The 47,935-nt window shown below is 72.4% G+C and carries 48 protein-coding genes; 25 read left to right on the top strand and 23 right to left on the bottom strand.

Going from position 1 to position 47,935, the window contains the following annotated elements:
• Positions 1-289: 289 nt before the first annotated feature.
• The 3 genes from ACFRIC_RS40840 to ACFRIC_RS40830 all read left to right on the top strand — a co-directional run bounded on the left by ACFRIC_RS40840 (position 290) and on the right by ACFRIC_RS40830 (position 3,421).
• On the top strand, positions 290-1,870 hold the full coding sequence (locus ACFRIC_RS40840; RefSeq protein WP_382797008.1) for an ABC transporter substrate-binding protein: 1,581 nt from the start codon (positions 290-292) through the stop codon (positions 1,868-1,870).
• A gap of 168 nt (positions 1,871-2,038) precedes the next feature.
• Positions 2,039-2,722, top strand: a complete 684-nt coding sequence (gene ung / locus ACFRIC_RS40835) for a uracil-DNA glycosylase (RefSeq protein WP_382797006.1) — start codon at positions 2,039-2,041, stop codon at positions 2,720-2,722.
• Positions 2,723-2,863: 141 nt separating this feature from the next.
• On the top strand, positions 2,864-3,421 hold the full coding sequence (locus ACFRIC_RS40830) for a hypothetical protein (RefSeq protein ID WP_382797005.1): 558 nt from the start codon (positions 2,864-2,866) through the stop codon (positions 3,419-3,421).
• Positions 3,422-3,447: 26 nt separating this feature from the next.
• Here ACFRIC_RS40830 and ACFRIC_RS40825 read toward each other — a convergent pair whose 3' ends face one another.
• Positions 3,448-3,909, bottom strand: a complete 462-nt coding sequence (locus tag ACFRIC_RS40825; RefSeq protein ID WP_382797004.1) for a hypothetical protein — start codon at positions 3,907-3,909, stop codon at positions 3,448-3,450.
• 243 nt (positions 3,910-4,152) lie between these two features.
• Between ACFRIC_RS40825 and ACFRIC_RS40820 the strand changes: the two genes are divergently transcribed.
• Positions 4,153-5,064, top strand: a complete 912-nt coding sequence (locus ACFRIC_RS40820; RefSeq protein ID WP_382797003.1) for a Gfo/Idh/MocA family protein — start codon at positions 4,153-4,155, stop codon at positions 5,062-5,064.
• Here the strand turns inward: ACFRIC_RS40820 and lnt are convergent.
• Positions 4,982-6,568, bottom strand: a complete 1,587-nt coding sequence (lnt, locus tag ACFRIC_RS40815; protein WP_382797001.1) for an apolipoprotein N-acyltransferase — start codon at positions 6,566-6,568, stop codon at positions 4,982-4,984. The genes ACFRIC_RS40820 and lnt overlap by 83 nt on opposite strands.
• A gap of 501 nt (positions 6,569-7,069) precedes the next feature.
• The gene (locus tag ACFRIC_RS40810; RefSeq protein ID WP_382796999.1) at positions 7,070-7,555 is read right to left on the bottom strand and encodes a nuclear transport factor 2 family protein; all 486 of its coding nucleotides are present in this window, start codon (positions 7,553-7,555) and stop codon (positions 7,070-7,072) included.
• A 183-nt stretch (positions 7,556-7,738) separates the two neighbouring features.
• On the opposite strand from ACFRIC_RS40810, the gene ACFRIC_RS40805 reads away from it, so the two are divergent.
• Entirely contained in the window at positions 7,739-8,479 is a 741-nt protein-coding gene (locus ACFRIC_RS40805; RefSeq protein WP_382796998.1) for an SDR family NAD(P)-dependent oxidoreductase, read from the top strand.
• Positions 8,480-8,941: 462 nt separating this feature from the next.
• Here the strand turns inward: ACFRIC_RS40805 and ACFRIC_RS40800 are convergent, their stop codons facing one another.
• From ACFRIC_RS40800 to ACFRIC_RS40790, 3 genes are all read right to left on the bottom strand, one after another.
• A complete protein-coding gene (locus tag ACFRIC_RS40800; RefSeq protein WP_382796997.1) occupies positions 8,942-9,121 on the bottom strand; it encodes a hypothetical protein in 180 nt (59 codons plus the stop codon).
• 427 nt (positions 9,122-9,548) lie between these two features.
• Complete coding sequence (locus ACFRIC_RS40795; protein WP_382796995.1) at positions 9,549-10,424, bottom strand: undecaprenyl-diphosphate phosphatase; 876 nt, start codon at positions 10,422-10,424, stop codon at positions 9,549-9,551.
• Positions 10,425-10,695: 271 nt separating this feature from the next.
• Positions 10,696-11,157, bottom strand: coding sequence for a winged helix-turn-helix transcriptional regulator (locus tag ACFRIC_RS40790; RefSeq protein WP_382796993.1), 462 nt, complete (start codon positions 11,155-11,157; stop codon positions 10,696-10,698).
• Positions 11,158-11,316: 159 nt separating this feature from the next.
• Between ACFRIC_RS40790 and ACFRIC_RS40785 the strand changes: the two genes are divergently transcribed.
• A complete protein-coding gene (locus ACFRIC_RS40785; RefSeq protein WP_382796991.1) occupies positions 11,317-12,492 on the top strand; it encodes a thiolase family protein in 1,176 nt (391 codons plus the stop codon).
• 39 nt (positions 12,493-12,531) lie between these two features.
• On the opposite strand, the gene ACFRIC_RS40780 is transcribed toward ACFRIC_RS40785, so the two are convergent.
• The gene (locus ACFRIC_RS40780; protein ID WP_382796989.1) at positions 12,532-13,350 is read right to left on the bottom strand and encodes a TVP38/TMEM64 family protein; all 819 of its coding nucleotides are present in this window, start codon (positions 13,348-13,350) and stop codon (positions 12,532-12,534) included.
• Positions 13,351-13,400: 50 nt separating this feature from the next.
• Here ACFRIC_RS40780 and ACFRIC_RS40775 point away from each other — a divergent pair, with 50 nt between their 5' ends.
• The 3 genes from ACFRIC_RS40775 to ACFRIC_RS40765 all read left to right on the top strand — a co-directional run bounded on the left by ACFRIC_RS40775 (position 13,401) and on the right by ACFRIC_RS40765 (position 16,634).
• Entirely contained in the window at positions 13,401-14,135 is a 735-nt protein-coding gene (locus ACFRIC_RS40775) for a DNA alkylation repair protein (RefSeq protein WP_382796987.1), read from the top strand.
• A gap of 318 nt (positions 14,136-14,453) precedes the next feature.
• Positions 14,454-15,623, top strand: coding sequence for an elongation factor Tu (tuf, locus tag ACFRIC_RS40770; RefSeq protein ID WP_382796985.1), 1,170 nt, complete (start codon positions 14,454-14,456; stop codon positions 15,621-15,623).
• A gap of 165 nt (positions 15,624-15,788) precedes the next feature.
• Complete coding sequence (locus ACFRIC_RS40765; protein ID WP_382796983.1) at positions 15,789-16,634, top strand: spermidine synthase; 846 nt, start codon at positions 15,789-15,791, stop codon at positions 16,632-16,634.
• On the opposite strand, the gene ACFRIC_RS40760 is transcribed toward ACFRIC_RS40765, so the two are convergent.
• The 3 genes from ACFRIC_RS40760 to ACFRIC_RS40750 form a co-directional block, all read right to left on the bottom strand.
• Positions 16,596-17,960, bottom strand: a complete 1,365-nt coding sequence (locus ACFRIC_RS40760; RefSeq protein ID WP_382796982.1) for an MFS transporter — start codon at positions 17,958-17,960, stop codon at positions 16,596-16,598. The two genes, ACFRIC_RS40765 and ACFRIC_RS40760, sit on opposite strands and share 39 nt — an antisense overlap.
• A gap of 189 nt (positions 17,961-18,149) precedes the next feature.
• Entirely contained in the window at positions 18,150-19,184 is a 1,035-nt protein-coding gene (locus ACFRIC_RS40755) for a hypothetical protein (RefSeq protein ID WP_382796980.1), read from the bottom strand.
• 114 nt (positions 19,185-19,298) lie between these two features.
• Positions 19,299-20,450, bottom strand: a complete 1,152-nt coding sequence (locus ACFRIC_RS40750) for a hypothetical protein (protein ID WP_382796978.1) — start codon at positions 20,448-20,450, stop codon at positions 19,299-19,301.
• A gap of 170 nt (positions 20,451-20,620) precedes the next feature.
• Between ACFRIC_RS40750 and ACFRIC_RS40745 the strand changes: the two genes are divergently transcribed.
• A complete protein-coding gene (locus ACFRIC_RS40745; RefSeq protein WP_351866101.1) occupies positions 20,621-21,058 on the top strand; it encodes a DUF4442 domain-containing protein in 438 nt (145 codons plus the stop codon).
• A 108-nt stretch (positions 21,059-21,166) separates the two neighbouring features.
• Here the strand turns inward: ACFRIC_RS40745 and ACFRIC_RS40740 are convergent, their stop codons facing one another.
• Positions 21,167-21,571, bottom strand: coding sequence for a PaaI family thioesterase (locus ACFRIC_RS40740; protein ID WP_382796976.1), 405 nt, complete (start codon positions 21,569-21,571; stop codon positions 21,167-21,169).
• 247 nt (positions 21,572-21,818) lie between these two features.
• Here ACFRIC_RS40740 and ACFRIC_RS40735 point away from each other — a divergent pair, with 247 nt between their 5' ends.
• From ACFRIC_RS40735 to ACFRIC_RS40725, 3 genes are all read left to right on the top strand, one after another.
• Positions 21,819-23,681, top strand: coding sequence for a LamG-like jellyroll fold domain-containing protein (locus tag ACFRIC_RS40735; RefSeq protein WP_382796974.1), 1,863 nt, complete (start codon positions 21,819-21,821; stop codon positions 23,679-23,681).
• 138 nt (positions 23,682-23,819) lie between these two features.
• On the top strand, positions 23,820-24,872 hold the full coding sequence (locus ACFRIC_RS40730) for an NAD-dependent epimerase/dehydratase family protein (RefSeq protein ID WP_382796972.1): 1,053 nt from the start codon (positions 23,820-23,822) through the stop codon (positions 24,870-24,872).
• A 132-nt stretch (positions 24,873-25,004) separates the two neighbouring features.
• The gene (locus ACFRIC_RS40725; protein ID WP_382796970.1) at positions 25,005-25,655 is read left to right on the top strand and encodes a DedA family protein; all 651 of its coding nucleotides are present in this window, start codon (positions 25,005-25,007) and stop codon (positions 25,653-25,655) included.
• A gap of 58 nt (positions 25,656-25,713) precedes the next feature.
• On the opposite strand, the gene ACFRIC_RS40720 is transcribed toward ACFRIC_RS40725, so the two are convergent.
• Positions 25,714-26,244 (bottom strand): gamma carbonic anhydrase family protein, encoded by a 531-nt coding sequence (locus ACFRIC_RS40720; protein ID WP_382796968.1) that lies wholly within the window; start codon positions 26,242-26,244, stop codon positions 25,714-25,716.
• Positions 26,245-26,386: 142 nt separating this feature from the next.
• Between ACFRIC_RS40720 and ACFRIC_RS40715 the strand changes: the two genes are divergently transcribed.
• Positions 26,387-27,205 carry an acyltransferase gene (locus ACFRIC_RS40715; protein WP_382796966.1) on the top strand — a complete coding sequence of 273 codons (819 nt, stop codon included), beginning with the start codon at positions 26,387-26,389 and terminating at the stop codon, positions 27,203-27,205.
• 30 nt (positions 27,206-27,235) lie between these two features.
• Here ACFRIC_RS40715 and ACFRIC_RS40710 read toward each other — a convergent pair whose 3' ends face one another.
• On the bottom strand, positions 27,236-28,093 hold the full coding sequence (locus ACFRIC_RS40710; RefSeq protein ID WP_382796964.1) for an EamA family transporter: 858 nt from the start codon (positions 28,091-28,093) through the stop codon (positions 27,236-27,238).
• Positions 28,094-28,186: 93 nt separating this feature from the next.
• Here ACFRIC_RS40710 and ACFRIC_RS40705 point away from each other — a divergent pair, with 93 nt between their 5' ends.
• On the top strand, positions 28,187-28,759 hold the full coding sequence (locus ACFRIC_RS40705; protein ID WP_382796962.1) for a helix-turn-helix domain-containing protein: 573 nt from the start codon (positions 28,187-28,189) through the stop codon (positions 28,757-28,759).
• Between the two features lie 86 nt (positions 28,760-28,845).
• A complete protein-coding gene (locus ACFRIC_RS40700) occupies positions 28,846-29,406 on the top strand; it encodes a YbaK/EbsC family protein (protein WP_382796960.1) in 561 nt (186 codons plus the stop codon).
• A 175-nt stretch (positions 29,407-29,581) separates the two neighbouring features.
• Here the strand turns inward: ACFRIC_RS40700 and ACFRIC_RS40695 are convergent, their stop codons facing one another.
• Positions 29,582-30,634 (bottom strand): cation diffusion facilitator family transporter, encoded by a 1,053-nt coding sequence (locus ACFRIC_RS40695; RefSeq protein ID WP_382796958.1) that lies wholly within the window; start codon positions 30,632-30,634, stop codon positions 29,582-29,584.
• A gap of 61 nt (positions 30,635-30,695) precedes the next feature.
• Here ACFRIC_RS40695 and ACFRIC_RS40690 point away from each other — a divergent pair, with 61 nt between their 5' ends.
• Positions 30,696-31,055 carry an ArsR/SmtB family transcription factor gene (locus ACFRIC_RS40690; protein ID WP_382796956.1) on the top strand — a complete coding sequence of 120 codons (360 nt, stop codon included), beginning with the start codon at positions 30,696-30,698 and terminating at the stop codon, positions 31,053-31,055.
• A 21-nt stretch (positions 31,056-31,076) separates the two neighbouring features.
• Here ACFRIC_RS40690 and ppk2 read toward each other — a convergent pair whose 3' ends face one another.
• The 6 genes from ppk2 to ACFRIC_RS40660 all read right to left on the bottom strand — a co-directional run bounded on the left by ppk2 (position 31,077) and on the right by ACFRIC_RS40660 (position 35,526).
• Positions 31,077-32,003 carry a polyphosphate kinase 2 gene (ppk2, locus tag ACFRIC_RS40685; protein ID WP_382796954.1) on the bottom strand — a complete coding sequence of 309 codons (927 nt, stop codon included), beginning with the start codon at positions 32,001-32,003 and terminating at the stop codon, positions 31,077-31,079.
• 56 nt (positions 32,004-32,059) lie between these two features.
• Complete coding sequence (locus tag ACFRIC_RS40680; protein WP_382796953.1) at positions 32,060-32,293, bottom strand: hypothetical protein; 234 nt, start codon at positions 32,291-32,293, stop codon at positions 32,060-32,062.
• 18 nt (positions 32,294-32,311) lie between these two features.
• Positions 32,312-33,466, bottom strand: a complete 1,155-nt coding sequence (locus ACFRIC_RS40675; protein ID WP_382796951.1) for an anion permease — start codon at positions 33,464-33,466, stop codon at positions 32,312-32,314.
• A gap of 211 nt (positions 33,467-33,677) precedes the next feature.
• Positions 33,678-34,163 (bottom strand): GNAT family N-acetyltransferase, encoded by a 486-nt coding sequence (locus ACFRIC_RS40670; RefSeq protein ID WP_382796949.1) that lies wholly within the window; start codon positions 34,161-34,163, stop codon positions 33,678-33,680.
• A gap of 50 nt (positions 34,164-34,213) precedes the next feature.
• Positions 34,214-34,621 carry a CoA-binding protein gene (locus ACFRIC_RS40665; RefSeq protein ID WP_382796947.1) on the bottom strand — a complete coding sequence of 136 codons (408 nt, stop codon included), beginning with the start codon at positions 34,619-34,621 and terminating at the stop codon, positions 34,214-34,216.
• 23 nt (positions 34,622-34,644) lie between these two features.
• Entirely contained in the window at positions 34,645-35,526 is an 882-nt protein-coding gene (locus ACFRIC_RS40660) for an alpha/beta fold hydrolase (RefSeq protein ID WP_382796945.1), read from the bottom strand.
• A 271-nt stretch (positions 35,527-35,797) separates the two neighbouring features.
• Here ACFRIC_RS40660 and ACFRIC_RS40655 point away from each other — a divergent pair, with 271 nt between their 5' ends.
• The 5 genes from ACFRIC_RS40655 to ACFRIC_RS40635 all read left to right on the top strand — a co-directional run bounded on the left by ACFRIC_RS40655 (position 35,798) and on the right by ACFRIC_RS40635 (position 42,384).
• On the top strand, positions 35,798-36,574 hold the full coding sequence (locus tag ACFRIC_RS40655) for a hypothetical protein (protein ID WP_382796943.1): 777 nt from the start codon (positions 35,798-35,800) through the stop codon (positions 36,572-36,574).
• Positions 36,571-37,113: a SixA phosphatase family protein gene (locus tag ACFRIC_RS40650; RefSeq protein ID WP_382796942.1), complete on the top strand. Its 543-nt coding sequence runs from the start codon at positions 36,571-36,573 to the stop codon at positions 37,111-37,113. The genes ACFRIC_RS40655 and ACFRIC_RS40650 overlap by 4 nt, the downstream gene beginning before the upstream one ends.
• Positions 37,114-37,432: 319 nt before the next feature.
• Positions 37,433-38,059, top strand: coding sequence for a YigZ family protein (locus ACFRIC_RS40645; protein ID WP_382796940.1), 627 nt, complete (start codon positions 37,433-37,435; stop codon positions 38,057-38,059).
• 109 nt (positions 38,060-38,168) lie between these two features.
• The gene (locus ACFRIC_RS40640; RefSeq protein ID WP_382796939.1) at positions 38,169-39,332 is read left to right on the top strand and encodes an exonuclease SbcCD subunit D; all 1,164 of its coding nucleotides are present in this window, start codon (positions 38,169-38,171) and stop codon (positions 39,330-39,332) included.
• Positions 39,333-39,387: 55 nt separating this feature from the next.
• Positions 39,388-42,384 carry an AAA family ATPase gene (locus tag ACFRIC_RS40635; protein ID WP_382796937.1) on the top strand — a complete coding sequence of 999 codons (2,997 nt, stop codon included), beginning with the start codon at positions 39,388-39,390 and terminating at the stop codon, positions 42,382-42,384.
• Positions 42,385-42,499: 115 nt separating this feature from the next.
• On the opposite strand, the gene ACFRIC_RS40630 is transcribed toward ACFRIC_RS40635, so the two are convergent.
• Complete coding sequence (locus ACFRIC_RS40630) at positions 42,500-42,946, bottom strand: Lrp/AsnC family transcriptional regulator (protein WP_328454876.1); 447 nt, start codon at positions 42,944-42,946, stop codon at positions 42,500-42,502.
• 187 nt (positions 42,947-43,133) lie between these two features.
• Between ACFRIC_RS40630 and ACFRIC_RS40625 the strand changes: the two genes are divergently transcribed.
• Positions 43,134-43,652: a rhodanese-like domain-containing protein gene (locus tag ACFRIC_RS40625; protein ID WP_382796936.1), complete on the top strand. Its 519-nt coding sequence runs from the start codon at positions 43,134-43,136 to the stop codon at positions 43,650-43,652.
• A gap of 119 nt (positions 43,653-43,771) precedes the next feature.
• The gene (locus ACFRIC_RS40620; RefSeq protein WP_382796935.1) at positions 43,772-44,287 is read left to right on the top strand and encodes an immunity 21 family protein; all 516 of its coding nucleotides are present in this window, start codon (positions 43,772-43,774) and stop codon (positions 44,285-44,287) included.
• 91 nt (positions 44,288-44,378) lie between these two features.
• Here the strand turns inward: ACFRIC_RS40620 and ACFRIC_RS40615 are convergent, their stop codons facing one another.
• Both ACFRIC_RS40615 and ACFRIC_RS40610 read right to left on the bottom strand, forming a co-directional pair.
• On the bottom strand, positions 44,379-46,070 hold the full coding sequence (locus ACFRIC_RS40615) for a DUF885 domain-containing protein (protein ID WP_382796933.1): 1,692 nt from the start codon (positions 46,068-46,070) through the stop codon (positions 44,379-44,381).
• A gap of 62 nt (positions 46,071-46,132) precedes the next feature.
• Positions 46,133-46,639: an Lrp/AsnC family transcriptional regulator gene (locus tag ACFRIC_RS40610; protein ID WP_382796931.1), complete on the bottom strand. Its 507-nt coding sequence runs from the start codon at positions 46,637-46,639 to the stop codon at positions 46,133-46,135.
• Positions 46,640-46,699: 60 nt separating this feature from the next.
• Here ACFRIC_RS40610 and ACFRIC_RS40605 point away from each other — a divergent pair, with 60 nt between their 5' ends.
• Entirely contained in the window at positions 46,700-47,911 is a 1,212-nt protein-coding gene (locus ACFRIC_RS40605) for a trans-sulfuration enzyme family protein (RefSeq protein ID WP_382796929.1), read from the top strand.
• The last annotated feature ends 24 nt before the right edge of the window (positions 47,912-47,935 follow it).

The raw sequence follows: 47,935 nt of genomic DNA, 5'->3' as shown, positions 1-47,935 counted from the left end.
CGGGGGGGCGCCCCCCCCCACGCCTTCACGCCTCCCCCCCCGCCGGGGGGCGGGCCCCCCGCGGCGGGGCCCCCCCCCCGACCGGTTTTTTGTTGAAAGTTGACAAACACTCAGTCCGCCCCGGGCGAGCCGGAGTTCGACGTGCGGAGTGTGGACGTGTTCACATCATGCTGACAACGTAGTCACATACATGCTGATCAAGTGCCCTGCCGGGGAAACACCGTTCCCCCGGCAGGGCACTGCGGTATGGTCTGCCGACCCTTGGCACGGCGGATCCAGGAGCGTGTACGTGTTCAACCGGAACCGATACCTGCGACAGCTCGCGGCGATCACCTCCATATCCCTGGTGGCCGCGTGCGGCGCCATCTCCAAGGGATCACCGGCCGACGAGGGGCCGATCGTCGTGGGCACCACCAGCGCCCCCAGCACCCTGGACCCGGCGGCCTCCTGGGACGGATCGTGGGAGCTGTTCCGCAACATCTACCAGACGCTGCTGAGCTATCCGACCGGCGCGGCGTCCCCGCAGCCCGACGCCGCGCGGAAGTGCGGATTCACGGATGGAACCAACACCGTCTACCGCTGCGAACTGCGCCCGGACCTGAAGTTCTCCGACGGCCACCCGCTCGACGCGTCCGCCGTAAAGCACTCCATCGACCGCATCAGGAAGATCGGCGTACGCGGCGGTCCCGCCGGCCTGCTCGGCAGCCTCGACCGGGTGCAGGCACTGGGCGAGCGTGACGTCGTCTTCCACCTCAACAAGCCGGACGCCACGTTCCCGCTGGTGCTGGCCACCCCGGCGATGTCGATCGTCGACCCCGCCGAATACCCCGCCGACGCCCTGCGGAACGACAACAAGGTCTTCGGCTCCGGGCCCTACGTCCTGCGCTCCTACACGGAGGACAAGCAGGCCGAACTCGTCAGGAACGACCACTACGACGGCTTCGCCAAGCGCAAGAACGACGCGGTGACGATCCGCTACTTCCAGGACTCGGCCCAGTTGGTCGGGGCGCTGAAGGCCAAGAAGATCGACGTCACCTACCGCGGCCTCGCCGCCTCGGACGTCGTCGCGCTCCAGGGGCAGGGCGACCGCAAGGACATCCAGCTCGTCGACGGAGCCGGAACCGAGATCAGCTACCTGGTCTTCAACCCCGAGGACCCGTGGGCCGGGAAGCTCCCCGTGCGCCGCGCGATCGCCCAGGTCGTCGACCGCTCCGCCATCATCCACAAGGTCTACCAGGACACCGTCGACCCGCTCTACTCCATGGTCCCCGCCGGACTGGCCGGGCACACCACCGGCTACTTCGACGCGTACGGCAGCCCGAGCCCGGCCAAGGCCCGCACGATCCTGCACGACGCGCACATCGACCGGCCCGTCCCGCTCACCCTCTGGTACACGACCGACCGCTACGGCTCCGAGACCGGCCCGGAGTTCCGCGAGCTCAAGCGCCAGCTCGACGGCTCCGGCCTGTTCAGCGTCACGCTCAAGAGTCGCCCCTGGAAGACGTACGAAGCGGGCTACCGCAACGGCGAGTACCCGGTCTTCGGCCGCGGTTGGTTCCCCGACTTCCCCGACGCCGAGAACTTCATCGCCCCGTTCGTGGGGGAGCGGAACGCCCTCGGGACGCCCTATCCGACCCCCCGGATCACCGATGTCCTGCTGCCCGAGTCGCGCGGGGTGCGGGATCGCGGGGCGGTGGTGAAGCAGTTCGAGGAGGCCCAGAAGATCCTCGTCGACGACGCCCGGCTGCTGCCTCTGTGGCAGGGCAGGCAGTATGTGGCCGCGAACGTGGAGATCTCGGGCGGGGAGCGGGCGCTGGACCCGTCGACGATCATGATGATGTGGGAGCTGGACCGCAAGACGAGCTGGTAGCGCGCCCGGTCGGCCGGGTGACGCGCGGGCCCGCCCGCGTCACCCGCCGTGGGCTCGCGGGGGCACACCGTACCCCTCATCCGGCCCCGACGCGGGCCCGGAACCGATTGTCAGTGGGCGACGGTAGGTTCTTGGTCTGGAAGTCACCGCACATCGAAGGAAGTTGACGTGACCGATATCGCCATGTTGCCCGAGTCCTGGCGCGGCGTCCTGGGCGACGAGCTTCAGCAGCCCTACTTCAAGGAACTCACCGAGTTCGTCGAGGAGGAGCGCGCGAAGGGTCCCGTCTTCCCGCCCCGCGAGGAGGTCTTCGCGGCGCTCGACGCCACCCCGTACGAGCGGGTGAAGGTCCTGATCCTCGGCCAGGACCCGTACCACGGCGAGGGCCAGGGCCACGGCCTGTGCTTCTCGGTCCGCCCCGGGGTCAAGACCCCGCCCTCGCTGCGGAACATCTACAAGGAGATGAAGGAGGAGCTCGGCACCCCGATCCCGGACAACGGCTATCTGATGCCGTGGGCCGAGCAGGGTGTGCTGCTGCTCAACGCGGTGCTGACCGTCCGCTCCGGTGAGGCGAACTCGCACAAGGGCAAGGGCTGGGAGAAGTTCACCGACGCGGTCATCCGCGCCGTGGCCGACCGCCCCGACCCGGCCGTCTTCGTCCTGTGGGGCAACTACGCGCAGAAGAAGCTCCCCCTGATCGACGAGGAGCGGCACGTGGTGGTGAAGGGCGCGCACCCGTCGCCGCTGTCCGCCAAGAAGTTCTTCGGCTCGCACCCGTTCACGCAGATCGACGCGGCCGTCGCCGCCCAGGGCCATGAACCGATCGACTGGCGCATCCCCGACCTCGGCTGACCGCCGGACCGCGGGCTGACCGCCGGACCGCGGGCCAGGCCCGTCACCGGCCTGGCCCAGCGGCCCACGGGGGCGCCTGAGCGCGATTGCCACCGGCTCCGGTTAGCTTCGTCAGGGACAGTGACGAGCCTGGAGGACGCGGTGGCGGAGCAACAGGAGCAGGCGGCGCCGGACGCCATGATGACCCGGATCGGACAGGCCGTCATGCTGCACCACGCCGGGGACCGCGAGGAGGCCCGGGGCCGCTTCCTGGATCTGTGGGGAGAGATCGGGGACGGCGGCGACGCGCTGCACCGCTGCACCCTGGCCCACTACATGGCCGACACCCAGGACGACCCCGCCGACGAACTCGCCTGGGACCTGCGGGCCCTCGCGGCGGCCGAGGAACTGGGCGACGGCCGCGTCGCCGAGCCCCACCAGTCCCTCGCCGTCCGCGCCTTCTACCCCTCGCTGCACGTGAACCTCGCCGCCGACTACGCGAAGCTCGGCCGCTCCGAGGCCGCCCGCACGCATCTGCGCCGGGCCCGCGGCGCGGCCGGCGCCCTCGCGGACGACCGGTACGGCGACGGTGTCCGCGCGGCGATCGGCCGCCTGGAGCTGAGGCTCCGGGACACCGGCGCCGCGGCGGAGACCGCCGGATCGGACCGCTTCGACGGACCCGGGGGCGAGACCCTGGGCCCGCCCCGACAACGCCCCTGACCGCCGCGCCGATGCCGCGGGCGCTGTCAGTGTCCGTACGTCTTCGCGCAGAGGACCGCCTCCGGGCTGTCCGCCTTCCAGCCCCCGTACTTCCGGCCGAGCGCGCACACGTCCGGACGCTTCGGCACGGCCGGGGCACCGGGCGGGACGGCCGTACGGTGCCGGGGATGCCGTGGCTCGGGGCGCGGGACCGGACGGGCGTGCCGCGGCGGGGCCGGGGGTGCCGCGGCTCGCGGCGGGGGAGCCGGCCGGTGCCGGGCCGCCGCCTCGGTCGAGGGCTTAGGCGAGGGGCCGACACGCTCCAGCGCCTCCCGCGCCGGCGCCTGCACGATCCGGGGTCCTTCCTTGCTGTCCGCACGCGGCGCGCTGTGCCGCGCCGGAGCGGCGGGGGACGCGGAGGCGGACGGCCGCTGGACGGTCACACAGCCGGAGAGGGCGGTGACCGCCACGGCGACCAGGAGCGTTGCGGTCGTCGTCGTTCGATGCACCCGCGCAACTCTGCTGGTTCCGGAGGACTTCCAGGGCGCCGAGAAGCGCCGGATGCCCCACACGGGTGATCCTTCCGCTCCTCCGGTTGGCGCGGGCGTCGGCGAGCTGACAGGCTTCCGGGGCGTACGTCGCCCGGGAACCGGCGCCACCCGCGCACCGCCGCCCCAGGGGGCCGATCACCCAGGCACGACGCGGCCGTATGCTTCCGACGGAACCCGCGTCGGCGAGTGAAGGAGACCCCTGTGAAGGTCGGCTGCATCGGACTCGGCGACATCGCGCAGAAGGCGTATCTGCCGGTGCTCGGCGTGCAGCCCGGGATCGAACTGCATCTCCAGACCCGGACGCCCGCCACACTCGACCGGGTCGCCGACAGCCTTCACCTGCCGCCGGCCGCGCGTCACCGCGACCTGGACGCCCTGCTGGCCCAGGACCTCGACGCGGCGTTCGTGCACGCGCCCACGGTGGCCCACCCGGAGATCGTCACCCGGCTGCTGGAGGCGGGCGTACCGACGTACGTCGACAAGCCGCTCGCCTACGAGCTGGGCGAGTCGGAGCGGCTGGTGCGCCTCGCGGAGGAGCGGAACGTCAGCCTCGCGGTCGGTTTCAACCGGCGTCACGCACCCGCGTACGCGCAGTGCGCCGAGCACCCCCGCGAGCTGATCCTGATGCAGAAGAACCGCACGGGGCTGCCCGAGGAGCCGCGCACCATGGTTCTCGACGACTTCATCCACGTCGTCGACACCCTGCGCTTCCTGGTCCCGGGTCAGGTCGACGACGTGACCGTGCGGGCCCGGACCCAGGACGGGCTGCTGCACCATGTCGTCCTCCAGCTCGCCGGGGACGGGTTCACCGCACTCGGGGTGATGAACCGGCTCAGCGGTTCGAGCGAGGAGATCCTCGAGGTCTCGGGCCAGGACACCAAGCGGCAGGTCGTCAATCTCGCCGACGTGATCGACCACAAGGGCCAGCCGACCGTGCGCCGGCGCGGCGACTGGGTCCCGGTGGCCCGGCAGCGCGGGATCGAGCAGGCCGTCCTCGCGTTCCTCGACGCCGTGCGCGGCGGAAAGGTGCTCAGCGCCCGGGACGCGCTGGCGACTCACGAGTTGTGCGAGCGGGTCGTACAAGCGGTTCAGGACCGGTCCGCCGCAGCCTGAACGTACGCGCGCCCTCCGCGACGCACAGCGCCGCCATCACCAGCAGGGCGCCGTGCACCGGCCAGTCGCCGAACCGGACGTACGGAGTGACGCCCCGGGCCAGCGGCACGTCGTACATCGTCGCGCCGCTCGTGTCCGTGCCGAGCCAGGAGCCGATACGGCCGCCGTCCGGGCCGTAGACGGCGGAGACCCCCGTGAGCGTCGCGTGCACCATGGGCCGACCGGTCTCCGCGGCACGCAGCGCGGCGAGCGAGGCATGCTGCTCGGGGGCCCAGCTCCGCTGGAACGAGGACGTCGAGGACTGGGCCACCAGCACCTCGGCGCCGTCCTGGACGAGGTGACGGCTCATGTCGGGGAACGCCGTCTCGAAGCAGATCATGGGGCCGACGCGCAGCCCGTGACCGACGTTCATCACCACTTGTTCCGTACCCCGCACACGGTCCTCGCCCGCGGCCTTGCCCACGGAGGTGGCCCAGCCGAGCAGGGAGCGCGCGGGGACGTACTCGCCGAACGGCACGAGCCGCATCTTGTCGTAGCGGTCGCCCGTCGGGCCGAGCGGTCCCACCAGGACCGAACTCTTGTAGATGCCCGGCCGGTCGGAGCGGCGCGCGTCGACGTTCACCAGGATGTCGGCGCCGACCTCGCGGGACAACGCCGCGACGCGCCGCGCCAGATCGGGCCGGTCGGCCAGGTCGAAGCCGACGCTGCTCTCGCCCCAGACGACCAGGTCGGCGCCCTGGCCCACGAGTTGACGGGTCAGCGCCTCCTCGCGCGCGAAGCGCCTGTCACCGCTCGTGCTCCCGTCCACGACACCGGGCTGCACGACCGCGATCCGCACCCGGCCGTCGACGTCCGGGCGCGGCGACCACACCCAGGCCGCCGAGGTCGCGGCGGCCGTCGCGACCAGTCCGGCCACCGCGGGCATACGGGACTCACGCACCGAGACCAGCACGGCGACCGCGATGTTGACCGCCACCACGAGGAAGCTGAGCAGCCACACCCCGCCGACCGAGGCCAGCCTCAGGGCCGGCTCCACCTGCCACTGACTCGACCCGAGCAGACCCCAGGGACCGCCCAGACCCTGCCAGGACCGGGCGAGTTCGACCATCAGCCACCCGGACGGCAGGACGAGCAGGGCGGCCCCGACCCGGCCCGGTGAGGGCAGTCCGGCCAGGAACCGCCGGACGAGCCAGCCCCACGGAGCCCACAGCGCGCCGAGCAGCGCCGCTATGACCACCGTGAAGACGTGCAGGCTCGGCAGCAGCCAGTGGTGCACCGCGAGCATGAACCCGAACCCGCCGAACCAGCCGTCGTACGCGGCACGCCTGCCCGTGGGGGCCGAGCGGGCCAGGAGGATCCAGGGCACGAGGGCCACGTACGCGAACCACCACCACGACAGGGCGGGGAACGCGAGCATCGGCAGCGCGCCCGCCAGCGCGGCGACGACATCGCGCCGCCAGGGGGAGACCAGCCATGGGCCGAACGCACGGTCGGGCCTGTTCATCCTCCGCCTCCCTGCCCCGGGGTCTCTCCAGTGTGCGCGTCGAAGGCGATCTACGACAGGGGGCGTGGTGATCAGAGAGGGGCGCGCCGGAGGGTGGGCGCTCCCGGGGCGCCGGGGCCGCGTGGACCGGTCGGGGCCCCGTGTCCCGCCGGAGTGCGGGGACCGGGAGCCCCGGCGGGATGAGGGTGGGAAGGGAGAGGGGAGGGGTGGAGGGCGGGACGGATCGGGAGGGAGGGGCGGACGGGAGGAGGGAGGGGGAGGGCGGAACGGGGTTGGCGGGGAAGGGAGGTAGGGCGGCGGGGCGGGGTTGGCGGCGAAGGGGGCGGAAGGGGAAGAGCGGGATGGGGGCCGCGGCGAAGGGGGCGGAAGGGGAAGAGTGGGATGAGGTCGGCGGCGAAGGGGGTGGAAGGGTAAGGGCGGGGCGGGGCGGGGCGGGGTCGGCGGCGAAAGGGGCAGAAGGGAAAGGGCGTGGCGGGGGCGGAGGGTGTCGGGCGGGGGTGGTCAGGTGTCGGTGGGTGTTTGCGGGGGCTGCGGCATGCGGCGCCATTTCTCCTGGACGGTCACCTGGCGCAGTCGCCAGCCGTCGCCGGTGCGCAGCAGGTCGAAGACGTACCGGCCGCCGCACACGAGGTCGGGCGCGGTCGAGTCGCCCTCCTGCCCGGCGAACCGCATCGGATTGATGTAGTCCGCCTGGACCTCGGCCGTGTCACCGGTGTCCTGGTCCAGGACGCCGAACCGGACCCGCCGGTTGACGATCAGATGCTGGCGCATCGCGAACAGGTCGAGGCTCTGGGCGAGCCATTCGGCGACCTCGGCGGCGTCGCCCTCGACGCCCCCGGCCGAGCGGTAGTCGGCGCGGCCCTTCGGAGCGAACAGCCCCCGGTATCCCTCCCAGTCGCCGTCGTCCACGGCCACCGCGTACGCGGTGACGATCTCGTCCACGGAGAACCGGTCCAGCACGGTCGCGAGCTCCACACGCTGCGTCATCGGCTCAGTGTTGGCCACCGCGCCTGCCACGCCAAGGGGCCGGGCGGGGATATTCGGTCCGGCCGGGTCGGATACGCCGTACCGACGCCGATCCGGATCTGCGATCGTGGGTGCTCCATGATCCACTCGGGTGATCCCCGACCGCGGGGATCACCCGAGTGGCGTTCCGTTCAGGAGGCTCATATGGCACGTCCGGTCACGATCGTCACGGGTGGCAGCCGGGGTATCGGCGCCGCGACCTGTACGCGGCTCGCCGCGGACGGGCACGACGTGGTCGTCGGTTACGTGAGCGACGCCGCGGCAGCCGAGCGCACCGCGATCGTCGCCCGAGAGGCCGGGGCGAACTGTGTCGCCGTCCGCGTGGACACCTCCGACGCGGCCGCCGTCGAGCGGCTCTTCGACACGGCCGAGGACCGGCTGGGGCCGGTGGCGGGGCTGGTGAACAACGCAGGGGTCACCGGACCGCTCGGGCGGCTCGCGGACGCCGATGCCGCGGATCTGCGCCGGGTGGTCGAGGTCAACCTGCTCGGCACGCTGCTCTGTTCGCGCCGTGCCGTCCGGTCCATGGCGGCACGGGGAGGGGGCGCCATCGTGAACGTGTCCTCGGCGGCCGCCACGCTGGGCAGTCCCGGCGAGTTCGTGCACTACGCGGCGAGCAAGGCGGGCGTGGACGCGCTGACCGTGGGGCTGGCCAAGGAACTCGGTCCGGACGGCATCCGTGTCAACGCGGTCGCGCCCGGCATGATCGACACCGAGATGCACGCGACGATGGGCGACCCGGGCCGCGCCGAACGGGCCGCCGCGTCGATCCCCCTGCGCCGCGTCGGCGCGGCGGAGGAGATCGCCGCGGCCATCGCGTGGTTGCTGTCGCCCGACGCGTCGTACACGACGGGGACGGTGCTCCGGGTGTCGGGCGGGCGGTGAGTCCGCGGAGGTGAAGCCGGTGCCGTGCGGGCGGTGAGTCCGTGGGGGTGAAGCGGGCGTCCGGGGGCGGAGGTTCTGCGGGAGCCGGCGGGCGGACGAGGCCTTCGCGGCGCCGCGGGACGCTGAGCGTCGGCGGCGCCGGGGGAACCGGAGGGCTATGAGCTTGCCGGGGTGCTGGGGGCCGGGGGCCGATGAGTCCCTGCGGCACCAGCGAAGCAGAGGGACTATGGCCTTGCTGCGGGGCTGCGGGGCTGCGGGGCTGCGGGGCTGCGGGGCTGCGGGGCTGCGGGGCTGCGGGGCTGCGGGGCTGCGGGGCTGCCGGGCAGGGTGCCGGCGGGGCCTGGGTGTTGTGGGCCGTGGTGCCCGCGGGACCGGGTGTTACGGGTCGCGGTGCCGGTGGAACCGGGGTGTCGAGGGCCGTGCTGCCGGCGGGCGGTGCGTGCCCGCGGGGCCGGGGTGGTGTTACGCCGCTTCGATGATCTCGCCGCGGATCGCCTCGGCCCACTTCACGATCAGCAGTTCGTACTCCGCCCGCTCCTGTGCGGACAGGGAGCCGCCCGTCCGCGTCCACAGGGCGCGGATCTGTTCGTTCAACGCGGCAGCAGACCGCACGGAACCAGACGGAGTGACTTCGGGGGACATGCGGACCAGCCTAGGCGCAAGGACTGACACTGCGCTACCGGGCGGCTACTCAAGTCGTATGTGCTGCGTCACGGTACTGAAGAACAGGGCCCCTAAGGTGGCCGAACTCCGCCCTCCGTGGCCGGAGTCGGTCCCGCGTCGGGCGGATCGGCGACGGCGTTCGCGCGGTCAGCCGTGGGGCATGCCCGCCTCCGCCCGTTCCGTCCAGACCCGTGCCGCGAGCGCCTCCGCCTCCTCCTGAGGGATACCCGCCCTCACGAGGATGACCCCGCGGCTGCCATCCGGGAACTTCACACTGCGCGCTTCGGTACCCAACCTGCCCTGCGCGGGATCTTTCGGCATGCTCCACCTCCAGTCGGAGAGACCACGCTAAAGCGCCGCAACCCGGTGCGCAGAACGGTTCGGCCAGACGGCCTAGATGCTCGGGTCAGCCGGAGGACTCGGCCGCGTGCGGGCTGAGGACGTCGGTCCCGACCAGCCCGATGATGACGAGCCCGAGGGCGATCCGGTACCAGACGAACGGCATGAAGCTCTTGTGGGAGATGAACTTCATGAACCACGCGATGACGGCGTATCCGACCCCGAAGGCGATGATCGTCGCGAAGACGGTCGGTCCCCAGGAGACGTGTCCCTCCGCGGCCGCGTCCTTGAGTTCGAAGGTGCCGGAGGCGAGGACGGCCGGCATGGCGAGGAGGAAGGAGTAGCGGGCCGCCGCCGCGCGGCTGTAGCCCATGAACAGTCCGCCGCTGATGGTGGCGCCGGACCGGGAGACGCCGGGGACCAGGGCCATCGCCTGGCAGAGGCCGAACAGCAGGCCGTCCTTGGTGTTCAGGTCCTCGAGCACCTTGCGCTGCTTCGCCGCCCGGTGCCTGCCGCCCGTTTCGTCACGGGCCGCGAGCCGGTCGGCGATGCCTATGACGATGCCCATCACGATCAACATGGTCGCGGTGACCCGCAGATCGCGGAACGGTCCCTCGATCTGGTCCTTGAGCGTGACCCCGAGCACTCCGATCGGGATCGAGCCGACGATCACCAGCCAGCCCATCTGGGCGTCGTGGTCGCGGCGCATCGCCTTGTTCGTGAGCGAGCGGAACCACGCCGACAGGATCCGTCCCACGTCCTTGCGGAAGTAGATCAGCACCGCGGCCTCGGTGCCGAGCTGCGTGATCGCGGTGAACGCCGCGCCGGGGTCGTCCCAGCCCGCGAAGGCCGCGGTCAGCCGCAGATGCGCGCTGGAGGAGACGGGGAGGAATTCGGTCAGCCCCTGGACGAGTCCGAGGACGAGGGATTGAAACCAAGACATGAAGTTACGTGGTCCAAGTGCTGATCGTGGAACGGGAGATGGGCACGTCCGACACCGCGGAGTGCGGCGGTCACGGACGCTCAGGGAAGCCTAACCTCCGCTGCCGACAACCCGGCCACGGGGGTTTCGGTGACCGTCCGACCACCCTGTGCGGCGGTTCGCTTTCCCGGAGCCCGGAGCCCGGAGCCCGGAGCCCGGAGCCCGGAGCCCGGAGCCCGGAGCCCGGAGACCGGAGCCTGGAGCCCGTAGCCCGCCCGAGCCGGCGCGGTGGCTAGTCCGCCAGCGGTCCCGTGACCGTCCAGCCCGGGGCCTGCGGGTGGGCCGTGAGGGATTCGTGCTCGACCTGCTCGCCGCACTCGCGGCAGACGACCTGGGGGACCAGTTCGTGGCCGCAGGTGTGCTCCAGCACCATGGGCCGGAAGCCGCCCTCCTGGAGGTGCCGGTCGCCCCAGGACATCAGCATCAACAGGACGGGGCTCAGTTCGAGGCCCGCGCGCGTGGGCCGGTACTCGTAGCGCTTGGGGCGGTCGCTGTACTCCGCCTTCTCCAGCAGTCCGGCGTCGACGAGCCGCTTCAGCCTGGCCGTCAGCACGTCGCGGGGGGCGCCGATGTTGCGCGCGAGCTGGTCGAACCGCGTCGCGCCGAGCGACACCTCGCGCAGGACCAGCAGGGAGTACTTCTCGCCGACGAGGGCGAGCGTCGCGGCGATCGAGCAGGGGCGGGGGTCCTTCATGGCGCCAGTCTACGAAGGTGGGTTGGATGTTCCAACTCACTGGGTTACTCTTGGGTCACTTAGTGGGTTTGGAAATCCAACTCACTCGGTTCGGTGACCGGCCCCGCTCGGTCGCCGGTCTTCCCGACCTCAGTGACCGACCGACCTGAGAGGCATCCCATGCGTGACGCCGTGATCGTCGAAGCCGTACGCACCCCCGTGGGCAAGGGCAAGCCGAACGGTTCCCTCGCCCACGTCCACCCCGTGGAACTCCTCGCCCACACCCTGCGCGCGCTCGTCGAGCGCACCGGGATCGACCCCGCGCTGATCGACGACGTCATCGGCGGCACCGTCGACCAGGTCGGCGAGCAGGCCATGAACACCACCCGGTACGCGGTGCTCTCGGCGGGTTTCCCCGACACCGTTCCGGCGACCACCGTGGACCGCCAGTGCGGCTCGTCCCAGCAGGCGGTGCACTTCGCGGCGCAGGGCGTCATGTCGGGGGCGTACGACATCGTCGTGGCCTGTGGCGTGGAGTCGATGAGCCGAGTGCCCATGTGGTCCAACGTGCCGGCGGGCGCGGACCCCTTCGGCCCCGGCGTCGCCGAGCGCTACCCCGAGGGTCTGGTGCCGCAGGGCATCAGCGCCGAACTCATCGCCGCCAAGTGGGGCATCACCCGCGAGCGGATGGACGACTTCGCGATCGGCTCGCACCGGAAGGCGGCACAGGCCTGGGACGGCGGTCTGTTCGACGCCGAGGTCGCGCCTCTGGAAGGCCTGGCCCGGGACGAGAGCGTCCGCCCCGGCAGCACTCCCGAGGTGCTCGCCGGACTGAAGCCCGCGTACTACGACCCCGGCTTCGCCGAACGCTTTCCGCAGATCGACTGGTCCGTCACGGCCGGGAACGCGAGCCCGGTCAACGACGGCGCCTCCGCCGTGCTCATCACGTCGAGCGAGACCGCCGCCCGCCTCGGCCTGCGTCCCGTCGCCCGGCTCCACAGCTTCGCCGTCACCGGCTCCGACCCGCTGCTGATGCTCACCGGTGTCGTCCCCGCCACCGAGAAGGTGCTGCGCAAGGCCGGTCTCGGCCTCGGTGACATCGACCTCTTCGAGGTGAACGAGGCCTTCGCCGCCGTCGTTCTCGCCTGGCAGCAGGAGACGGGCGCCGACCTGTCCAAGGTCAACGTGCACGGCGGAGCCATCGCGATCGGCCACCCGCTCGGCGCGAGCGGCACCCGCCTCACCACGACCCTCGTCCACGCGATGCGCGCCCGGGGCGCCCGCTACGCGCTCCAGACGATGTGCGAGGCGGGCGGACTGGCGAACGCGATGATCCTGGAAGGGCTGCGCCCCTAGCGGGCGCGGCCGTTCCCCCGTACGGGTGCCGCGCGGGTCTCAGTGGCCGCGCAGGTGGTGGCGCTTGCGCCAGGCCACCACCGTTCCGACCAGGGCGGGAACGGTGATCAGGGCCATCGCGATCAGGAACGCGGGGGAGGTCGGCGACGAGGCCCGGGCGCCGGCGACGGCGTACGCGGCGGTGTTCGGGATCGAGCCGAGCGCCGTCGCGACCACGAAGGGCAGCCAGCCCATGCGCGACACCGCCGCGCAGTAGTTCGCCGCCCAGAACGGCACGCCGGGGAACAGCCGGGCCACCATCATCGAGCGGAAGCCGTGCCGGCTGAGCTGGCCGTCCGCCGCCTTCAGCCAGCGGGCCCGCAGCAGCGGCCGCAGCGCGTCCTGCCCGAGGAGCCGGCCGAGTCCGAACGCGGCACCCGCGCCGAGCACCGTGCCCACCAGCGCGGTGCCCAGGCCCAGTTGGGAGCCGAACACGGCACCGGCCGCCAGATTGAGCAGCGGCCGGGGCACGAAGGCGACCGTGCACAGCCCGTACACCACGGCGAACACGACGGCCGCCGCGGCGCCGCCGAGCTGAGGCGGCCAGCCGTCGGCGAGCAGCCGCTGCGGATCGAAGAGGAACACGCTCGACGCGGCCGCCGCGAGCAGCACGACCAGCAGGGAGAGCCGCGCCCAGGGGGACAGCAGCGCTCTCAGGAGGCGCCCGCCCGGAGCGGTGCGGACGGCGGTCGGGACCGCGGGTGCGGCGACGGCGATCTCCCGGCCCACGACCAGGTCGTCGGCGACGGTGAGCTGCGTGGCGGCGGCCTGGGGAGTGGCCGTGGCGGTGCCCCCAGAGCGGGTGGTGGCATCGAGCATTCCGGTGACACTAGCCGACGCATGTGTGTGGTCGCCGTATGGTTCGTCTCATGGGCGTCACAGCTTCCGGAACGTCGGGTGCCGGGTCCGAGGTCCCGGACAGCGCGCTCGCGGACACCCTCGTGGAGCGGCTGACCTCCGTGTATCCGGCGGCGGCCGACCCCGATCGGGCCGCTTCGATGCGCGCGTACATGAAGGACATCGCGCCCTTCCTCGGCCTGACGACCCCCGTGCGCCGTGGCCTCTCCCGCACCGTGCTCCTGGACACCGCCCGGCCCGACGAGAAGGACTGCGCCGCACTCGCCCTGCGCTGCTGGCGGCTGCCGGAACGCGAGTACCAGTACTTCGCGGTCGACTATCTGCGCCGCCATGTCGGGCGTCTGTCGTCGGGCTTCCTGCCGGTGGCCCGGCACCTCGTGTCCACCGTCTCCTGGTGGGACACCGTCGACGCGCTCGCCGCGCACGTGGTGGGAGGCCTGGTGGCCGCCGACCCGCGCCTGCGCGCCGACATGGACGCCTGGATCGAGGACGACGACCTGTGGGTCGCCCGCACGGCGCTGCTCCATCAGCTCCGGTACAAGGAGGCCACCGACACCGGGCGGCTCTTCGCGTACTGCGCCCGGCAGGCGGGCCATCCCGACTTCTTCATCCGCAAGGCCATCGGATGGTGTCTGCGCGAGTACGCCAAGACCGACCCGGGAGCCGTACGGGACTTCGTCGCCGCCGAGCGGGCGCACCTCGCCCCGCTGTCCGTGCGCGAGGCGCTCAAGAACATCGGTCCCTGAGGCCGCCGGCGCCCCTCACGCCACACCGGTCCGCGGGGCACCGTAAATCATTCGACGCGGGGAGACCCGTCGGAGATGATCTCCTCATGTTCCGGTACGCCTTCCTCCTCGCAGCATCCGCAGTCGCGGATGCGCCGAAGGCTGCCGTCCAGATCATCACGGCAGCCGTCGACGGCGCCCGAAGCTGACCCTTCCCGGATCGTCCGGCGGACCCCGCAGGGGGAGGGTCGGTCACTCCTGGGGGTCCCCGTCCCGGCCACGACGCGCCGGGGCCATCACTCAGCTCCGCTGACACCGAAGAGGCTTCGAGGAACCGCCATGCCCAAGACGGCTTACGTGCGCACCAAACCGCACCTGAACATCGGCACCATGGGTCACGTCGACCACGGCAAGACCACCCTGACCGCCGCCATCACCAAGGTCCTCGCCGAACGCGGCTCCGGCACGTTCGTCCCGTTCGACCGGATCGACCGCGCGCCCGAGGAGGCCGCGCGCGGCATCACCATCAACATCGCGCACGTCGAGTACGAGACCGACACCCGGCACTACGCGCACGTCGACATGCCGGGCCACGCCGACTACGTCAAGAACATGGTCACCGGCGCGGCCCAGCTCGACGGGGCGATCCTCGTCGTGTCCGCGCTGGACGGGATCATGCCGCAGACCGCCGAGCACGTGCTGCTCGCCCGGCAGGTGGGCGTCGACCACATCGTCGTCGCCCTCAACAAGGCCGACGCGGCCGACGAGGAGCTCACGGACCTGGTCGAGCTGGAGGTCCGCGAACTGCTCTCCGCGCAGGGGTACGGGGGTGACTCCGTCCCCGTCGTGCGGGTGTCCGGCCTCAAGGCCCTGGAGGGGGACCCCCGGTGGACGGCGGCGATCGACGCGCTGCTCGACGCCGTGGACACCTATGTGCCGATGCCCGAGCGCTATCTCGACGCGCCGTTCCTGATGCCGGTCGAGAACGTGCTCACCATCACCGGGCGCGGAACGGTCGTCACCGGTGCCGTGGAGCGCGGCACGGTCCACGTCGGAGACCGGGTCGAGGTGCTCGGCGCCGGCGTCGACACCGTGGTCACCGGCCTGGAGACCTTCGGCAAGCCCATGCAGGAGGCGCAGGCAGGCGACAACGTGGCGCTGCTGCTGCGCGGAGTGCCCCGCGACGCGGTCCGCCGAGGGCACGTCGTCTCCGCGCCCGGCAGCGTCGTGCCCAGCAGTCGCTTCACGGCGCGGGTCTACGTCCTGTCGACGCGCGAGGGCGGCCGTACGACAGCGGTCGCCACCGGGTACCGGCCGCAGTTCTACATCCGCACCGCGGACGTGGTCGGGGACGTCGACCTCGGCGAGGCGGCCGTCGCCCGGCCCGGCGACACGGTCGTCATGACCGTCGAGCTCGGGCGCGAGGTGCCGCTGGAGCCGGGCCTCGGCTTCGCGATCCGCGAGGGCGGCCGCACCGTCGGCGCCGGGACGGTGACGTCGGTCGGCTGACGCCCGGCCGCGGACGGGGACGCGGGGCCCGCCACACCGTGGCGGGCCCCGTTCCCGTTCCCGTTCCCGTCGCTGTGACCGGCTCCGGTCCCGGTGGCGGGCGGGCCCGTTCGCGGTGCTCCTGTCGGTCCGTCCGTGTCGGGGTGGGTGCCGCACAATGGACCCGTGGACGAGCCGATACCCGTGACGCGGGCCGTGGATCACGGGACCGCCAAGCTGATGCCCGACGTGGACCGCGAGCGGGCCTGGCTGCTGACCGTGGACGGCGCACCCCAGTCGTACGTCGATCTGGACGAACCGACGCACCTGGAGTTCGAGTACACCCGGCGTCTCGGCCACGTGCTGGACACGGTGGCGGAACCGGGGCGCGCTCTGGACGTGCTGCACCTCGGCGGCGGGGCGCTGACCCTGCCCCGCTACGTAGCCGCCACCCGGCCCGGTTCACGCCAGGACGTGATCGAGGCGGACAAGGGCCTGCTGGCCATGATCGACGAGTGTCTGCCGGTGCCCGGCGGCTCGGGCATCGAACTGCACCGCGCCGACGCCCGCGCCTGGATCGAGACCGCCGCCCCCGCCTCCGCCGACATCCTGATCGCGGACGTCTTCGGCGGCTCGCGCATACCGGCGCACCTGACCACCGTCGCGTACGCGAGCGCCGCCGAGCGTGTGCTGCGCCCCGGCGGTGTCTACCTCGCCAACCTCGCGGACGCGGCGCCCTTCGCGTTTCTGCGCTCCCAGCTCGCCACGTTCCGCACCGTGTTCGAGGAGATCGCCCTCATCGCCGAACCCGGAGTGCTGCGCGGCCGGCGCTTCGGCAACGCCGTGCTCGTGGCCTCCCACCAGCCGTTCGACACGGCGGCACTGGCCCGTCGTACCGCAGCCGACGCCTTTCCGGCCCGCGTCGAACACGGCCCCGCGCTGCGGGACTTCATCGCCGGCGCCGCTCCGGTGCGCGACGAGGACGCGGTTCCGTCACCCGAGCCGCCCGGCGGCTCCTTCGGCATCGGCTGACGCCTGCCGGGTGCCGGGCACCTCGACCGGAGTGCCCTGCGCCACGGCCCGGGACCGCCGCGTCAGATTGCGGACGTCGGGGACGCACAGCACCGCCGCCGTGGCCACCACGACGAGCGTCGCGCAGCCCCACAGCGCGGGCGTCCGGCCGAAGGCCTGCTCCGCGGGGCCCGCCAGTGCCGTGGCCAGCGGGACCATCGCGATCGAGCCGAACCAGTCGTACGCCGACACCCGAGAGAGCTTGTCCTCGGGGATCTCCTGGTGGAGCGCCGTCATCCACGACACACCGAACACCTCGATCGCCAGACCACTGACGAACATCACCGCGTACAGAGGTCCCACCGGCAGGGGGACCGCGAGCGCGGCGGCGGGTGCCGCGAGCGGGAAGACGCACAGGGTGCCCGTGAGCAGCAGGCGACGGGGCTTCCAGCGGGTCATGAGCAGTGCGCCGCCCACGGTCCCGGCGCCGAACGCGCCGAGCGCCAGACCCCAGGGCCCCGCCCCGCCCAGACTGTCCCGGGCGACCAGCGGACCGTAGACCGCGTCCGCCGCTCCGACGACCGCGACCACCACGGAGAACTGCGCGACGATCGCCCACAGCCAGGGACGGCCGACGAACTCGTGCCAGCCGTCGCGCAGATCGGAGAGGAGTCCGCCGCCCGGCTCCCGCGGCGGTATGTGGCTCACGTCGAGGAAGGAACGCAGCGCGCCGGCGACCGCGAAGGCCACCGCGTCCACCGCGAGCACCCAGCCCGGTCCGATGACGGCCACCAGGGCGCCGCCCAGGGCCGCGCCGCCGAGACCCGCGCCCTGCATCGCCATCCGGAACATCGCGAACGCGCGGCTCGCCTGCTCCCCGCGCACGGAGGACATGAGCATGCCCTCGGCGGCCGGGTTGAAGAAGGCCTGACCGGTGCCGCCGAGCGCGGACAGCATCATCATCTGCCACAGCCGGGCCTCGCCGGAGATGACCAGGACGGCGAAGGCCGCCTGCGACACACAGTTGAGGGCGTTGGCGGCGACCATCACCCGGTGCCGCGGCAGCCGGTCCGCGACGGCTCCGCCGATCAGCAGGAACAGCACCAGCGGCAGGGTGCGTGCCGCGGCCACCAGGCCGACGTCGCCTCCGTCGCCGCCCGCGGCGAGCACCGCGAACGCGGCGGCGATCAGCGCGCCCTGGCTGCCCAGGTTGGTGACGACGGCGGAGGCCGTCAGAAGGCTGTAGTTCCGGCCCGCCCACGAGGGGCGGCGGGAGGGTCGGGCGCGGTCGGCGGCTGAGGTCACCGGGAGACTATCGCCGCCCGGTGCCCGACTTGCCAAACCCATTGACCTGCGCCCTTGCCGGGATCCGTCCCGCGTGGCGGCCCGGGCGGAGCGTGCGCGGGTTCAGGCCCCGTCGGCTGGCCCCGGGTTCGGGAACCCGCCGGTCCGCCCGGGCTTGGGAACCGCCGGCCCGCGCGGGCTCAGGAACCCGTCGGCACACGCGGGCTCAGGAACCCGCCGGCCCGCGGGGGCTCAGGAACCCGTCGGGTCGCCGTGCAGCCGTACGGTGCTGAGGATCTTCTTCACCGTCGCGTCCGGGATCTCCTCCGAGACGCCCTTGGCCGCGTAGAGCGTCCAGGACACGAAGTCGCCCGCCGAGTTCTTGAAGGCGAAGGTGGTCGCCTTGCCGTCGGAGTCGCACTTGCCCTTCTTGACGACACCCTTGGAGTACGTCGTCGCGACGCTGCCCTCGATGCCGGCGGCCGTGGTGTACGCCTGGGGCTTGCCGATCTTCAGCAGCTTCTTCGAAGCGTCCTTCTGATCGGTGTAGCCACCGAAGACCCACCACGCGGAGTCGTTGCGCGCCACGTCGCCGGTGTTCTTCGCGCCGCTCTGGCCCTTGGTGCCCGCGGCGGCGAGCGAGGTGTCCTCGGTGCGGCCGTCCTTGTTCGCGTCGGACGTACACCACTTCTCCTTGAGGAACGCGGGCGCGGACATGCCGATGAGCAGGGAGCCGTCGCCCTTCTTGTCGTCCTCGAAGCCGATGAAGGTGCCGGAGGTGCTGACGTTCCAGTTCGGCGGTACGTCGAAGGCGGTGCCCCACTTGGGGTTCACCACGACCTTCCAGCCGGCGATCGTCGCCTTCTCGTCGCCGCCGCCGCGCGGGTCGGCCTCGCTCGCGCTCGCCGACGTGGACGCCGACGCCTTCGGGGACTTGGAGGTGTCCCCGCCGGCCTTGTCGTCCGAGCCGCTGTTCCCGCCCAGGACGAGGTAACCGGTGACCCCGGCGGCGATCACAACGACAAGGGCCGCGACGATCGCGGTGATCTTCGTCTTGTTGCCGCCACCGCCGTTGCCGCCGGGCACCTGGGGCGAGCCGAGGGGGTCCGAAGGGGCTCCCCACTGCGGCTGTCCCGGCTGCTGTCCGTACGGGCCGGGCTGCGGGTACCCCGTCTGCTGGTACCCCGGCTGCTGATACGGATTCGGCTGCTGGTAACCCGGCTGCTGATACGGGTTCTGGTCCTGCGGATTCTGCTCGCCCCCGGGCGGCTGCTGTCCTGGCCACATGGCTGGTAACGATAGAGGGGCCCTTGACCCGGGTGCCACGGCGGTCCCCGAAACGGCCGCGCCATCAGGCCACTTGTCCCATTGATCCCGGCTCGGCACGGCTCTGACGCCGGCTCAGCCTCCCGTCGGGTCCCCGTGCAGCCGCACCGTGCTCAGGATCTTCAGGATGGTCGCGTCGGGGATCTCGTCCCGTACGCCGGTGGCCCCGTAGAGATTCCACGCCACGAAGTCGCCCGCGGAGTTCTTGAATCCGAACGTGACGGCCTTGCCGTCGCTCGCGCACTTCCCCTTCCGGGGCGTGTTCTCGGACCTGGCCCAGGCGACGCTCCCGGTGATGCCCGAGGCGGTCGTGTAGGGCTCGGCCTTCTTGCCGAACGTCAGGCTCTTCTTGTCGGGCTGGGTGTAGCCGCCGTAGACCCACCACGGGACCTGGTTCACGGCGACCTCGTCGGTGCTCTTCGCTCCGCTCGCGCCCTTGGTGCCGGCGGCGCCGAGGGCGGTGTCCTCCGAGCGGCCGTCCTTGTCGCCGTCGGAACTGCACCACTTGGACTTGAAGTAGGCGGGCGCCGACATCATGATCAGCGGCTTGTCGCCGGCCTTCGCGTCGTGCTTCTCGAAGCCGATCGAGGTGCCGGGTGAGGCCACCTCCCAGGTGGCGGGTACGTCGAAGGCGGTGCCCCACTTGGGGTTGACGACGACCTTCCAGCCCGGGACGGTCGGCTGCTCGGCGGCCCCGCCGCGCGCGGCGCCGTCGGACGCGGAGGAGCCCGGGCTGCTCGGGCTGCTCGCCGATGGTGTCGTGCCCGTGCCCTCGCCGTCATGGCCGGCCCGGTCGTCCTTGGCGCCGCCGAGCAGGAGCGCGCCGGTCACCCCGGCGGCCACGACCACCGCGGTCGCGGCCACGATCGCGACCACCTTCGTCCGGTTCCCGTTCCCGCGCGGCGGCTCGGGCGCACCCGCGGGAGCGGCCGCACCCCACGGCTGCTGCGGCGTTCCGTACGGGCCGGGCTGCCCCGCCCGCTCCGGAGGCTGTCCGTACGCGCCGGGTTGCGGGTACGGCGGCTGCGGGTACCCGTTCTGCTGGTATCCGGGCTGCTGATACGGGTTCGGCTGCTGATACCCCGGCTGCTGGTAGGGGTTCGGCTCCTCCTGGTGCGGTGCCTGCGTCCGCTGTCCCCGCGGGGTCGGTCCCTGAGGGTGCTGTCCCTGTGGGGTCTGTCCCTGCGGGTTCTGCTCGCCTCCGGGCGGCTGCTGTCCTGGCCACATGGGCAGTCACGTTAGTGGCGTCAGTGAAACGTTTCTGTCACCGCGTTTCGTCAGGCCTGTACCGGAGTGCGACGTCGTCCGCCGGAGCCGGGTCCGTCGTCCTCGCCGTGCGGTGGGGCTGGCCAAGAATTGCTACTCGCGGGTAACCTCGCGGTATGAGCGCAGACCAGATGACGATCGGCGAGATGCTCGCCGCGACCGTGCCGATGGCCCGGACCCTGAACCTCGAGTTCGTGGAGACCACTCCGGAGAAGGCCGTCGTGGCGCTCCCGGACCAGGGCGACTTCCACAACCACGTCGGCGGACCGCACGCCGGAGCCATGTTCACGCTGGGGGAGTCGGCGAGCGGGGCCATCGTGCTCGCCGCCTTCGGCGACCAGCTCTCCCGCGCCGTGCCGCTCGCGGTCAGCGCCGAGATCGCCTACAAGAAGCTCGCGATGGGCCCCGTCACGGCCACCGCCACGCTCGGGCGGCCCGCCGCCGACGTCGTCGCCGAACTCGACGCCGGTCAGCGCCCCGAGTTCCCCGTCGCCATCGCCATCCAGCGCGGTGACGGCGCGGTGACCGGCGAGATGACCGTCGTCTGGACCCTCCGCCCGAACGGCTGAGACGGATTTCACCCACAGGGCCCTGACCGGTCGCACGAGCCGGTCGGGGCCCTGGGCCGTCTCCGGGCCACCGACCGGCCGACGCCCCGGCCCGTGGCCGGGGCCACGTCAGTCGCGCGGCACTCGAAGGCTCACCGTCTGGGTGACCCGGGTGCAGAGCCGGTGCCCGTCGTCCTCGATGTCGCACTCCACGACCGCCGTGTCGCGTCCCACCCGCAGCACGCGGGCCTTCGCGTACGCGGCTCCCTCGCGCACCGGTCGCAGGAAGTGCGTGGTCGAGGTGGTGGTGGCCGGGATCGCGCCCGCGGGGCCGTTCAGCGCGGCGCACACCGCCGAGGCGACGTCGGCCAGGCCCATCAGCGCGCCCCCGTGCAACCCGCCTCCCGCGGTGGACAGTTCGGGCACGAAGTCGAGTTCGGCGTCCACTCCCTCCGCGGACAGGGCCGTGAAGCGAACGCCCAGGGTCCTGGCGTAGGGGGCCATCGCGTAGATGTCGTCTGCGGTCACGGTCACGGTCACATCGGGCTCCTTGTGGGAACGGCGGGACGCACGTCGGTGATCCTTTCTATTAACTCCCTTGCCATGAGCGGGTGTTCCGGCGGTGCGGACCAGGTGCGCGATCCGGCCGTTCCGTCGCGCCGGAGTGCCGGACGCCAATCGTGCGGCGAACACAACGCGTCGTTCAGCTCACTGCCATCGCTCGGCCATGGCCGGTCACCACCGTGCCCCGTGACACCGATCCAGCTCACCTGGAGGGCACATGGGCACGGCAGGACAGCAGAACGGGCCGGACAGACGGGCGTTGCTGCGCGCGGCGGTCGCCGTTCCGGCGGCCGGCGCGGCGACGGCAGCCTTCGAGACGGCCCCGGCGCGGGCCACGACCACGGGCGGGGGAGGCCGGTTCGACACCGAGAGCCCGCGCTTCGCGCTGGCCGTACTGCCCGACACGCAGTACCTCTTCGACGCCGACAGCGCGGACCCGGAGCCGCTGCGGGCGACGTTCCGCTACCTGGTGGCGGAGCGGGCCGAGGCCAACATCGCCTTCATGACACACCTGGGCGACGTCACCGAACACGGCACCGAGGACGAGATCGGACGAGCCGCCGACACGTTCCGCACCCTCCACGGCAAGGTCCCCTACAGCGTCCTGGCCGGCAACCACGACATCCCGTCGTCCACCGACGACCAGCGCGGGGACACCGCCTACCTGGCCGCGTTCGGCCCCGAGCGCTACGCCTCCATGCCCACCTTCCGCGGAGCCTCCCCCGACGGCTACAACAGCTACCACGTGCTGCGCGCCGCCGGCCGGGAGTGGCTGGTGCTCGCGCTGGACTGGCGGGTCTCGGACAAGGGGCTGCGCTGGGCCCAGGGTGTCCTGGACGCCCATCCGACCCTTCCCGCCGTCCTCACCACGCACGACATCGCCTGGTCGGACGACGACGGCAAGGCTCAGCTCTCCGACAACGGCGAACGCCTGTGGAACGGGCTCGTCCGCGGCAACGACCAGATCTTCCTCGCCCTCGGCGGCCACTACTGGCCGCCCGGGCGCACCGTCCTGACCAACGACGACGACAACGATGTCCACGTCCACATCACCAACTACCAGGACCGCTACTACGGCGGCGCCGGGATGATCCGCACCTACTCCTTCGACCTGGCCAGGGGCGTCATCGACGTCGAGACGTTCGCGCCGTGGTTCCTCGCCCGCGACCCGGAGAAGCGGACCCCGCTGGAGGCCGAGACGATCGAACTGACCGGCCCTGTCGACCGGTTCAGCCTGAGCGTCGACTTCGCCGAGCGTTTCCGGGGCTTCGCGCCCGTCGTCCCGCCGAGGCCGCGCCCCGCCTCCGCCGTGATGCCGCGCGGCACGGTGGCCTACTGGCGCTTCGACGAATCCGGGAGCGCGCCGGGTGCTTCCGTCGCGGACGGCACGGTCGTACGGGACCTCACGGGCCATGGCAACGACCTCGTCGTGAGCCGGCTGCACGCGAGCGGCCCGTCCGCCCTGACCTGGTCGGCGGACCATCACCCGGGCCAGCCCGCCCACGCCAGCCTCCGTTTCGACGGCGGCAAGAGCCCCGACCGCGGCGCCATCCTCACGACGCGGGCCGGGGCCGCCCTGAACAGCGCGAAGCTCACCCGGGGCTACACCATCGAGACGTTCATCAAACTGCCGGACCCCTTCGAGGGCGACCATGCCTGGATGGGCATCCTGAGCTGGGAGGGCCGCAACGGCGACGTGGGCAAGACGACCGGCTGGTCCCCGCTGGAGCCCACCTGCAGCCTCAATCTGTCGCCGGAGCGGTTCCTTCAGTTCGTCGTCTATCCGGAGCGGCAGGACGCCGACCCGACCTCGTGGAGCCACGCGCTCCCGGTGGGCCGCTGGACCCATGTCGCCGTCGTGAACGACGGCCGCCGCACCGTCCTCCACGTCGACGGCTCGAAGATCGCCCGCAACCCGGCACAGCCGTCCACCGGCATCGCGACGCTCGGCAAACCCTTCGTCATCGGTGCCACCCAGTTCGACGAGAGCTTCGGCCAGGGCTTCTACGGCTGGATCGGCGACACCCGAATCGTCGACCGCCCCCTGCCCGTGCGGGACTTCCTCAAGCCTCCTGCCTAGGGCCCGTCCGACAACACCCGTCCGACAAGGCCCCGAGCATCTGTTCCCTTCCGGCCGTCCATGCCCGACCCTGGCCTTCGGGCGGTGCGCGCACCGCCCGAAGGCCGGAGCGGTGTACCGGGACCGAGGAGTGCGAGCGTGGGTGTAGGCGGGCGGGGTGCCGTTCTGGTGACCGGGGGCAGCGGGTTCGTCGGAAGTCATCTGGTGCGGCGGCTGCTGGAACGGGGCTACCGCGTCCACACCACCGTACGGACGACCGCGAACACGGCGAAGGTGCTGCCGCTGCGGGAGATGCAGGAGGACTTTCCCGGCCGGCTCGAACTGTTCGAGGCGGATCTGCTGGCCGACGGGTCCTTCGACGCGGCGATGCGGGGCTGCCGCGTGGTCTTCCACGTGGCGTCGCCGTTCCTGATGCCGGAGAAGATCAAGGACGGCCGCCGGGACATGGTCGACCCTGCCCTGCTCGGCACCCGCAACGTGCTCGGCGGGGTGGAACGGACCCCGACGGTCGGCAAGGTCGTGCTCACCTCCACCGTCGGCGCCGTCTTCGGCGACTACATCGACGTCCGGAGCATGGACGGCGGCATCCTGTCGGAGAAGTACTTCAACACCACCAGCACGGTCGAGAACAACCCGTACCACTACGCGAAGACGCTCGCCGAGCGCGAGGCCTGGGCGGCCGAGGCGGCCCAGGACCGCTGGCGCCTGGTGTCCGTCAATCCCGGTCTGATCCTCGGCCCGTTGCTCACCCCCGCCTCACAGTCCGGCAGCCTGTTCCTGCTGGACGAACTCTTCAAGGGCTACTTCTTCTACGGCGCTCCCGATTTCAGCTTCACCACGGCGGACGTCCGCGAGGTGGCGGACGCGCACATCGCGGCCGCGGAACACGACGGCGCCAAGGGCCGCTACATCGTCGCGGCCGAGACGATGACGTCCTTCCACGACATGGCGCGCGTCATCCGCGCCCGGTACCCCCGGTCCCTCCGGCTGCCCCGCACAGCGCTCCCGCACTGGCCGGTCCGCGTCCTCGGCCCGGCGTTCGGACTGACCCAGGACTACATCCGCAAACACCTCGGCATCCGGTTCCCCGTGGACAACAGCCGCAGCGTGCGGGAACTGGGGATCACCTACCGCCCGGTCGAGGAGACCCTGCTCGACCACTACGAGAGCTGGAGGCACCGCAGGACGTGACGAGTCCCACGTCCGAGCTGCGGTTCAGGGCGACCAGGTAGGCTTCCCGGCAGCGCTGAGGGGAAGCGCACCTCGGTGATCATGCGAAACGCGGTCGCCCGGTCAGGTACACCGAAACGGGAGGAACCGGCGTTGCACGTCCAGGACTGGCTCGAGACGGTGCCGGCGGTCAGTATCTACGCGCTCGTGGCCCTGGTCATCGGCCTGGAGAGCCTGGGCATCCCGTTGCCCGGTGAGATCGTCCTGGTCTCGGCGGCGCTGCTCTCCTCGCAGCACGACGGCATCAACCCCGTGATCCTCGGCGTCTGCGCGAGCCTCGGGGCGATCATCGGCGACTCCATCGGCTACGCCATCGGCCGCAAGGGCGGGCGCCCGCTGCTCGCCTGGCTGGGCGCGAAGTTCCCCAGACACTTCGGCGAGGCGCATGTCGCCACGGCCGAGCGCTCCTTCCAGAAGTGGGGCATGTGGGCCGTCTTCTTCGGCCGCTTCATCGCCCTGCTGCGCATCTTCGCGGGCCCGCTGGCCGGTGTGCTGCGGATGCCCTACTGGAAGTTCCTGATCGCCAACGTCCTCGGCGGCGTGATCTGGGCCGGCGGCACCACCGCCGTCATCTACTACGTGGGTGTCGTGGCCGAGTCCTGGCTGAAGCGCTTCTCGTACCTCGGCCTGGTCGCCGCGGTGCTCGTCGGTGTCGCCTCGATGCTGATCGTCCGCCGCAAGGCCAAGAAGGCGGCGGCGGAGCACAGCGCGGCGGAGACGGAACCCGTCCCCGCCGCCGAGTAGCGCGGCCGCCCGCACGGTCCCGCGGGCGCGACGCGCGGCCGCTCCGGGCGGCACGGATCTACTCGTGGATCTCGCGGTGCGCCTTCGCCAGTTCCACGTAGAAGACGCCGTTCAGGGACAGACCCTCGCGCTCCTCGTCGGTCAGCGGGCGCTTGACCTTCGCCGGGACACCCGCGACGAGCGAGCCCGGCGGGACCCGCATCCCCTGCGGCACCAGCGCCTGCGCGGCCACCAGCGAGCCGGCCCCGATCACGGCGCCGTTGAGCACCGTCGCCCCCATGCCGATCAGACAGTCGTCCTCCACGGTGGCGCCGTGCAGGACGGCGTTGTGCCCGACGGAGACCCGTTCCCCGACGGTGATGGGGAAACCGGGGTCGACATGCAGACTGCAGTTGTCCTGCACGTTGCTGCCGGCGCCGATGACGATCGGGCCGCAGTCGGCGCGCAGCACCGCGCCGTACCAGACGCTCGCGCCCGCCCCCAGCGTGACGTCCCCGATGACCACGGAGGTGGGGGAGACGAACGCCTCCGGGTCCACCCGCGGATCCTTGCCGCCGATCCCCTTGATCAGCGCCTGATGCGTCGTCACCGTGTCACCGTCTCGTCGTCTCGTGGTCGGGCCTTCTCCGTACACGGGCACCGTATGTCATGGCCCCCGCGTACCTCCGGTGGGGCGAAGATCACAGCCGTGTGGCCACGTCCGCGTGGTCCGCGCTGAGTACCGTGAGCGGGTGTCCAGGAGCAAGAACACGTTCTCATCATGGCGGCGACGCCTCGCGCAGCGGGCCGTCCACGCGGGCTGGGCCTGGATGCGGCGCGCCGGTACGGTCTCGGCCGAGCAGCCGGGCCGCTTCCGTTTCGGCGCCATCGGGGAGAACACCCGACTGGCCTTCCCGCTGGGCACGGTGTTCGGCGAACCCTGGATCCACCTCGGCTCGTACTGCATCGTCGCCGAGCAGGTCACGCTGACCGCGGGCCTGATGCCCGACCTGGACCTCGGCCCCGACCCGATCCTGCGCATCGGGGACGGCGTGGTGCTCGGCCGCGGCAGCCACGTCATCGCCGACACGACCGTCACGATCGGCAACGACTGCTACTTCGGGCCCTATGTGTACGTGACGTCCACGAACCACTCGTACGACGATCCGCACGAGCCCATCGGCAAGCAGTGGCCGCGGATGGAGCCCGTGGAGATCGGGCCCGGCTGCTGGATCGGGACCAACGCGGTGATCCTGCCCGGCGCGCGGATCGGCCGGAACGTCGTGGTCGCCGCGGGTGCGGTGGTGCGCGGTTCGGTGCCGGACCACTCCGTCGTCGCCGGAGCCCCCGCCAAGGTCGTCCGGCGGTGGGACCCCGTCGCCGGATGGCAGCCGCCGCTGCGCACACCGCCGCCGGTGCCGATTCCCGACGGGGTCACCCCCGAGCAGTTGCAGGCGCTCTCGGAGCTGGACGAGGAGACGATCGCCCGGCTCGCCGAGCTCGACCTCGACCCGCTGGACGCGGCCGAGGACGTCCACGCGCCGTCGGGGGACGTCCGCGCGGAGTCCTGACCGCGGAGCGGCCGGTTCGGTGGATCCGGCTCAGCCGGTCGCCAGCAGCACCGTGCCGACCAGGGCCAGCGCGGCACCGGTGGCCTGCACCCCGCGCAGCCGCTCCCTGAGGACACCGCGCGCGGCCAGGGCCGTGACCACCGGGTAGAGCGAGGCCAGGACGGCGGCGACGGTGACCGGGCCGTGCTGGGCGGCGACCGAGTACGTGCCGTTGGCCGCGACGTCGGCCAGGCCCACGAAGGCGAGCGCGGGCAGCGAGGCCCAGGGGAAGCCGCCCTCGGGAAGGGTGGCGCCGCCGCGCCGGACGGAGACGGCCAGGGCCGCGCCGCCGGTGACGACATTGGTCACGCGCTGCACGAACAGCGCCAGGAAGAGCCCCGTGACCGACGACGAGGCCTCCGCGATCAGCGCGAACACCGTGCCGAAGCCGGCGGCCGCGATCAGCGTCAGCAGGATCGCCTGCCGCTGCACCGGCGCGCCCCGGAGCTGGGGCCCGCCCGCGAGGACGACACCCGCGACGGCGACTGCGATGCCCGCGATCTGGATCAGTCCGGGGCGCTCCCCGAGGAACAGGCCGACACCGATGGGGACGGCCACGGCCAGGGAGCCGAGCGGCGAGACCACGCCCATCGGTCCGAGGGCCAGCGCCTTGTAGAAGGAGAGCAGCGCGACCGGGCCCACCAGACCGGCGGCGACCGCGAACCACAGCTCCGGTCCCGCGGCGCTCCAGCCTCCGGTGGCCAGCACGATCGCGCCGAGGACCACTGCCGCGATCGACTGGGAGGCGACGACCACCGTCAGCGCGGGTGTGCGCCGGGTGAGCAGACCTCCGCCGAAGTCGGCCAGGCCCCACAGGAGGCTGGTGGCCAGGGCGAAGAGTGCTGTCACGGGGGGCCTCGCAGTACAGTTCGGTGAACGATCAGGTGCATCACACGATAGTTCACCTGATTGAACTCTGTCATTCAAAATATTGGACGGAATGTGTCGGATCTCGAGCTGCTGACTCAATCCCTGGCGCGCAACGTGAAGCGCTGGCGCACCGAGCGCGGCTTCACCCTGGAGGCGCTCGCCGCTCGCGCCGGAGTCAGCCGCGGCATGCTCATCCAGATCGAGCAGGCCAGGACCAATCCCAGCCTGGGTACCGTCGTCAAGATCGGTGACGCGCTCGGCGTCAGCATCACCACCCTCCTCGACTACGAGCAGGGGCCCCGGGTCCGGATCGTCCCCGCCGAGCAGGCCGTCCGCCTGTGGCACACCGACTCGGGCAGCTACAACCGGCTGCTGGCCGGCACCGAGGCGCCCGGCCCGCTGGAGATGTGGGACTGGCGGCTCATGCCGGGCGACGGCAGCCCTTCCGACCCGCACCCCGCCGGCACCGTCGAACTCGTGCACGTCATCTCGGGCGACCTGACCCTGAGCGTCGACGGCGTCGACCACCACGTCCCCGAGGGGGCGAGCGCGTCGTTCGAGGCCGACACCCCCCACACGTACGCCAACCGGGGCGAGATCCCGGTCGAGATGGTCATGGCCGTGTCCGTCCCGCTCGTGCACTGAGGCCCGGCGCAACCCGGTCGGGGCCTGGCGGGCCGGCCCCGGCGGCCTCCCGCCGGGCGGGTCCGCGGGACTGTTAGCGTGCCGTCATGCGCGCACCCATCGGACAGTTCGAAGACGCCTCCCCGGCCTCCGACCGCCTCGACGAGCTCGTCGGCCCCGTCGCCGACGCCGTGCGCGGGTGGCGCGGCGGCACCCCCGCGGAGCAGATCGTCTACGTCGAGACGAATCCCGAGTGGGCCGACACCGCCGTCTTCGTCGAGCACTACGGCAAGGAACTGCTCGACACGTCCGCCAACTGCGTGGTCGTCGCGGGCAAGCGGGGCGGCGAGACCACACTGGCCGCGTGTCTCGTCCTGTCCGCCACCCGTGTCGACGTCAACGGTGTCGTACGCCGTCAACTGGGCGCCCGGAAGGCCTCGTTCGCCCCGATGGACCTCGCGACCGGCGAGACCGGCATGGAGTACGGCGGCATCACCCCCGTCGGACTCCCGGCCGACTGGCCGGTGTTGATCGACCCGGCCGTGGTGGAACTGCCGTACGTGCTGGTGGGCAGCGGCCGCCGGCGCGGCAAACTCCTGGTACCGGGCAAGGCGTTCGCCGAACTGCCGAACGCCGTGGTGCTGGAGGGACTGGGCATCGCCGGATGACGCGCGTCCGGTCGTGAGGCGTGCCCGTCCGGCGGGGCCGCTGTGCGCCGTCGGCGAAGTGGGGTCTCCGCCGGGTACGGGGACGGCCGACTCCCGTCGGTCCGAGTGATCCAGGTGTCATGCGGCTGGTGTCGTCCCCGTACCCATGCCGACGCGGCCGAGCGGCGTCGTTCGTTCAGGCCGCGCCGTGGTGGGCCAGCGTCCGGTGCGGATCCGCTTCGCCCGGCGCCCGGGCCGGATCGGCGTGGACCAGGGCGGCGGTCAGCCTCGGTACGGCGTGCAGCAGGGCGTGTTCGGCGTTCACGGCGATGTCGTGGGCGTGACGTACGGTCGCCTCGCCGTCCACCACGACCGCCACCTCGGCGCGCAGCCTGTGCCCGATCCAGCGCAGCCGCAGTTCCCCCACGTCGCGCACGCCTTCGACCCGCCGCAGCGCCTGCTCGGCCCGGTCCACCAACTCGGGCTCCACGGCGTCCATCACGCGCCGGAACACCTCCCTGGCGGCGTCGCGCAGCACCAGCAGGATCGCGGCGGTGATCGCCAATCCGACCAGCGGGTCGGCGAGTTGCCATCCGAGGGCCGCGCCGCCCGCTCCCACCAGCACGGCGAGTGAGGTGAATCCGTCCGTACGGGCGTGGAGCCCGTCCGCGACCAGGGCAGCCGAGCCGATCTCGCGCCCGACACGGATGCGGTACCGGGCGACCCACTCGTTGCCCGCGAAGCCGATGAGCGCCGCGACCGCGACCGCCGGGAGGTGCCGCACGGGCTGCGGGTCGAGCAGCCGGCCGACCGCCGCCCAGGCCGCGAAGGCGCCGGAGGCCGCGATCGTCAGGACGATGACGATGCCCGCCAGGTCCTCCGCCCTCCCGTAGCCGTAGGTGAAGCGCCGGGTCGCCGCTCGGCGGCCCAGTGTGAAGGCGACTCCGAGTGGCAGGGCGGTCAGTGCGTCGGCCGCGTTGTGCACGGTGTCGCCGAGCAGCGCCACCGACGCCGACAGGACGACAACGGCCGCCTGTGCCAGCGCCGTTGTGCCGAGGACGGCCAGGGAGACCCACAGCGCCCGCATGCCCCGGGCCGACGCCTCCAGCGCGGAGTCGAGCTTGTCGGCCGTCTCGTGGGAGTGCGGAGTGAGCAGATGGCGCAACCGGCCCCCGCGCCCGTCCCCGTGACGGTGATCGTGGCCGTCGTGGCTGTCGTGCGCGTGGTGATGGCCGTGCCGGTCGTTCACGTGTGTCCCCTTCCGTGCGCGGGAGTGGACGCGCCGGCGTCCACGAGGCCATTATGTGCGTATGAGCGCACGCATGCACCTATCACCTGCGCACGATACGCACCCGCGCACGCCCGGCGAGGAGCAGTTCACGCTCGCGGCCGAGATCCTCGCCCTCCTCGCCGATCGCACCCGCCTCACGCTGCTGCACGCCCTGACCGGCGGGGAAGCCGATGTCACGACGCTGACGGAGAAGTGCGGAGCGGCCCGTCCGGCCGTCAGCCAGCACCTGGCCCGGCTCCGTCTCGCCGGGCTCGTGAACACGAGGAAGGAAGGGCGCCGGGTGGTCTACTCGCTCGGAGACGGTCATCTGCGCCGGGTGGTCGACGAGGCGCTGAACCTGGCCGACCACCGGCTCTCCGACCGCCCGGCGCACGACTGAGGCCGGGCGCGGGCGACGCTGTCAGCGACTGAGCGTGCCGTCGTTCGTGACCGAGCGGTCGTCGGCGAAGGGGCCGTCGTCCTCGCCCTCCTCCAGCAGGGTCGCCGCCGCGCCCACGATGCTCGGGTCGGGGCTGCCGACGACCTCCGCGTCCTTGTCGGCGTAGGCGAAGCGGGCCAGGACGCTGCGCATGGCCTCGACGCGGGCCCGCTTCTTGTCGTTGCTCTTCACCACGGTCCAGGGCGCCTGCGCGGTGTCCGTCTCGCGGAACATCGCGACCTTGGCCGCCGTGTAGTCGTCCCAGCGGTCGAGCGAGGCCAGGTCCATGGGGCTCAGTTTCCACTGCCGTACGGGGTCGACCTGACGGATCGTGAAGCGGGTGCGCTGCTCACTCTGCGAGACGGAGAACCAGAACTTGATCAGGTCCACTCCGTCGTCGACGAGCATCCGCTCGAAGGCGGGCGCCTGCCGCATGAAGCGCCGGTACTCGTCGTCGGTGCAGAAGCCCATCACCCGCTCCACGCCCGCCCGGTTGTACCAGGACCGGTCGAACATCACGATCTCGCCCGCGGTCGGCAGATGCTCGACGTACCGCTGGAAGTACCACTGCCCGCGCTCCCGCTCGGTCGGCTTCTCCAGCGCCACCACACGGGCGCCGCGCGGGTTGAGATGCTCGGTGAACCGCTTGATCGTGCCGCCCTTGCCCGCCGCGTCGCGCCCCTCGAAGACGACGACGAGCCGTCGGCCGGTCTCCTTGATCCAGCTCTGCAGCTTCAGCAGTTCGATCTGCTGGAGCCGCTTGTGCCACTCGTACTCCTTGCGCTCCATCCGTTGCGGGTACGGGTAGTTCTCCCGCCAGGTGTCCACCGGGCTGCCGTCCGGCCGGATCAGAACCGGGTCGTCGTGGTCGGTGTAGTCCACCCGCATCCCTGCCAGCAGTTCCGTCATCCGGTCCTCCTCTGCCCGTGGTCCGATTGTCCGCCGATCACGTTGTTCCCGCCGTTTCAGTGGAATTGCGGAACGATCAGATGGATTCCGTACGCCACCACGGCCGCGCAGCCGAGGAAGCAGAGCGTGGCCTGGGCGAAGCCCAGGGTGTCGCCGCCGGTGCCGTCGTCCCGCGCGGCCTCGACGCGGGCGAGGCCCAGCACGCCGAGCGCGAAGACGACGACCGTCGCGACGGTGACCCCGAGGCTCACCGCGGCGACCTCGCCGAGCGCGGTCCAGTCGAGATGCATCCGGGAACCCTCCTTGGCTCAGGCGGCCGTGCCGACACCGGCCGGCGCGGCCGTACGGACGGCGACCGTGTGGTGGTCGTTCACGTTCGAGGCGTGGACGGGGTTGCGGCGCGAGGCGGCGACGATGGCGGAGGCGACGGCCACCGCGACGAGGGCGATGACCACGGTGCCGACGGTCCCGCCGTGCTTCACCACGCTCGCGGACACACCGCCGACCAGTGCGGCGGCCGGCAGCGTGACCAGCCAGGCGACCGCCATCCTGCCCGCGGTCCCCCAGCGCACCTCGGCAAGTTTCCTGCCCAGTCCGGCGCCGAGGATGCCCCCCGAGCAGACCTGCGTCGTGGAGAGCGCGAACCCCAGGTGGGCGGAGGTGAGGATCACCGTCGTGGAGGCGGCCTCGGCGGCGAAGCCCTGCGGCGACCGGATGTCGGTGAGCCCCTTGCCCATGGTCCGGATGATCCGCCAGCCGCCCAGGTAGGTGCCGAGTCCGATGGCGAGTCCCGCCGAGGCGATGACCCACACCGGCGGACCGGCGTCATGGCCGAGCGCGCCCGCCGAGATCAGCGTGAGCGTGATGACGCCCATCGTCTTCTGCGCGTCGTTCGTGCCGTGCGCCAGCGACACCAGGGAGGCCGAGGCGATCTGCCCGAGCCGGAACCCCCTGGTCACCGACTTCTCGCGGGCGCGGGCGGTGAGCCGGTACGCGAGGTAGGTGGCCATCAGCGCGGCGACCCCCGCCACGAGCGGCGAGGCCACCGCCGGGATCAGGATCTTCTCGGCCACCTTGTCGAAGTGGACACCGTTCTCGCCCGCGCCGACCCACACGGCGCCGACGAGTCCGCCGAACAGGGCGTGCGAGGAACTGGAGGGAAGCCCGAACAGCCAGGTCAGCAGGTTCCACAGGATCGCCCCGACGAGACCCGCGAAGATCATGCCGGGGGTGACGAGCGTGTCGTCGACGATCCCGCCGGAGATCGTCTTGGCGACCTCGGTGGACAGGAACGCACCGCCCACGTTCAGGACGCCGCTGATGAGGACCGCTGTCCGCGGTTTGAGGGCCCCGGTCGCGATGGACGTGGCCATCGCGTTCGCCGTGTCGTGGAATCCGTTGGTGAAATCGAAGGCCAGAGCCGTGACGATGACGACCGCCACGAGGAACGTGATGTGGTCCATCCCTCGATGGAAGCAATCCGAGGCGTACGGAGGGAGAACCGGAGAAGAAGGCGACGCGAGTCGGAGTCGAGATGCCCGCACATCGGCCCTCGCGACCTCAACATCGGCGCACTGAGCAGGGTTTGACGCGCCATCAAGAGGGGCCGGACTGGCTGCCGTCCTGCTGGGCGGGCCGTGGGGGCGGGCCGCCGTCCCTGGTTCGCGGCGGTGGTCAGTCCTGTCTCAGGTCGACCCATTCCGCGGTCTCGCCGGGGAGGACGTAGCGCTCGATCTCCGAGAATCCGTGGCGGCGGGCGAAGCGCAGGCCGTCCTCGTTGGAGGCGAGGACCACGGTCTCGATGACCTTGGCCCCCATCGAGCGGGCCTGTTCCAGCCCGCGCGCGTACAGCTCCGCGCCGAAACCCCGCCCGCGGTGTTCGGCCAGGACGCGCGCGATGACGGTCGCCGTCGCGCTGTCGCCGGTGGGTGGACGCACCGTCGTACAGCCCACGAGGACGTCACCGAGGTAGGCGACCTCCAGGCGGTAGCGCCGGGCGCGCTCGCGCACCTCGTCGAGCGACATCGCGGCGGGCGGGACGATCACGTTGTGGACGTGCTGCCAGTCCGCGAGGCGGGTCTCGTCGGTCGGCGCTTCGACGCGAAGGGTGGTGGGCACCCGAGCAGGAAACCGGTGCGGGCCGCACGGCGTCAACTGCATTGACCCAGGCGGCCGTCGGGCCGCTCCTGCCGGTGCGGCCCCCGTCGGCGTCAGCCCAGGCGCGGGATCTCGATGGCCGGGCAGCGGTCCATCACCATGTCCAGCCCCGCGGCACGTGCCCGCTCGTACGCGGCCTCGTCGATCACGTCGAGCTGGAACCAGACGGCCTTGGCGCCGACGGTGACGGCCTCGTCCGCGATCGGCCCGGCGAGGTCGCTGTTCACGAAGACGTCGACGACATCGACCTCGAAGGGGATGTCCGCGAGGGAGGCGTACCCCTGCTCCCCGTGGACGGTCTCGGCCTTCGGGTGCACGGGCACGATCCGCTTGCCGTAGCGCTGGAGGACGTCCGCGACTCCGTGGGCCGCGCGGCGCCGGTTCGACGACAGCCCGACGATCGCCCAGGTGTCGCCCGTCTCGGTCAGGATCCTGCGGATCGTCTCTGAGTCGCCGTACACGCTCGGCCTCCAGGGGGAATCGGTCAGAGTCTGCCACTGTCGTCAACAGTGAGCGGGGCGCGCTGATTCCGCCCGTCGTGCGTTCGCAGATGGTCGAGGAGCAGACGGTTCAACGTCTCGGGTGCCTCCTCCGGGATCCAGTGGCCGAGGTCCGGCAGGATCTCGAAGCGGTACGGCCCGTCGACCCAGCGCGCCGTCTCCCGCGCGGGGCCCGGCCCGAACGCGGTGTCCCCGGTGCTCCAGACGTACAGCGTGGGCACCTCGACGACGCCGATCTCGCCGTCGGGGCGGCCGGACCGGTACCAGTTCAGCGCCGCGGTCATGGCGCCCGACCGGGTCAGATGCCGGACGTAGGCGTCGGCGCTGGCCCGCGGGATCTTGTCCCCGTACAGCGAGCGGAGCAGCCGGGCGTCGTCGGCCAGCATGCGGTTCTCGGTCGCGGGCGCGTCGCGCCAGTCCTTCATGTACTGGGAGCGGGCGCGCTGGTCGTCGTCCGAGCGCAGGGCCTCGGCGAGGGCGCCCGGATGCGGGGTGGAGACGACCGTCAGGGTGCGTACGCGGTCCGGATGGCCGACGGCGGTCCACCAGGCCACCGCGCCGCCCCAGTCGTGTCCGACCAGGTCGAACGTCGGCCAGCCCAGTTCCTCGGTGATCGCGAGGACGTCCGCGACCAGGACACCGATGCGATAGTCCTCGGCCCGCTCCGGGCGCACCCCGGGGGAGTAGCCGCGCTGGTCCGGCGCCACGACGCGGTGGCCCTCGGCCGCCAGCGCCGCGATCTGCCGCCGCCAGGCCAGACCCGTCTGCGGGAAACCGTGCAGCAGCAGTACCGGGCGACCGTCGGGCGGACCCGCCGCGACGGCGTCGAAGACACCGGCGGCGGTGGAGATGCTGATCCCGTTCACGACCCACTCCTTGATACCGACTGGTCGGTCAGCTTTCCGGCGACGGAAGCGGATTGTCAAGGCCGCGTCCGCGTCCGGTGCGACGAACGTCCGGCCGCGGTCCTCGAACCCGAACGGACCGTACGGCAGACGCTGTTCAGGGCGGTGGCCGCCCCGTCGGCCGGCATCGCGGGCCCCACTCCGGTGGCGGGCAGGGGCGGGCGCGCGGGCGCGTGTCCGGAACGGCCCCCACCTCCCCGCACCCGTCCGCGCGTCCGCCTAGGCTCACCCCGTGCTCCGTATCCTCGACGCCCGAACGGGCGAACCCGTCGACGCAGCCCTCGCCCGCCGCGGCCTCGTCCGCGTCCACGCGCGCCCGCCCGGGTCGGGCGTCACGAGCCTGCGCGTGCTCCTGGTCGCCGACGTCCTGATGCGGGCCCTGGAGATCGGCGGCAACCCGGCCTGGGCGACGCTGACCTCGGCGCCGGAACCGGCGGAGGCGGGGGACCGGACGGACCCCGCACGCCCGGATGCCACCTGGGGTGAGGCGGGGCTCCGGGCACGCGCCGCCGAACTGGGGATCCGGCCGTTCGAGGAGCACCGGGACACGGAACCGGGACCGGCGGCGGCGCGGACCATCGACGTGGTCGCGCAGGGGGCCGAGGCGGCGGAAGGGCCCCGGGTCGAGGTCGCGCCGGTCGACGCCGGACAGGGGTCCACCATCGCACCCGGGGATCCCACCGCGCTGCGGCTGGCGCTGCTCGCGCGGCGGCGGGACCTGCCGCTGAGCCTCGACGCCGAGGCGCTCACGGAGGCCGCGGACACGCTCGCGCGCTGGCGTGCCGCGGTCGCCGGATGGGCGAAGCGGCCCTCCAAGCCGATCCCCGAGGACGTGCGCCTGCGGTTGCGCGCCGCCTGGGAGGACGACCTGGACGTGCCCGCCGTGCTGGACGTCCTGCGGTCGGTGGAGACCTCCGGCATCCCGGAGGGCGCCCGGTTCGAGACGTACGCGCACGCCGACCGGCTGCTCGGCCTCGAACTCACCCGCGAGATCGGGTCGTCGCTGTGACCGTCCGCGCGGCCAGCGGGCCGAGGCGAAGACTCGTCGTCCTGCGGCACGCCAAATCCGCCTGGCCCGACGGGGTGCCCGACCACGAGCGGCCGCTCGCCACACGCGGCCGTCGTGACGCCCCCGCCGCCGGGCGCGCCCTGGCGGAGGCCGACCTGCTGCCGGACCTCGCACTGTGCTCGACCGCCGTACGCGCCCGGGAGACCTGGGAGTTGGCCGCACGGGAGTGGGGCACCCCGCCGTCCGTCCTGCTCGACGGGCGGCTGTACGGGGCGGACGTACCGGAGTTGCTCGAAGCCGTCCGCGAAGTCCCCGAACACGTACGGACCCTGCTGCTGATCGGACACAACCCGGGGCTCGAGGAACTGGTCCTCGAACTGGCCGGGGACGGCATCGACGACACACTGGACCGGGTCCGCTGGAAGTTCCCGACCTCGGCCGTCGCGGTCCTGGCCTGGTACGGCGGCTCCTGGGGCGAACTCGGCACCGGGGACGCGCTGTTGACGGACGTGGTCGTGCCGAGGGGGAAGAAGGAGTGACCCTCGACCGGGACGCGCCACGGCGCCCGACCGCGGGCCGGGACGCGTGCCGCGCCATGGGCGCGGTCGGTGTGTGACCCGGGGCGGCCTGCGCGGCCTGCCTGCGTCGCGCGGGCCCCGCACCCCGCGCGCCGAGGCGTGGTGATCGTCGGGCCCGGTTTGCCGTCCCGGCCTCCGGTCGTGGGGCGGGCTGTGCGGCATGGGGTCGTCCTCGCCCCGGCCTTCCGGGCGCCCGCGCGCGGCAGGGGATCGCCGCCTCGCGCGGGGGCGCCGTCCCGGCCCGTGCGGCGCGCCCGCGCGCAGCGCATACGCTGGCGTGATGCAGGACGAGTACCGCACAGTCGCCCACGCCGGCGTGCACGAGACCGAGGTCAACCGCTCCCGGTTCCTGTGCGCCCTCGCCCCGGCCGCCACCGAGCGGGAGGCCCAGGACTTCATCGCCGCCGTGAGGAAGGAACACACGGACGCCACGCACAACTGCTTCGCGTACGTCATCGGGGCCGACGGCGCCGTGCAGAAGGCGAGCGACGACGGCGAACCGGGCGGCACCGCGGGTGTCCCCATGCTCCAGATGCTGCTGCGCCGTGACATGCGCTACGTCGTGGCCGTCGTCACCCGCTACTACGGCGGGGTCAAGCTGGGCGCCGGCGGACTGATCAGGGCGTACGGCGGCTCGGTGGGCGAGGCGCTGGACGCGCTGGGCACGATCACCCGCCGCCGCTTCCGGCTGGCCACGGTGACCGTCGACCATCAGCGGGCCGGCAAGGTGCAGAACGATCTGCGCTCGACCGGCCGCGAGGTACGTGATGTGCGTTACGGCGAGGCCGTCGCCATCGAGATCGGGCTGCCGGACGCCGATGTGGAGTCCTTCCGGGCCTGGTTGGCCGACGCGACCGCGGGGACGGCCGGCTTCGAGCTGGGCGGGGAGGCCTACGGGGACGCCTGATAATTCGGTCAATTGTGAATGAATGGGGGCGCTGTGGCCTCGGTCGGGGTGGGCCGATACGGGAGTAACCGCCCGTGATGTCAGACCCGGCCGTTACCCTTCGGGGATCATGAGGCTCCTGCACACTTCCGACTGGCATCTGGGCCGGGCGTTCCACCGGGTGAACATGCTCGACGCCCAGTCCCGCTTCATCGGCCATCTCGTCACCACCGCGCGCGAGCGCGAGGTCGACGCGGTGGTCGTCTCGGGAGACGTGTACGACCGTGCCGTGCCGCCCCTGGCCGCGGTCCAGCTCTTCGACGACGCCCTGCACCGCCTGGCCGACCTCGGTGTGCCCACGGTGATGATCTCGGGGAACCACGACTCGGCACGCCGCCTCGGCGTCGGCGCCGGACTCATCGGCCGAGCGGGCGTCCATCTGCGCACCGACCCCGCCGGGTGCGGCACCCCGGTGGTGCTCGCCGACGCCCACGGGGACGTCGCCTTCTACGGTCTGCCCTACCTCGAACCCGCCCTGGTGAAGGACGAGTTCGCGGTGGAGAAGGCGGGCCACGAGAGCGTGCTCGCGGCCGCCATGGCCCGCGTGCGCGCCGACCTCGCCGGCCGCGCGCCGGGCACCCGCTCCGTCGTCCTCGCCCACGCCTTCGTCACCGGCGGCGAGGTGAGCGACAGCGAACGGGACATCACCGTCGGCGGTGTCGCCTCCGTGCCCGCCGGAGTCTTCGACGGAGTCGACTACACGGCGCTCGGCCATCTGCACGGCAGCCAGACCATCACCGAACGCGTCCGCTACTCGGGGTCCCCGCTGCCGTACTCCTTCTCGGAGGCCGACCACCGCAAGACCATGTGGCTCGTGGACCTCGGCCCCGACGGCTCCGTGGAAGCCGAGCGGATCGACTGCCCGGTGCCCCGCCCGCTCGCGCGTCTTCGCGGACACCTGGAGGACCTGCTCGCCGACCCGGCGCTGGAGCGGCACGCGGACGCCTGGGTCGAGGCGACCCTCACCGACCCGGTGCGGCCCGCCGACCCCATGGCCCGACTGGCCGAGCGGTTCCCGCACACGCTGAGCCTCGTCTTCGACCCCGAACGCTCCCCGCAGGCCCCGGGCGTCTCCTACGCCCGCCGGATCGCGGGCCGCAGCGAGGAGCAGATCGCCGAGGACTTCGTGGCCCATGTGCGCGGCGTGGGTCCCGACGCCCGCGAACAGACCGTGCTCCGGGACGCGTTCGACGCCGTCCGGGCCGACGAGACCGTACGGGAGACCGCCCGGTGACCGCACGTCCGCAGCACACCCAGAGGGCCACCCGCCCGGAGACCGAGGGAGACCGATGAGGCTGCACCGCCTGGACATCACCGCCTTCGGCCCGTTCGGCGGCGCCCAGAGCGTCGACTTCGACGACCTCTCCGCCGCCGGGCTCTTCCTGCTGCACGGTCCCACGGGCGCGGGCAAGACCTCCGTCCTCGACGCCGTCTGCTACGCCCTGTACGGAGCGGTTCCCGGCGCCCGGCAGAGCGGCCAGGGCCTCGGCCTGCGCAGCGACCACGCGTCGCCCGAGATCCGCACCGAGATCCGCCTCGAACTCAGCGTCGCCGGACGCCGGCTGGAAGTCACCCGGCAGCCGCCATGGGAGCGCCCCAAGCTGCGCGGCAAGGGCATGACGACCGAGAAGGCCCAGAGCTGGCTGCGCGAGTACGACTCCACCGCCGGCTCCTGGAAGGACCTCAGCCGCTCCCACCAGGAGATCGGCGAGGAGATCACCCAGCTCCTCGGCATGAGCCGCGAGCAGTTCTGCCAGGTCGTGCTGCTGCCCCAGGGCGACTTCGCGCGCTTCCTGCGCGCCGACGCCGAGGCCCGCGGCAAACTGCTCGGCAGACTCTTCGACACCCACCGCTTCGCCGAGGTCGAGAAGCGCCTCGCCGAGCGGCGCCGCGCCGCCGAGGCCGAAGTACGGTCGGCGGACACCGCGTTGCTGGCCGACGCGCACCGCATGCAGCAGGCGGCCGGACGCGTCGTCGAGGAACCGCTGCCCGACCTCACCCCCGGCGACCCGGGCCTCGCCGAGTCGGTGCTCGCCTGGGCCGCGGTCGCCCGCAGCACCGCGCGCGAGGCGCTGACCGTCGCCCGATGCGCCCGAGGGTCCGCCGAGTCGGCCCAGGCCGCGGCCGACCGTGTGCTCGACGACGTACGCGAAGTGGACCGGCTGCAACGCCGGTTCACCGAGGCGCAGGAACGGGCCGCGCGACTCGAGCAGCGCGCCGACGCCCACCACGCCGACCGGACCCGCATGGAACGGGCCCGCAAGGCCGAGGCCGTGGCCCCCGCGCTCGACCTGCGCGACGCCGCCGAGGCGGAGCACCGCCGTGCCGCCGCCGAGGAGACCCGCGCGCGTGCCGCCCTGCCCGAGACGTTCGCCGGTGCCGGAGCACCCGGTCTCGCGACCGCCGCGCGCAAGGCCGCCGAGGAACTGGGCGGCCTGGAATCGGCCCGCCGCGCCGAGCGACGCCTCGGCGAACTCGGCGCGGAGCGCGCCTCCTTGGACCGCCAGGAACGCGCCGACGACGAAGTCCTCCAGGACGCCGAGAGCTGGCTCGCCGACTGGGACGAGACCCGCGCGGGCGTCGAGGCGCGGGTCGACTCCGCGCAGGAGGCCGCGGCACGCGCCGAACAGCTCGCCGTCCAGCGCGAACCGGCCGTCAGGCGGCTCTCCGCGGCCCGGCTGCGCGACGAACTGGCGCGGGACACCGAAGCCGCCCACGCCCGGAGCCTGGCCGCGCGCGAGCGGGCCACGCAGGCGCACGCCCACTGGCTCGACCTGAAGGAACAGCGGCTCCAGGGCATCGCCGCCGAACTTGCCGCCGGTCTGGTCGACGGCGAGTCCTGCTCCGTGTGCGGTGCCACCGAACACCCGGCACCCGCCCGCAAGGTCGACGGCCATGTCGACCGTGAGACGGAGGAGCTGGCTCTCGCCGCCTACCGAAGCGCCGACGAACAGCGCGCCGAGGCCGAGCGCCGCCTCGGCGTCGTCCGCGAGGCGCTGGCCGCCGCGACCGCCGAGGCGGGCGACGCGTCGACCCGGCAACTCGAGGAGCAGGCCGAGGAATGGGAGCGCCTGCACACCGAGGCCCGGACCGTGGCCTCCGGGCTGCACGCCGCGCGCGAGGCCCGCGAGCAGGCCGAGCGGGAACACGAACGACGGCTGACCGTCCAGCAGGAGGCCGCCCGCCGCGTCGCCGCGCGGGCCTCGCACCGCGATTCCCTCGACCGCGAGAAGGCTTCGCTGGAAGGGGAGTTGGAGCAGGCGCGCGGCGCGGCCGGGAGCGTGTCCGAGCGGGCCACGCAGTTGGAGCGGCAGGTCGCGCTGCTCACCGAGGCCGCGGACGGCGTCCGGGCCGCGGAGGACATCGCGCGGCGCCTGAAGGACGCCGACGCGCGTCTCGCCGACGCCGCCTTCCGTGCCGGTTTCGACACCCCGCAGGCGGCGGCCGCCGCGATGCTCGACGACGTGGCCCACCGTGATCTGCAACGGCGGCTCGACGCCTGGCAGTTGGAGGAGTCCTCGGTCCGTGCCGTGCTCGCCGAGGCGGACACCACGGCCGCCGCGCGGCGCCCTCCCGTCGACCTGCCGGCCGCCGAGCAGGCGGCCGAGTCCGCCGCCCGACGCCTGCGGGACACCGCGTCGGCGCAGGACGCGGCGGCCCGGCGCTGCACCGAGCTCGACGCGCTTTCCACCCGGGCGACCGCGGGAGCCCGCCGGCTCGCCCCGCTGCGCGAGGAGTACGAACGCGTGGCCCGCCTCGCCGGTCTCGCGGCCGGCACCTCGGCGGACAACGAACGCAGGATGCGTCTGGAGGCCTACGTCCTCGCCGCCCGGCTGGAGCAGGTCGCCGCCGCGGCGACCGTCCGGCTCCAGCGGATGTCCTCGGGGCGCTACACCCTGGTGCACTCCGACGACCGGGCGGGCCGCGGGCGCAGCGGGCTCGGACTGCACGTCGTGGACGCCTGGACCGGACGCGAGCGTGACACGGCGACGCTCTCCGGCGGCGAGACCTTCTTCGCCTCCCTCGCCCTCGCCCTCGGTCTCGCGGACGTGGTCACCGACGAGGCCGGCGGGGTGCGGCTGGACACGCTCTTCATCGACGAGGGCTTCGGCAGCCTCGACGACCAGACCCTGGACGAGGTGCTCGACGTCCTCGACTCGCTGCGGGAACGCGACCGCAGCGTCGGCATCGTCAGCCACGTCGGCGACCTGCGCCGCCGCATCCACGCCCAGCTCGAGGTGGTGAAGGGCAGAACGGGATCGGTCGTGCGGCAGCGGGGCGCTTGACCGTCCGTCTCCGGCGCTGCGCCCTTCCCGGGCCGTCACCGTTCCGGGGCCGTGGCTGTGCCGGCCGCGACCGGAGCGGTCCAGGGCCGGGCAGACGCGAATGGTCGGACAGGCCCTAGTGGCCCAGCGGCCGGCGTGGCAAGGGTGAGGAGTAGACGACGCTCGTCGTCACCGACCCGAGCGTGCCGATCTTGCCCGACACCGTCTCCAGATGCCCCATCGACCGGGCGGCGACCTTGATGACGAAGCAGTCGTCGCCCGTGACGTGGTGTGCCTCCAGGATCTCGGGCGTGACCTCGACGAGATCGTGGAACGGCTTGTAGTTGCCGTTCGGATATCTGAGCCGGACGAACGCCAGGATCGGCAGCCCCAGGCTCTCGGGGTCGACGACGGCCGCGTACCCCTGGATGACACCCGCCTCCTCCAGGCGGCGCACCCGCTCGGTGACCGCGCTCGCGGACATGGAGACGGCCCGGGCCAGCTCGGCGAAACTGGCCCGGCCCTCCCGCTGGAGGACGTCGAGGATGCGCCAGTCGGTGGCGTCCGGGGAATACGCGGTCATCCCTGATGAATACCAGGAGAATCCCCGGCCGATCAATGGCACAGCCGTGGATCGTCACTTCAGGACGCGGCCCGGTCACCGTAGATTTCTGGTCGGGAAGTCCCGCGGGGTGAGGTGCGGAGGAAGCACCGGGGTGGCAAGGGCGGCATCCGTCCGGCGGGGCCACGTTCACGAAAGGGGCCAGGCCATGACAGCGACTGCCGAAGGCGTCACGAAGAACACGGTGACCGGCTCCACGCCGACGACGAACGCCGTCCTGCGGGTGCCGCCGGCGTCCCCGGCCGCGGCCGCCGCCTACTTCGGCGCGAGCCTAGCGTTCCACGCGGACGTGTCCGACGTGGCGGCGGCCCTCGCGGCCGGCGGCGACCCCGGGTTCGTCGTCCTCGACTCCCGCTCCACCGCGTCCTGGGACCAGGGCCACGTGCCCGGCGCGGTCCACCTGCCCACGGCGCTCATCCCCGAGCAGGCCGAACGGCTTCTGGACAAGTCGGTGCCGGTCGTCACCTACTGCTGGGGACCCGGATGCAACGGCGCGACCCGCGCGGCCCTCGCCCTCGCGGAACTCGGCTTCCACGTCAAGGAGATGCTGGGCGGCTTCGAGTACTGGGCGCGCGAGGGCTTCGAGTTCGAGACCTGGAAGGGCCTCGAGCGCCGCGCCGAGGACCCGTTGACCGCGCCCGTGGACGCGGAGGACTGCGGCTGCTGACCGCGCGGAACGGGGGCCGGACCGGCGTTTTCGGCCCCCGTGTCCCGCCGGTGTCCGGATTCCGTTTCCCGGGGCCGCATGCTCTATGGGGGCGGACGCGTGCCGTGTAACTTCTGCGCATGCCAAGATACGCGGACCCCGGTGCGGTCCAGTGGGTGGAGTCGGGCGGCGGACCCCTCATAGTGATTCCGGAGACGGTGCTCCCGTTCTGGTCCGGGGCCGACGGCGACGACCTGTCCTGCGACTACGACCGGGCCTGTGACGTCGACGGGTTCATCGGCCTCCTGCCCGTGGGCGACACCAGGGCCCTGGTCCTCGGCGACGATCCCGCCTCGACCGCCTACCTCCCCGAACACGGCGCCTTCGTCCGCTGGTGCGCCGCCGATTCCGAGGACGAACTGCTCGCCGTCGTCCCGGCCGCACTGGCGCAGGCCCGCTGGGAGCGGGAGGTGGAGTGGACGGTGCCCGGCCCCGTCGTCCTGTTCGACGCCGCCTGGCCCGGCACCGCCTCCGGAAGCACGGATCACCTGAGGGTGATGCTCGAACCGGGCCGGTACGGGGTCCGCGCGGCCCGCGTCGAACCGGGCCCCGAGACGTGGGTCGGACTCGTACAACTGCGTCGATTGACGCCCTGACGCCCTGACGCCCTGACGCCCCGACGTCCTGATTCCGAGGCCGTGCCGCTGATGCGCGCGGCGGCCGGGAGGCGGCCGCCGCGCGGGGCCGTCAGAGCCGGGAGAGCTCGTCCACCAGGTCGTCCAGACCCAGGGAACCCTGGGACAGGGCGGCCATGTGCCAGGCCTTGGCGTCGAACGCGTCACCGTGGCGCTTCTTCGCGTTCTCACGGCCCAGCAGCCAGGCACGCTCGCCGAGCTTGTAGCCGATGGCCTGGCCGGGCATCGTGAGGTAGCGGGTCAGCTCGCTCTCCACGAAGTCGGCCGGCCGGCTGCTGTGCGCGCCGAAGAACTCCTGCGCCAGGTCCGGAGTCCACCGCTCGCCCGGGTGGAAGGGGGAGTCGGCGGGGATCTCCAGCTCCAGATGCATGCCGATGTCGACGATGACCCGGGCCGCCCGCATCATCTGCGCGTCGAGGTAGCCGAGCCGCTGCTCCGCGTCGGTCAGGAAGCCGAGCTCGTCCATCAGCCGCTCCGCGTAGAGCGCCCAGCCCTCGCAGTTGGCGCTGACCTGGCCGACGGTGGCCTGGTAGCGGGAGAGGTCGTCGACGACGTACGCCCACTGCGCGAGCTGGAGGTGATGGCCGGGCACCCCCTCGTGGTACCAGGTCGAGACGAGATCGTAGACGGGGAAGCGGGTCTGCCCCATGGTGGGCAGCCAGGTGCGGCCCGGCCGCGAGAAGTCCTGCGAAGGAGCGGTGTAGTACGGGGCCGCCGCACCGCCGGGCGGCGCGATGCGGGACTCCACCTTCCGTACCGGCTCGGCGAGTTCGAAGTGCGTGCCGTCCAGGGCGGTGATCGCCTCGTCCATCAGCCCCTGGAGCCACTGCTGGACCTCGTCGACGCCCTCGATGTGCCGACCGTGCTCGTCCAGGTGGGCGAGCGCGACCCAGGGGGTCGCCGCGCCGGGCAGGATCTTCTCGGCCTCGGTCCGCATCTCGGCCAGGAGACGGTGGTACTCGGCCCAGCCGTACGCGTACGCCTCGTCGAGGTCGAGATCCGTACCGTTGAAGTAGCGCGCCAGCCGGGCGTACCGCTCCTGGCCCACGGTGTCCGGCGCGCCCTCGATCGTCGGCGCGTACACGTCGCGCATCCAGTCCCGCAGGGCGATCACGGCCTCGGTCGCGGTACGCGCCGCCGCGTCCAGCTCCTCGCGCGCGGAAGCCGGGCCCGCCGAGACGAAGTCCTCGAACCAGCCGAGGCCCGCTCCGTCCGTGTCCGACCACTCCGTGAGCTGTTCGATGAACGTCGCCGTCGGCCGCGGTCCCGCGTACAGCTTGCGGTCGAGCCCCAGCGCGAGGGACTCCCGGTAGCCGGCGAGGGCGTCCGGTACCGCGCGCAGCCGCTCCGCGACCGTGGCCCAGTCCTCGTCCGTCTCCGTCGGCGTCAGGGTGAAGACCTGCCGGACCGAGTGCACCGGTGTGTGCAGATTGCCGACCGCCCGCAGGCCCTCGCCGGCCTCGTGGACGGCGAGCGCCGCGGTGAGCCGCTCACGCAGCAGCCGGGCGCACCGGCGCTCGATGTCACGGTCCGCGCCCGGCCGCCCCTCCGCCTCCTCCAGCCGTGCGAGGGTCACCCGCGCGAGCTCGGCCACGGCCTCCTGGCCGGCGGGCGAGTTGTCGGGGAGCCTGCCGTGGCTCTCCTTCACACCGAGATAGGTACCGAGAACCGGGTCGAGGGCGATGAGCTCGTCGACGTACGCGTCGGCGACCTCGCGGGGCAGCGGGTTCTTCGTCTCTGACATGCGCACATACTCATACGGGCACGGGTGCCGCGTCAGCCCGCTGTTCCGGGCTTCTCATCGCATCAGCCGGATTTGGCCGGGGACGATGTGCCCGGCGCGGCCGGCGGCAGCAGAGGGCCGCAGTCCCACTGCTGGAATATCAGCCGCGTCTCGACCCGTGCCACCTCACGCTGCGAGGTGAACTCGTCGAGCACCAGCCGTTGCAGGTCCGCCATGTCCGCGACCGCGACATGCACCAGGTAGTCGTCGGGGCCGGTCAGGTGGTAGACGGTCCGCGACTCCGGCAGCACACGGATCCGGTCGACGAAGGGCCCCACCAGTTCCCTGCGGTGCGGCCGGACCTGTACGGACAGCAGCGCCTCCAGACCCCGTCCGAGCTTCGCCGGGTCGAGCCGTAGCTGATGGCCGAGAATGACTCCCGCCCGGCGCAGCCGGGTCACCCGGTCCAGACACGTCGACGGCGCGACGCCGACCTGGGCCGCGAGATCGCGGTAGGTCGTCCGTGCGTCGTTCTGCAGCAGCCGCAGCAGATGAAGATCCACCGGATCGAGTACGACAGAATCGGCCATGGCGCGAACGTAACACGGGATGCACACCCGAAGGCCCGCCCGGTGTTCAGGCTTCGGCGCATGGACTCCGTTGTGTACGACACGCAGGGCGCGCAGGACGCGCAGGACGGCCTGAGCGGAAGCGGCCAGATCGTCGCGGCTCCGGCCAGGGCACTCGCCACGGAAGCCGTGCACGCCGGCCGGGAGGATCTGGCGGCCCTGGGGCTGCACGCGGCCCCGATCGACCTGTCCACCACGTACCCCTCGTACGACAGCCGCGGCGAGGCCGCCCGCATCGACGCGTTCGCGGCCGACGGCGCCGAACCCGAGGGCCCGCCCGTCTACGCCCGCCTCGGCAATCCGACCGTCGCCCGCTTCGAGACCGCCCTGGCCCGCCTCGAGGGCACCGAGAGCGCGGTCGCCTTCGCCAGCGGCATGGCCGCGCTGAGCGCCGTCCTCCTCGTACGCAACGCGATGGGCCTGCGCCATGTCGTCGCCGTCCGTCCGCTGTACGGCTGCAGCGACCACCTCCTGACGGCCGGGCTGCTCGGCACCGAGGTCACCTGGGTCGACCCGGCCGGGATCGCCGACGCGCTGCGGCCCGACACCGGTCTCGTGATGGTCGAGTCCCCGGCCAACCCGACGCTCGCCGAACTCGATCTCCGGGCCGTGGCGCACGCCTGCGGGACCGTCCCGCTCCTTGCCGACAACACCTTCGCCACCCCTGTGCTGCAACGCCCCGTCGAGCAGGGCGCGCGACTCGTTCTGCACAGCGCCACCAAGTACCTCGGCGGCCACGGGGACGTGATGGCCGGGGTGGTCGCGTGCGACGAGGAGTTCGCGCGCAAGCTGCGCCAGGTGCGGTTCGCGACCGGAGGCGTGCTGCATCCGCTGGCCGGCTATCTGCTGCTGCGCGGCCTGTCGACGCTGCCCGTCCGGGTCCGGGCGGCCTCCGCGAACGCCGCGGAACTCGCCCGCCGCCTCGCCGGTGATCCGCGCGTCGCCCGCGTCCACTACCCGCGCATCGGCGGAGCCATGATCGCCTTCGAGGTGCACGGCGACCCGCACGGCGTCATCGCCGGGGTCCGGCTGATCACTCCGGCCGTGAGCCTGGGCAGCGTCGACAGCCTCATCCAGCACCCGGCCTCCATAAGCCACCGCATCGTCCCCACGGCGGACCGCCACGACTCCGGCGTCAGCGACCGTCTGCTGCGCATGTCGGTGGGCCTGGAGGACGTGGACGACCTGTGGTCCGACCTGGACTCGGCCCTGGGGTCACGCGCCGGGGAATGAGACCGGGGGAACGGGGGGAGGGAG

This window comes from Streptomyces sp. NPDC056738 (genome assembly GCF_042790435.1).
Lineage (GTDB): Bacteria > Actinomycetota > Actinomycetes > Streptomycetales > Streptomycetaceae > Streptomyces.
This window is presented reverse-complemented; position numbering and strand designations above follow the sequence as displayed.

Bases quoted from the DNA above. Each gene is read 5' to 3' on its own strand.
- ACFRIC_RS40755 (WP_382796980.1), bottom strand. From the start codon at position 19,184: ATGTGGCCAGGACAGCAGCCGCCCGGGGGCGAGCAGAATCCGCAGGAC.
- ACFRIC_RS40800 (WP_382796997.1), bottom strand. From the start codon at position 9,121: ATGTCCCCCGAAGTCACTCCGTCTGGTTCCGTGCGGTCTGCTGCCGCG.
- ACFRIC_RS40630 (WP_328454876.1), bottom strand. From the start codon at position 42,946: ATGACCGCGTATTCCCCGGACGCCACCGACTGGCGCATCCTCGACGTC.
- lnt (WP_382797001.1), bottom strand. From the start codon at position 6,568: ATGAACAGGCCCGACCGTGCGTTCGGCCCATGGCTGGTCTCCCCCTGG.
- ACFRIC_RS40605 (WP_382796929.1), top strand. From the start codon at position 46,700: ATGGACTCCGTTGTGTACGACACGCAGGGCGCGCAGGACGCGCAGGAC.
- ACFRIC_RS40795 (WP_382796995.1), bottom strand. From the start codon at position 10,424: ATGTCTTGGTTTCAATCCCTCGTCCTCGGACTCGTCCAGGGGCTGACC.
- ACFRIC_RS40805 (WP_382796998.1), top strand. From the start codon at position 7,739: ATGGCACGTCCGGTCACGATCGTCACGGGTGGCAGCCGGGGTATCGGC.
- ACFRIC_RS40675 (WP_382796951.1), bottom strand. From the start codon at position 33,466: ATGGACCACATCACGTTCCTCGTGGCGGTCGTCATCGTCACGGCTCTG.
- ACFRIC_RS40790 (WP_382796993.1), bottom strand. From the start codon at position 11,157: ATGAAGGACCCCCGCCCCTGCTCGATCGCCGCGACGCTCGCCCTCGTC.
- ACFRIC_RS40635 (WP_382796937.1), top strand. From the start codon at position 39,388: ATGAGGCTGCACCGCCTGGACATCACCGCCTTCGGCCCGTTCGGCGGC.
- ACFRIC_RS40735 (WP_382796974.1), top strand. From the start codon at position 21,819: ATGGGCACGGCAGGACAGCAGAACGGGCCGGACAGACGGGCGTTGCTG.
- ACFRIC_RS40750 (WP_382796978.1), bottom strand. From the start codon at position 20,450: ATGTGGCCAGGACAGCAGCCGCCCGGAGGCGAGCAGAACCCGCAGGGA.
- ACFRIC_RS40785 (WP_382796991.1), top strand. From the start codon at position 11,317: ATGCGTGACGCCGTGATCGTCGAAGCCGTACGCACCCCCGTGGGCAAG.
- ACFRIC_RS40760 (WP_382796982.1), bottom strand. From the start codon at position 17,960: ATGGGTTTGGCAAGTCGGGCACCGGGCGGCGATAGTCTCCCGGTGACC.
- ACFRIC_RS40810 (WP_382796999.1), bottom strand. From the start codon at position 7,555: ATGACGCAGCGTGTGGAGCTCGCGACCGTGCTGGACCGGTTCTCCGTG.
- ACFRIC_RS40775 (WP_382796987.1), top strand. From the start codon at position 13,401: ATGGGCGTCACAGCTTCCGGAACGTCGGGTGCCGGGTCCGAGGTCCCG.
- ACFRIC_RS40670 (WP_382796949.1), bottom strand. From the start codon at position 34,163: ATGCAGTTGACGCCGTGCGGCCCGCACCGGTTTCCTGCTCGGGTGCCC.
- ppk2 (WP_382796954.1), bottom strand. From the start codon at position 32,003: ATGACGGAACTGCTGGCAGGGATGCGGGTGGACTACACCGACCACGAC.
- ACFRIC_RS40610 (WP_382796931.1), bottom strand. From the start codon at position 46,639: ATGGCCGATTCTGTCGTACTCGATCCGGTGGATCTTCATCTGCTGCGG.
- ACFRIC_RS40700 (WP_382796960.1), top strand. From the start codon at position 28,846: ATGCGCGCACCCATCGGACAGTTCGAAGACGCCTCCCCGGCCTCCGAC.
- ACFRIC_RS40680 (WP_382796953.1), bottom strand. From the start codon at position 32,293: ATGCATCTCGACTGGACCGCGCTCGGCGAGGTCGCCGCGGTGAGCCTC.
- ACFRIC_RS40620 (WP_382796935.1), top strand. From the start codon at position 43,772: ATGCCAAGATACGCGGACCCCGGTGCGGTCCAGTGGGTGGAGTCGGGC.
- ACFRIC_RS40625 (WP_382796936.1), top strand. From the start codon at position 43,134: ATGACAGCGACTGCCGAAGGCGTCACGAAGAACACGGTGACCGGCTCC.
- tuf (WP_382796985.1), top strand. From the start codon at position 14,454: ATGCCCAAGACGGCTTACGTGCGCACCAAACCGCACCTGAACATCGGC.
- ACFRIC_RS40640 (WP_382796939.1), top strand. From the start codon at position 38,169: ATGAGGCTCCTGCACACTTCCGACTGGCATCTGGGCCGGGCGTTCCAC.
- ACFRIC_RS40780 (WP_382796989.1), bottom strand. From the start codon at position 13,350: ATGCTCGATGCCACCACCCGCTCTGGGGGCACCGCCACGGCCACTCCC.
- ACFRIC_RS40645 (WP_382796940.1), top strand. From the start codon at position 37,433: ATGCAGGACGAGTACCGCACAGTCGCCCACGCCGGCGTGCACGAGACC.
- ACFRIC_RS40615 (WP_382796933.1), bottom strand. From the start codon at position 46,070: ATGTCAGAGACGAAGAACCCGCTGCCCCGCGAGGTCGCCGACGCGTAC.
- ACFRIC_RS40745 (WP_351866101.1), top strand. From the start codon at position 20,621: ATGACGATCGGCGAGATGCTCGCCGCGACCGTGCCGATGGCCCGGACC.
- ACFRIC_RS40690 (WP_382796956.1), top strand. From the start codon at position 30,696: ATGAGCGCACGCATGCACCTATCACCTGCGCACGATACGCACCCGCGC.